At 64.8% G+C, this 55,888-nt stretch carries 56 protein-coding genes (2 of these 56 cut by a window edge); 34 read left to right on the top strand and 22 right to left on the bottom strand.

All coding sequences use genetic code 11. From position 1 onward, the window contains the following. Together RAD10_RS10205 and RAD10_RS10200 are read left to right on the top strand one after the other, a co-directional pair. Positions 1-399, top strand: partial view of a TRAP transporter large permease gene (locus RAD10_RS10205; RefSeq protein WP_244550726.1) — the final stretch only. Its footprint begins 882 nt before the window's first position; the window shows 399 of its 1,281 coding nt (coding positions 883-1,281); its start codon lies beyond the left edge, outside the window; it ends in the stop codon at positions 397-399. Between the two features lie 240 nt (positions 400-639). Beyond that, positions 640-2,568, top strand: coding sequence for an alkyl/aryl-sulfatase (locus RAD10_RS10200; RefSeq protein ID WP_461617342.1), 1,929 nt, complete (start codon positions 640-642; stop codon positions 2,566-2,568). Positions 2,569-2,658: 90 nt separating this feature from the next. On the opposite strand, the gene RAD10_RS10195 is transcribed toward RAD10_RS10200, so the two are convergent. After that, positions 2,659-3,729 carry a glycosyltransferase family 4 protein gene (locus RAD10_RS10195; RefSeq protein WP_461617341.1) on the bottom strand — a complete coding sequence of 357 codons (1,071 nt, stop codon included), beginning with the start codon at positions 3,727-3,729 and terminating at the stop codon, positions 2,659-2,661. 276 nt (positions 3,730-4,005) lie between these two features. Here RAD10_RS10195 and RAD10_RS10190 point away from each other — a divergent pair, with 276 nt between their 5' ends. From RAD10_RS10190 to RAD10_RS10175, 4 genes are read left to right on the top strand one after another with little or no spacing between them, the layout of a single operon-like run. Continuing rightward, positions 4,006-5,769 carry an ABC transporter ATP-binding protein gene (locus tag RAD10_RS10190; protein ID WP_461617340.1) on the top strand — a complete coding sequence of 588 codons (1,764 nt, stop codon included), beginning with the start codon at positions 4,006-4,008 and terminating at the stop codon, positions 5,767-5,769. A gap of 58 nt (positions 5,770-5,827) precedes the next feature. Continuing rightward, positions 5,828-8,032: an amylo-alpha-1,6-glucosidase gene (locus RAD10_RS10185; protein ID WP_461617339.1), complete on the top strand. Its 2,205-nt coding sequence runs from the start codon at positions 5,828-5,830 to the stop codon at positions 8,030-8,032. Between the two features lie 20 nt (positions 8,033-8,052). Beyond that, positions 8,053-8,571, top strand: coding sequence for a PRC-barrel domain-containing protein (locus tag RAD10_RS10180; protein WP_461617338.1), 519 nt, complete (start codon positions 8,053-8,055; stop codon positions 8,569-8,571). A gap of 23 nt (positions 8,572-8,594) precedes the next feature. After that, a complete protein-coding gene (locus RAD10_RS10175; protein WP_461617337.1) occupies positions 8,595-9,881 on the top strand; it encodes an MFS transporter in 1,287 nt (428 codons plus the stop codon). Positions 9,882-9,949: 68 nt separating this feature from the next. On the opposite strand, the gene RAD10_RS10170 is transcribed toward RAD10_RS10175, so the two are convergent. From RAD10_RS10170 to fixL, 4 genes are all read right to left on the bottom strand, one after another. After that, the gene (locus RAD10_RS10170) at positions 9,950-10,648 is read right to left on the bottom strand and encodes a helix-turn-helix domain-containing protein (protein ID WP_461617336.1); all 699 of its coding nucleotides are present in this window, start codon (positions 10,646-10,648) and stop codon (positions 9,950-9,952) included. 103 nt (positions 10,649-10,751) lie between these two features. Beyond that, positions 10,752-11,174, bottom strand: coding sequence for a response regulator (locus RAD10_RS10165; RefSeq protein ID WP_461617335.1), 423 nt, complete (start codon positions 11,172-11,174; stop codon positions 10,752-10,754). A gap of 59 nt (positions 11,175-11,233) precedes the next feature. Further along, entirely contained in the window at positions 11,234-11,851 is a 618-nt protein-coding gene (gene fixJ / locus RAD10_RS10160) for a response regulator FixJ (protein WP_461617334.1), read from the bottom strand. A 17-nt stretch (positions 11,852-11,868) separates the two neighbouring features. Continuing rightward, positions 11,869-13,386 carry a sensor protein FixL gene (fixL, locus tag RAD10_RS10155; RefSeq protein ID WP_461617333.1) on the bottom strand — a complete coding sequence of 506 codons (1,518 nt, stop codon included), beginning with the start codon at positions 13,384-13,386 and terminating at the stop codon, positions 11,869-11,871. Between the two features lie 209 nt (positions 13,387-13,595). Here fixL and RAD10_RS10150 point away from each other — a divergent pair, with 209 nt between their 5' ends. From RAD10_RS10150 to ccoS, 10 genes are all read left to right on the top strand, one after another. Further along, the gene (locus RAD10_RS10150; protein WP_461617332.1) at positions 13,596-14,429 is read left to right on the top strand and encodes a universal stress protein; all 834 of its coding nucleotides are present in this window, start codon (positions 13,596-13,598) and stop codon (positions 14,427-14,429) included. Positions 14,430-14,463: 34 nt separating this feature from the next. Then, a complete protein-coding gene (locus RAD10_RS10145; protein WP_461617331.1) occupies positions 14,464-14,889 on the top strand; it encodes a CBS domain-containing protein in 426 nt (141 codons plus the stop codon). A gap of 222 nt (positions 14,890-15,111) precedes the next feature. Further along, positions 15,112-16,761, top strand: a complete 1,650-nt coding sequence (gene ccoN / locus RAD10_RS10140) for a cytochrome-c oxidase, cbb3-type subunit I (RefSeq protein ID WP_461617330.1) — start codon at positions 15,112-15,114, stop codon at positions 16,759-16,761. Positions 16,762-16,772: 11 nt separating this feature from the next. Next, positions 16,773-17,507, top strand: a complete 735-nt coding sequence (gene ccoO / locus RAD10_RS10135; protein WP_018322741.1) for a cytochrome-c oxidase, cbb3-type subunit II — start codon at positions 16,773-16,775, stop codon at positions 17,505-17,507. A gap of 13 nt (positions 17,508-17,520) precedes the next feature. Further along, positions 17,521-17,685, top strand: a complete 165-nt coding sequence (locus RAD10_RS10130; RefSeq protein ID WP_018322742.1) for a cbb3-type cytochrome oxidase subunit 3 — start codon at positions 17,521-17,523, stop codon at positions 17,683-17,685. A gap of 6 nt (positions 17,686-17,691) precedes the next feature. Continuing rightward, positions 17,692-18,567 carry a cytochrome-c oxidase, cbb3-type subunit III gene (ccoP, locus tag RAD10_RS10125; protein WP_461617329.1) on the top strand — a complete coding sequence of 292 codons (876 nt, stop codon included), beginning with the start codon at positions 17,692-17,694 and terminating at the stop codon, positions 18,565-18,567. 112 nt (positions 18,568-18,679) lie between these two features. After that, positions 18,680-20,146 carry a cytochrome c oxidase accessory protein CcoG gene (gene ccoG / locus RAD10_RS10120; protein WP_461617328.1) on the top strand — a complete coding sequence of 489 codons (1,467 nt, stop codon included), beginning with the start codon at positions 18,680-18,682 and terminating at the stop codon, positions 20,144-20,146. Positions 20,147-20,165: 19 nt separating this feature from the next. Beyond that, positions 20,166-20,657: a FixH family protein gene (locus tag RAD10_RS10115; RefSeq protein WP_461617327.1), complete on the top strand. Its 492-nt coding sequence runs from the start codon at positions 20,166-20,168 to the stop codon at positions 20,655-20,657. Positions 20,658-20,668: 11 nt separating this feature from the next. Next, the gene (locus RAD10_RS10110) at positions 20,669-22,861 is read left to right on the top strand and encodes a cation-translocating P-type ATPase (RefSeq protein WP_461617326.1); all 2,193 of its coding nucleotides are present in this window, start codon (positions 20,669-20,671) and stop codon (positions 22,859-22,861) included. Continuing rightward, complete coding sequence (gene ccoS, locus RAD10_RS10105; protein WP_008550618.1) at positions 22,861-23,028, top strand: cbb3-type cytochrome oxidase assembly protein CcoS; 168 nt, start codon at positions 22,861-22,863, stop codon at positions 23,026-23,028. Before RAD10_RS10110 ends, ccoS begins: the two co-directional genes overlap by 1 nt. Here the strand turns inward: ccoS and RAD10_RS10100 are convergent. Both RAD10_RS10100 and RAD10_RS10095 read right to left on the bottom strand, forming a co-directional pair. Further along, positions 23,025-24,227 (bottom strand): MFS transporter, encoded by a 1,203-nt coding sequence (locus RAD10_RS10100; RefSeq protein WP_461617325.1) that lies wholly within the window; start codon positions 24,225-24,227, stop codon positions 23,025-23,027. The genes ccoS and RAD10_RS10100 overlap by 4 nt on opposite strands. 90 nt (positions 24,228-24,317) lie before the next feature. Further along, positions 24,318-24,800: a cupin domain-containing protein gene (locus tag RAD10_RS10095; RefSeq protein ID WP_461617503.1), complete on the bottom strand. Its 483-nt coding sequence runs from the start codon at positions 24,798-24,800 to the stop codon at positions 24,318-24,320. 236 nt (positions 24,801-25,036) lie between these two features. Here RAD10_RS10095 and RAD10_RS10090 point away from each other — a divergent pair, with 236 nt between their 5' ends. Together RAD10_RS10090 and RAD10_RS10085 are read left to right on the top strand one after the other, a co-directional pair. Beyond that, a complete protein-coding gene (locus RAD10_RS10090) occupies positions 25,037-25,321 on the top strand; it encodes a hypothetical protein (RefSeq protein WP_461617324.1) in 285 nt (94 codons plus the stop codon). Positions 25,322-25,394: 73 nt separating this feature from the next. Beyond that, complete coding sequence (locus RAD10_RS10085; RefSeq protein ID WP_461617323.1) at positions 25,395-26,111, top strand: peroxiredoxin-like family protein; 717 nt, start codon at positions 25,395-25,397, stop codon at positions 26,109-26,111. 17 nt (positions 26,112-26,128) lie between these two features. Here RAD10_RS10085 and RAD10_RS10080 read toward each other — a convergent pair whose 3' ends face one another. Beyond that, the gene (locus RAD10_RS10080; protein ID WP_461617322.1) at positions 26,129-27,010 is read right to left on the bottom strand and encodes a LysR family transcriptional regulator; all 882 of its coding nucleotides are present in this window, start codon (positions 27,008-27,010) and stop codon (positions 26,129-26,131) included. Positions 27,011-27,211: 201 nt separating this feature from the next. On the opposite strand from RAD10_RS10080, the gene RAD10_RS10075 reads away from it, so the two are divergent. Both RAD10_RS10075 and RAD10_RS10070 read left to right on the top strand, forming a co-directional pair. Then, positions 27,212-28,348 (top strand): DUF3734 domain-containing protein, encoded by a 1,137-nt coding sequence (locus RAD10_RS10075; protein ID WP_461617321.1) that lies wholly within the window; start codon positions 27,212-27,214, stop codon positions 28,346-28,348. Positions 28,349-28,439: 91 nt separating this feature from the next. Beyond that, positions 28,440-29,384, top strand: a complete 945-nt coding sequence (locus tag RAD10_RS10070; protein WP_461617320.1) for an oxygenase MpaB family protein — start codon at positions 28,440-28,442, stop codon at positions 29,382-29,384. Positions 29,385-29,668: 284 nt separating this feature from the next. Here the strand turns inward: RAD10_RS10070 and glgA are convergent, their stop codons facing one another. Continuing rightward, positions 29,669-31,084 (bottom strand): glycogen synthase GlgA, encoded by a 1,416-nt coding sequence (gene glgA, locus RAD10_RS10065; RefSeq protein ID WP_461617319.1) that lies wholly within the window; start codon positions 31,082-31,084, stop codon positions 29,669-29,671. Between the two features lie 191 nt (positions 31,085-31,275). On the opposite strand from glgA, the gene RAD10_RS10060 reads away from it, so the two are divergent. The 8 genes from RAD10_RS10060 (at position 31,276) to RAD10_RS10025 (ending at position 40,280) form a co-directional block, all read left to right on the top strand. Then, positions 31,276-32,472: a CaiB/BaiF CoA transferase family protein gene (locus RAD10_RS10060; protein ID WP_461617318.1), complete on the top strand. Its 1,197-nt coding sequence runs from the start codon at positions 31,276-31,278 to the stop codon at positions 32,470-32,472. A 130-nt stretch (positions 32,473-32,602) separates the two neighbouring features. Next, the gene (locus tag RAD10_RS10055; protein WP_461617317.1) at positions 32,603-34,147 is read left to right on the top strand and encodes an ABC transporter substrate-binding protein; all 1,545 of its coding nucleotides are present in this window, start codon (positions 32,603-32,605) and stop codon (positions 34,145-34,147) included. A 7-nt stretch (positions 34,148-34,154) separates the two neighbouring features. Continuing rightward, positions 34,155-35,105 (top strand): ABC transporter permease, encoded by a 951-nt coding sequence (locus tag RAD10_RS10050; protein WP_038946995.1) that lies wholly within the window; start codon positions 34,155-34,157, stop codon positions 35,103-35,105. After that, entirely contained in the window at positions 35,092-35,964 is an 873-nt protein-coding gene (locus tag RAD10_RS10045; protein ID WP_461617316.1) for an ABC transporter permease, read from the top strand. The genes RAD10_RS10050 and RAD10_RS10045 overlap by 14 nt, the downstream gene beginning before the upstream one ends. Then, positions 35,961-36,953: an ABC transporter ATP-binding protein gene (locus tag RAD10_RS10040; RefSeq protein ID WP_461617315.1), complete on the top strand. Its 993-nt coding sequence runs from the start codon at positions 35,961-35,963 to the stop codon at positions 36,951-36,953. Before RAD10_RS10045 ends, RAD10_RS10040 begins: the two co-directional genes overlap by 4 nt. Continuing rightward, positions 36,950-37,921 carry an ABC transporter ATP-binding protein gene (locus RAD10_RS10035; protein ID WP_461617314.1) on the top strand — a complete coding sequence of 324 codons (972 nt, stop codon included), beginning with the start codon at positions 36,950-36,952 and terminating at the stop codon, positions 37,919-37,921. The genes RAD10_RS10040 and RAD10_RS10035 overlap by 4 nt, the downstream gene beginning before the upstream one ends. 76 nt (positions 37,922-37,997) lie before the next feature. Further along, positions 37,998-39,065: an alcohol dehydrogenase gene (locus RAD10_RS10030; protein WP_028143068.1), complete on the top strand. Its 1,068-nt coding sequence runs from the start codon at positions 37,998-38,000 to the stop codon at positions 39,063-39,065. A 135-nt stretch (positions 39,066-39,200) separates the two neighbouring features. Continuing rightward, complete coding sequence (locus RAD10_RS10025; protein WP_461617313.1) at positions 39,201-40,280, top strand: isocitrate/isopropylmalate dehydrogenase family protein; 1,080 nt, start codon at positions 39,201-39,203, stop codon at positions 40,278-40,280. Positions 40,281-40,345: 65 nt separating this feature from the next. Here RAD10_RS10025 and RAD10_RS10020 read toward each other — a convergent pair whose 3' ends face one another. The 4 genes from RAD10_RS10020 to RAD10_RS10005 all read right to left on the bottom strand — a co-directional run bounded on the left by RAD10_RS10020 (position 40,346) and on the right by RAD10_RS10005 (position 43,281). After that, entirely contained in the window at positions 40,346-40,633 is a 288-nt protein-coding gene (locus RAD10_RS10020; RefSeq protein ID WP_028143066.1) for a hypothetical protein, read from the bottom strand. 103 nt (positions 40,634-40,736) lie between these two features. Then, entirely contained in the window at positions 40,737-41,558 is an 822-nt protein-coding gene (locus tag RAD10_RS10015) for an enoyl-CoA hydratase (RefSeq protein WP_461617312.1), read from the bottom strand. 272 nt (positions 41,559-41,830) lie between these two features. Continuing rightward, positions 41,831-42,202: a helix-turn-helix domain-containing protein gene (locus tag RAD10_RS10010; protein ID WP_020608151.1), complete on the bottom strand. Its 372-nt coding sequence runs from the start codon at positions 42,200-42,202 to the stop codon at positions 41,831-41,833. 29 nt (positions 42,203-42,231) lie between these two features. Next, on the bottom strand, positions 42,232-43,281 hold the full coding sequence (locus RAD10_RS10005) for a LysR family transcriptional regulator (RefSeq protein ID WP_194406905.1): 1,050 nt from the start codon (positions 43,279-43,281) through the stop codon (positions 42,232-42,234). 481 nt (positions 43,282-43,762) lie between these two features. Between RAD10_RS10005 and RAD10_RS10000 the strand changes: the two genes are divergently transcribed. Together RAD10_RS10000 and RAD10_RS09995 are read left to right on the top strand one after the other, a co-directional pair. Then, positions 43,763-44,029 carry a hypothetical protein gene (locus RAD10_RS10000; RefSeq protein WP_028143063.1) on the top strand — a complete coding sequence of 89 codons (267 nt, stop codon included), beginning with the start codon at positions 43,763-43,765 and terminating at the stop codon, positions 44,027-44,029. Between the two features lie 206 nt (positions 44,030-44,235). After that, positions 44,236-44,967: a cytochrome c biogenesis CcdA family protein gene (locus RAD10_RS09995; protein ID WP_461617311.1), complete on the top strand. Its 732-nt coding sequence runs from the start codon at positions 44,236-44,238 to the stop codon at positions 44,965-44,967. A 58-nt stretch (positions 44,968-45,025) separates the two neighbouring features. Here the strand turns inward: RAD10_RS09995 and RAD10_RS09990 are convergent, their stop codons facing one another. From RAD10_RS09990 to RAD10_RS09955, 8 genes are all read right to left on the bottom strand, one after another. Next, positions 45,026-46,081 (bottom strand): ABC transporter substrate-binding protein, encoded by a 1,056-nt coding sequence (locus RAD10_RS09990; protein WP_091965682.1) that lies wholly within the window; start codon positions 46,079-46,081, stop codon positions 45,026-45,028. Between the two features lie 4 nt (positions 46,082-46,085). Beyond that, the gene (locus tag RAD10_RS09985; RefSeq protein ID WP_104462951.1) at positions 46,086-46,418 is read right to left on the bottom strand and encodes a hypothetical protein; all 333 of its coding nucleotides are present in this window, start codon (positions 46,416-46,418) and stop codon (positions 46,086-46,088) included. Beyond that, on the bottom strand, positions 46,415-47,173 hold the full coding sequence (locus RAD10_RS09980; RefSeq protein WP_461617310.1) for an ABC transporter ATP-binding protein: 759 nt from the start codon (positions 47,171-47,173) through the stop codon (positions 46,415-46,417). The genes RAD10_RS09985 and RAD10_RS09980 overlap by 4 nt, the downstream gene beginning before the upstream one ends. Then, positions 47,170-47,976, bottom strand: a complete 807-nt coding sequence (locus RAD10_RS09975; RefSeq protein ID WP_461617309.1) for an ABC transporter permease — start codon at positions 47,974-47,976, stop codon at positions 47,170-47,172. Before RAD10_RS09975 ends, RAD10_RS09980 begins: the two co-directional genes overlap by 4 nt. Next, positions 47,973-48,794 (bottom strand): ABC transporter permease, encoded by an 822-nt coding sequence (locus RAD10_RS09970; RefSeq protein ID WP_461617308.1) that lies wholly within the window; start codon positions 48,792-48,794, stop codon positions 47,973-47,975. The genes RAD10_RS09975 and RAD10_RS09970 overlap by 4 nt, the downstream gene beginning before the upstream one ends. 151 nt (positions 48,795-48,945) lie before the next feature. Beyond that, positions 48,946-49,767: a FadR/GntR family transcriptional regulator gene (locus RAD10_RS09965; RefSeq protein WP_461617307.1), complete on the bottom strand. Its 822-nt coding sequence runs from the start codon at positions 49,765-49,767 to the stop codon at positions 48,946-48,948. Between the two features lie 168 nt (positions 49,768-49,935). Next, positions 49,936-51,393: a sensor histidine kinase gene (locus RAD10_RS09960; RefSeq protein ID WP_461617502.1), complete on the bottom strand. Its 1,458-nt coding sequence runs from the start codon at positions 51,391-51,393 to the stop codon at positions 49,936-49,938. A 301-nt stretch (positions 51,394-51,694) separates the two neighbouring features. Beyond that, complete coding sequence (locus tag RAD10_RS09955; protein ID WP_461617306.1) at positions 51,695-52,039, bottom strand: DUF1236 domain-containing protein; 345 nt, start codon at positions 52,037-52,039, stop codon at positions 51,695-51,697. Positions 52,040-52,177: 138 nt separating this feature from the next. Here RAD10_RS09955 and RAD10_RS09950 point away from each other — a divergent pair, with 138 nt between their 5' ends. The 4 genes from RAD10_RS09950 to RAD10_RS09935 all read left to right on the top strand — a co-directional run bounded on the left by RAD10_RS09950 (position 52,178) and on the right by RAD10_RS09935 (position 55,705). Next, positions 52,178-52,411, top strand: coding sequence for a hypothetical protein (locus RAD10_RS09950; RefSeq protein WP_461617305.1), 234 nt, complete (start codon positions 52,178-52,180; stop codon positions 52,409-52,411). 380 nt (positions 52,412-52,791) lie between these two features. Then, on the top strand, positions 52,792-53,790 hold the full coding sequence (locus RAD10_RS09945) for a TRAP transporter substrate-binding protein (RefSeq protein WP_018322778.1): 999 nt from the start codon (positions 52,792-52,794) through the stop codon (positions 53,788-53,790). A gap of 83 nt (positions 53,791-53,873) precedes the next feature. Next, the gene (locus RAD10_RS09940) at positions 53,874-54,389 is read left to right on the top strand and encodes a TRAP transporter small permease (RefSeq protein ID WP_461617304.1); all 516 of its coding nucleotides are present in this window, start codon (positions 53,874-53,876) and stop codon (positions 54,387-54,389) included. After that, positions 54,386-55,705: a TRAP transporter large permease gene (locus RAD10_RS09935; RefSeq protein WP_461617303.1), complete on the top strand. Its 1,320-nt coding sequence runs from the start codon at positions 54,386-54,388 to the stop codon at positions 55,703-55,705. The genes RAD10_RS09940 and RAD10_RS09935 overlap by 4 nt, the downstream gene beginning before the upstream one ends. 54 nt (positions 55,706-55,759) lie before the next feature. Here the strand turns inward: RAD10_RS09935 and RAD10_RS09930 are convergent, their stop codons facing one another. Next, positions 55,760-55,888, bottom strand: partial view of a serine hydrolase domain-containing protein gene (locus RAD10_RS09930; RefSeq protein WP_461617302.1) — the 3' portion only. The gene runs 1,146 nt beyond the window's last position; 129 of the gene's 1,275 nt are visible here — the last part of the coding sequence; its start codon lies beyond the right edge, outside the window; it ends in the stop codon at positions 55,760-55,762.

The raw sequence follows: 55,888 nt of genomic DNA, 5'->3' as shown, positions 1-55,888 counted from the left end.
GAGAATGTGCCGCAAGCGCTGGCGCAATGGATGATCGACCAGGGCCTGGGGTGGATCGGCTTCCTGCTCCTCGTCAACCTGCTGCTGCTGCTGGCGGGCAACGTGATGGAGCCGTCCTCGATCATCCTGATCATGGCTCCGATCTTGTTTCCGGTCGCGATCAAGCTCGGCATCGACCCGATCCATTTCGGCATCCTGATGACGGTCAACATGGAGGTTGGCCTCTGCCATCCGCCTGTCGGCCTCAACCTCTACGTCGCCTCCGGCATCGCCAAGATGGGGATCACCGAGCTCACGGTCGCGGTGTGGCCATGGCTGTTGACGATGCTGGGATTCCTGGTGGTGGTGACGTACTGGCCGGGCCTGTCGTTGTGGCTGCCGCGATTGCTGGGGATGTAGCCACGAGTTCTGAATCCCTCTCCCCTAGCGGGAGAGGGTGGCTCGCCGCGCAGCGGCGAGACGGGTGAGGGGTATCTATCCTCGCGGACGCTCTCGCGAGCGGAGAGATACCCTCATCCGGCGCTTCGCGCCACCTTCTCCCACAAGGGGAGAAGGGGAGAGCATCCGTATTGCCGCCGGCGATGGCAATCACCCGCCAGATGCGGTTAGATGCCGCGCAACTGGCGGGGAGGAGCAAACATGACAGAACCCAGCAGCGAGCCAAAGGACGCGACGCCGTTCGTCGTCGCGCAGCAGACGGCGATGCTGAATGCGCTGCCGTTTTCCGACACGCGGGATTTCGACGACGCCGCGCGTGGCTTCCTCGGCACGATCGAGAATGCGGCGATCACGAACCCGCAAGGGAGGACGGTCTGGAGTCTTGCGCCTTACGGCTTCCTGTCCATCGAACAGGCGCCGCCCACGGTCAATCCGAGCCTGTGGCGGCAGTCGCGGCTCAACATGCAGCACGGCTTGTTCGAGGTCGTGCCCGGTGTGTACCAGGTGCGCGGGCTCGACATCGCCAACATGACGCTGATCGAGGGCGACAGCGGCGTCATCGTGGTCGACACGCTAACCTCGATCGAAGGCGCCCGCGCCGCGCTCGATCTTTACTTTAGGCATCGCGGCCTGAAGCCCGTCGCGGCCGTGATCTTCACCCACACCCACACCGATCATTGGGGCGGCGCCCGCGGCGTGCTGAAGGAAGACGCACTCGCCACCGGCCGCGTGCCGATCATCGCTCCGAACCTGTTCATGGAGCACGCCGTCTCCGAGAACATCATCGCGGGTCCGGCGATGCTGCGCCGGGCGCAGTACCAGTTCGGGCCGCTGCTCGCCAAGGGGGCGCGGGGGCAGGTCGATTGCGGGCTCGGCAAGTCGATGGCGGCAGGCTCCGTCGCGCTGCTGCGCCCGACCGATTTGATCATGGCGACCGGCGACAGGCGCGTCATCGACGGCGTCGAATTCGAATTCCAGATGGCGCCGAACAGCGAAGCGCCGGCGGAGATGCATTTCTTCATCCGGCGCTACAAGCTGTTGAACCTCGCCGAGAACTGCACGCACAATTTCCACAATCTGCTGCCGTTCCGCGGTGCCGACGTGCGCGACGCACTGGCCTGGTCAAAATATCTGGGCGAGGCCTTGCAGCTCTGGGACGGCAAGGCGGAGGCGATGTGCGGCCAGCATCATTGGCCGGTGTGGGGAGCTGAGCGCATCGGCACGATGATCCGGCAGCAGCGCGACCTCTACAAATTCGCGCATGACCAGACCATCCGGCTGATGAATCACGGTCTCACCGCGGCCGAGATCGCCGAGACGATCCAGTTGCCGAAGAGCCTGGAGGGCGCCTGGCACGGCCGCGGCTATTACGGCCACATCCGCCACAATGTGAAGGCGATCTACCAGAAATATCTCGGCTGGTACGACGCCAACCCGGTCAATCTCGATCCGCTGCCGCCGGTGGAGTCAGGCAGGAAGTACGTCGAGTATATGGGCGGGGCGGATGCGATCCTCGCGCGGGCGCGTGCGGATTTCGACAAGGGTGAATTCCGCTTCGTCGCCCAAGTGCTCGGCCATCTCGTGTTCGCCGAGCCCGATCATGCGGCAGCGCGCGCGTTGCTCGCCGACACGCTGGAGCAGCTCGGCTACGCCGCCGAAAGCGCGACCTGGCGCAACGCCTATCTGTTCGGCGCGCAGGAATTGCGCCAGGGCATGCCGAAGGTGCCGGCGCGCCCGCCGATGCCGCGCGAGACGCTGGCTGCGCTGCGCACCTCGCAGCTCTGGGACGTGCTCGGCATCCGCCTCAACGGCCCCAAGGCCGAGGGCAAGCACATCGTGCTGAACTGGAGTTTTTCCGATACCGGCGAGACCTTCGTGCTCAATCTTGAGAACTGCGCGCTGACCTATACCGAGGGCGTGCAGGCAGAGGGCGCCGATGCCAGCTTCACGCTGGCGCGCGCAACGCTCGACGAGGTGATCGCCAAGCTGACGAGCTTTCCGGAAGCGGTCGCCGCCGGCAAGGTCAAGCTATCAGGCAACCCGATGCGCCTCGCCGAGCTGATGGGCCTGATGGACGAGTTTCCGCGCATGTTCGAGATCGTGGAGCCGAAGCGGGCGGTGGTGAGGTAGGGAAGGCCGTGTTGACGCGCAGAGGACTTCACACTCCGCGGTCGTCCCCGCGAACGCGGGGACGACACTGTTACACTGTTGGTTGGCAGCCTACTCCGCGCTGCTCACCAGCTTGATCCGCGGCGACTGTTCCTCGGCGAGGCTGCGATAGGCGGCGAGGTAATCCAGCGCCATTCGCCGCGCCGTGAATCGCGTCTCGAACTGCTTGCGGATCGCGGTGCGGTCGAGTTGCGGAAGGCGATTGACGACGCCGGCTGCGCTGAGGACGTCCTCGACGACGAAGCCGGTCAGCCCCTCGTCGATGATCTCCGGCACCGAGCCGCGGTTGAAGGCGACCACCGGCGTTCCGCAGGCCATGGCTTCGATCATCACGAGGCCGAACGGCTCCGGCCAGTCGATCGGCAGCAGAAGGCCGAGCGCGCCGCTCAAAAATTCCGACTTCTCGTGATCGCTGATCTCGCCGATGAACTCCACCAGCGGATTGTTCTCGATCATCGGCCGGATCAGCTCGTCGTAGTAGTCCTGATCGGCGCGATCGACCTTGGCCGCGATCTTCAGCGGAATGCCGCAATGGGTCGCGATCTTGATGGCGCGGTCGACGCCCTTCTCGGGCGCGATGCGGCCGAGCACGGCGAGATATTCCTGTTTCACCGGCTTCGGCGTCAGCAGATTCTCCGGAAGACCGTGATGAATCGTCGTCACCCAGTTCGCCTGCGGCACCGGCCGTCGCTGCGCATTGGAGATCGAAATGACGGGCATCTTCGAGAAGGTGTTGAACACCGGCTGATGCTCCGGCAGGTCGAGCCGGCCGTGCAGCGTGGTCAGGAATGGCGTCGGCTGGCGGTGGAACAACGACCACGGATAATAGTCGAGATGGAAGTGGAGGAAATCGAACTCCTCGTCGTCACATTTTTGCCGCACACGCTCCAGCAGCACCATGTGCAGTGCATTGGGGTCACGCACGGAACCGTCGAGACGGAGCGCCTTGGGCCACAGCGCATCCAGCTTGGCTGATGTCTGCGAGTCGCCGCTGGCGAATAGCGTCACGTCGTGCCCGAGGGCCACCAGCTCTTCCGTCAACCAATGCACCACCCGCTCGGTGCCGCCATACAGCTTGGGTGGAACAGCCTCCGTCAACGGAGCAACCTGCGCGATGCGCATCTCACCATCTCCTTTGTGCGATCATGATCGTAGAAAGCCCCCGCTTGTTGGCACCGGCAATGCCAGCCAAGGGAACGTTCCCGCACTTGCGAAGTTCCTTCCTCCAAACGTTACTTATTCGACACGTCCGGTGTTCGTCGCGATGCTGCCATCACATCTTCGCAGATCGTCCGCATCCGCATGTCGTGATGAGGTTGACCGGGAACCGAGGCGAACTCGTCGATGTTCAGTCGATCAGTAACAAAATGAAGATCAGCAAAACGGGGCGATAGCCATATGGATCATCTTTCTGGATACGCGCGCAGGCCATTTGCCTTTGTCTTGCGCTATCTTCGGATGCGAATGACATCGCATCTGGTGATCCTGGCCGCGGTTGTCGCGGCGGTTGCCTGCTCCGTAGGCACCCAATACGGGGTCAAATCCCTAGTCGACGCCTTGTCTGCGGGTCCTTCGCAAGGCGGTGGCGTATGGCTGGCATTCATTTTACTCATGTCGCTGATCGCCGCCGACAACTTCCTGTGGCGGATCGCGAGCTGGACGGCGAGCTTCACCTTCGTTCGTGTCACGGGTGATTTGCGACGTGACATATTTCGTCATCTGACCGGACACGCGCCCAGTTACTTCTCGGACCGGATGCCCGGCATGCTGACGAGCCGTATCACCGCGACGTCGAACGCGGTGTTCACGGTTGAGAACATGTTCGTCTGGAACGTGTTGCCGCCCTGCATTGCCACAATTGCGGCAATCGCCCTGATTGGAACCGTCAGTCCTTACATGGCGCTTGGCCTGATCGTGATTGCCGGCGGTATGGTGGTTGCGATGTTCCGTCTTGCCGCCGCGGGCAAGCCGCTGCATGACGATTTCGCCGACAAGGCCGCCGTGGTCGACGGCGAGATGATCGACGTCATCAGCAACATGCCGCTGGTGCGGGCCTTCTGCGGTATCGGCCACGAGCACGAGCGGTTCGACGCGACTGTGAGCCGGGAACTGACCGCGCGAAGCCGCAGCCTGCGTTATCTGGAAAAGCTGCGGCTGTTGCATGCCGCTGTGACCGTGCTTCTGACGATCGCGCTGATGGCCTGGGCAGTCACGCTCTGGCAGCAGGGCGAGGCGACTACCGGCGACGTGGTGCTGGTCTGTACGCTCGGTATCTCCATCCTGAGCGCGACGCGCGACCTTGCGGTGGCGCTGGTCGACGTCACCCAGCACGTTGCGCGGCTGACCGAGGCGATCGCCACGCTGCTGGTGCCGCACGAATTGCGTGATCATCCCGAGGCGGAGCCCCTGGTCAAGAGCGGCGCCGCGATCGCGTACAATAACGTCGCCTTCGGCTATCCTGGCGGCGAGAAGATCTTCGAGCGCTTCAGCCTGCGGCTCCAGCCCGGCCAGCGCGTCGGCCTGGTTGGCCAATCCGGCGGCGGCAAGTCCACACTGTTCACGCTGCTGCAGCGCTTCTACGACACGGACGAGGGCAGCATCACGATCGACGGCCAGGACATTTCGAAGGTCACTCAGCAGAGCCTGCGCGAGGCGATCTCCGTGGTGCCCCAGGACATTTCCCTGTTCCACCGTTCCATTCGCGAGAATATCCGCTATGGTCGGCCGAATGCGACCGATGACGAGGTGCTGCGCGCGGCGATCGCGGCGCGCTGCGATTTCGTCGAGAGCCTGCCCGATGGCCTCGACACCATGGTCGGCGACCGCGGCGTCAAGATGTCTGGCGGCCAGCGCCAGCGCATCGCGATCGCGCGCGCCTTCCTGAAGGATGCGCCGATCCTGCTGCTGGACGAGGCGACCGCCGCGCTCGACAGCGAATCCGAGGAGGCCATCCGCGAGGCGCTGTCGCGCCTGATGCGCGGCCGCACGGTGATCGCGATCGCGCATCGGCTGGCGACGCTGCGCAATTTCGACCGCGTGGTGGTGCTGAGGGCCGGCAAGATCATCGAGGACGGCGCGCCCGACCGACTGATGCAGGGTCACGGCCCCTACCGTGAGCTGGTGACGCAGGAGATGAGCCGGCTCGCGAAGTTCGCCGCGTAAACCCAACAGTCGCGTTCGCGTTGGTTGCGTTTCGAAACAAGCCGCAGGGGAGCAGCTCATGGCAGCCGAAGCCGTAACCAAGATCGTCTCCGTATCGCAGACGGTGGAGGCCGTCGCGGAGCAGACGTTCTACATTCCGATGACGGGGCCCGCCGCGCGGCCGCGGCGGTCCCTGAAACATGACGACACCTTCATCGTGCTCGACAGCCATGGCGACATCGGCGCGTCGGCCGGCGGGCCGGACGGCCTGTTTCACTACGACACCCGCTATCTGGCGCGGCTGGAGCTGGTGCTCGAGGATCTCCAGCCGCTGCTGCTCGGCTCCAACCTGCGCGACGACAATTCGGCGCTCACCGTCGATCTCACCAATCCCGACATCTATCGTCAGGGCCGCCTCGTCTTCCAGAAGGACCTGCTGCACATCGTGCGCACGATCTTTCTGTGGCGCGGCACAGCCTATCAGCGCATCGGCGTGCAGAACCACGGCGACGGGCGGGCCAGTTTCGAGCTGACGCTGCTGTTCGATAACGACTTTGCGGACCTGTTCGAGGTCCGCGGCGAGCGGCGCCCGCGGCGCGGGACCGGCACGAGCAAATTGCTTGGGCCGACCGACGTGCTGTTCGAATATCGCGGTCTCGACGACACCGAGCGCACCACGGGGCTGCATTTCGACCCGCGTCCGACGCGGCTGTCGGTGAATGCCGCGACCTGGCAGATCGAGCTGGACCCGCATGAATCGAAATCGCTGTTCGTAGCCGTATCCTGCAATCGGCCGGTCGCGGAGAAGCCTGCACGCTTTTTCAGGGGCCTGCTAGCTCATCGCCGGGAGATGCGCCAGTCCACGATGGGCGCCGCCAGCATCGAGACCTCGAACAACATCTTCAACGAGGTGCTGTGCCAGGCCATGGCTGACCTCAACATGCTGATGACGGAGACGCCGCAAGGGCGTTATCCCTATGCCGGCATTCCCTGGTACTCGACGACGTTCGGCCGCGACGGCCTGATCACCGCGCTCCAGATGCTGTGGGTCGATCCGCGCGTCGCCAAGGGCGTCCTGCGCCGGCTCGCGCATTTCCAGGCCAAGGCGACAGATCCGCTCGCCGATGCCGCCCCCGGCAAGATCCTGCATGAGATGCGCGGCGGCGAGATGGCGGCGCTGCGCGAGGTGCCGTTCGCGCAATATTACGGCAGCGTCGATTCGACCGCGCTGTTCGTCCTGCTCGCCGGGAGCTATTTCGAACGGACCGGCGACGAGAACACCTTGATCGAGCTATGGCCGGCGGTCGAGGCAGGGCTGGCCTGGATCGACGGTCCCGGCGATCCTGATAAGGACGGCTTCGTCGAATACCAGCGCGCCACTGAAAAGGGGCTCGCCAACCAGGGCTGGAAGGACTCTTACGACGCGATCTTCCATGCCGACGGCCAGCTTGCGGAAGGCAATATCGCGCTCGCCGAAGTCCAGGGCTATGTCTACGCCGCCAAGCTGCTCGCCGCGCGTTGCGCGCAGCGGCTCGGCAAGCCGGACCGCGTGCGCAAGCTCGAGGCCGAAGCCACGGCGCTGGCCGAGCGGTTCGAGAAGGCATTCTGGTGCGAGGAGCTCGGCACCTATGCGCTCGCCCTCGACGGCAGGAAGCGGCCCTGCAAGGTACGGACCTCGAACGCCGGTCAGGTGCTGTTCAGCGGCATGATCCGCGAGGACCGTGCCCGCCTTGTCGCCGCCGATCTGATGCGGCCGCATTTCTTCTCGGGCTGGGGCATCCGCACCGTCGCGCAAGGCGAGGTGCGCTACAACCCGATGTCCTATCATGACGGGTCGATCTGGCCGCACGACAACGCGCTGATCGCGCTCGGGCTCGCGCGTTACGGCCTCAAGCATTCGGTCGCGCATGTCTTCAAGGGGCTGTTCGACGCCGCCACCTATATGGACCTGCGCCGGTTGCCCGAATTATTCTGCGGCTTCCGGCGCGAGAAGCGGCGCGGCCCGACGCTCTATCCGGTCGCCTGCGCGCCGCAGGCCTGGGCCAGCGCGACGCCGTTCACGCTGCTGGAGGCGGCGCTCGGCATCGAGTTCGACGTGGCGCGCAGCGAGATTCGCCTGCGCAACCCGCATCTGCCGGCGTTCCTCAACGAGGTGATCCTGCGCGATCTGCGCCTAGGCGAATCCAGCGTCGATCTTCGTGTCAGCCGCCACGGTGACGACGTGGCGCTGGAAGTCTTGCGCACGCGCGGCCAGATCCAGGTCTCGATCGTGCTGGCGCGCTAGCGGCGCGCAGGGAGAGTGTCATGCGTGCGATCGGAGCGTTGATCCTTGGCATAGCCATCGCCGCGGGCCTGGCGGTGGCCACCTCGCGCGCCGCAGAGGAGCCGCCTGCAGGGCAAAGCGAGGCGAAAGCGCCGACGGCACCGTCGCCGACCTCGGCCGTCCCGGTCACGCCGAAGGACGCCGCGCCGCCGCCGTCGGTGACCATCATCGGCGCGAGCGAGGCCCATGGCGTGCTCGGCCGCGACGTGCGTAGCGCCGCGGATGAGGACATGGGCCGCATCGTCGACGTCATCGTCGACCGCGGCGGCCATGTCCGCGCCGCGGCTATCGATTTCGGCGGATTTCTCGGCGTCGGCAGCCGCAAGATCGTGGTGGATTGGAACGCATTGCGCTTCGGCAAGATTGCCAACAAAAAGGACAGCATCACGCTGGAATTGACCAAGGCGCAGGTCGCGGCCGCGCCGGAATACAAGGAAGACACGCCGATCGTCGTGCTCGGCGCGTCCGGCAGCCTTCAACCGCTGCAAGCGATCCAGTGAGGTGCCGGGAGGGCTGACCGCCTGTGCTGTTGTCGAGGAAGCCGAACCATGCAGATCGTGACGGCCGCGCCGAGCAGGACAAGGTCGCCGCGCCATCGGCCGCGGGCATTCCTGCGCCGTCGCGCCAGAGCCTGCGCGGCCTGGACTGGTTCATCTTCTTCCTCGCCGACGTGCAGACCGGATTCGGTCCCTTCATCGCGGTCTATCTGACGACCCAGAAATGGACCCAGGTCGAGATCGGCCTCGTGCTGTCGATCGGCGGTATCGTCGCCTTGATCGGGCAGATGCCGGGCGGGGCGATCATCGATGCCGCGAAATCGGAGCGGCTGGTCGCCGCCCTCGCGATCGCAACCATCGGCGCTTGCGCGCTGGCCTATGCCGCGATGCCGATCTTTCCCGTGGTGGTGGCCGCAGCCACCTTGCACGCGGCGGCGAGCTGCGTGCTGGGGCCTGCGATTGCGGCGATCAGTCTTGGTCTGGTCGGCCCATTCGCGATCGGCGAGCGGCTCGGCCGCAACGCGCGCTTTGCCTCGCTCGGCAACGGCGTTGCCGCGGCGGTGATGGGCACCGCGGGCTATCTGCTGTCGAGCCGCTCGGTCTTCCTGGTCACCTTCCTGCTCGCGATCCCCACCCTGATCGCGCTCTCGCGCATCCGCGAGAACGAGGTCGACATCGCCCGCTGTCATGGCGAGATGCCGCGCGAATCGGCGGATCGCGGCGACACCAACATCTGGCACCTGATCCGGCAGCGCCCGCTCATCGTCTTCGCGCTCAGCGTGCTGCTGCTGCAACTCGCGAACGCCTCGATGATGCCGCTGATGGCGAGCGCTGTGACGGCGCGGTCCGCCCAATGGGCGACGGTGCTGGTCGCCTTTTGCATCGTCGTTCCGCAAGCGATCGTGGCGCTGCTGTCGCCGACGGTCGGTCGCAAGGCGCAAGCGTGGGGCCGGCGGCCGTTGCTGCTGATCGGTTTCGGTGCGCTGGCTATTCGCGGCCTGTTGTTTGCGACCGTGCGTGATCCGTATCTGCTGGTCGCAGTGCAGGTGTTCGACGGCCTCACTGCAGCGGTGTTCGCGGTGATGATTCCGCTGATCGTGGCCGACGTCGCCTTCGGCAGCGGACATTTCAATCTGGCCCAAGGGATCGTCGGCACCGCAACCGGCATCGGCGCGTCGCTGAGCACGGTGCTCGGCGGCTATGTCAGCGACAAGTTCGGCAATGCGACCGCCTTCATCGGGCTGTCCGGCGTTGCCGCGACCGGGCTCTTGCTGATTCTTTTCGTGATGCCGGAGACGCGGCGCACGGCATGACTCGAGGCCCAAAGAAAATGGCCGGCCGAAACGCGTTCGGCCGGCCAAGTGGGTAGGGAGGAGGAAGATCAGGCGTCGAGATGTTGCAGGCGCTGGCGGTTGCGCAGCACGATCTGGCGGGCGCCGGAGAAGCCCAGAATGCCCTGGGCGTGAAGCTGCGACAGCGCGCGCGACACGGTTTCGAGGGTGAGGCCGAGATAGTCGCCGATGTCGCGGCGGCACATCGGCAGCGCCATCATGCCGGCAACGGCGAGGCGGCGGTCCATTTCGAGCAGGAAGGTCGCAACGCGCTCCATCGCGGTCTTGCGGCCTAGCAGTAGCATGTGGTCCTCGGCATGGCGCAGCTCGGAGGCGGTCATCGCCCAGAGCTTGCGGGCAACCTGGACGTCGGTGCCTGCGGCCTTATCGAGGCTGGCGCGCTTCACGAGGCGCACGGTGGTGTCGATGATGGCTTCGGCAGCAAGGCGGTGAGCGGGACCGGATTCGAGGCCGAACACGTCGCCGGGAAGATGGAAGGCGCCTATCTGGCGGCGGCCGTCGGACAGGAGCTTGTAGCTGCTCACTGCGCCGGACACGACCTGGTAGACATATTCGGCCGGCTCGTCCTCGCCATAGATCTCTTCGTCCTTGCGGTAGGAGAACTCGGTGGCGACGAGGCCGACATGGCCGGTGATGGCGCCGAACTGGTCGGTAACGGGATGGCCTGGGGCGATCTTGCCAACAATCTGGGTGTTGATCGCCTGGGTGTTGAGGGTCTGGGTGAGCATCTGCGCCATCTCCGTTGTGATGACGCTTTGGTACGCGGTATCGGGGGCTTCGAAAATTTCGAGCGATATCTTAAGGGGGTCTACCTACGTAGAATCCCGTAGGTCACGCGCGATGGCGCTCCTGGATGGCCCGGCGGATGCGCTTGATCAGGTTTTCGTCGAGAAGCGGCTTCAAAACCACGTCTTTGACGCCCGCCGCAGCCGCCCGGGTCGAGATGTTCTCGTCCGGATAGCCGGTGATCAGGATCACGGGGGCGCCGCGGTCGGCCTCGCGCAGGCGGCCCGCAAGCTCGATGCCGTTGATGTCGGGCATCTTGTAGTCGATCACGTAGCAGTCCGCCCCGCGCGCGCCGCCGGCGTTGAGCAGCGCGGTGCCGCTCCTGAAGGTCCGCACGGCAAAGCCGTCGGTTTCCAGCAGGAATTGCAGGGAGCCCAGCACGGCGGCATCGTCGTCGACCACGTAGACGGTGGGCCTTGCCGGTGACGCCATAGGGAGCCGTTGAGGGTGCGAGCCGATCTCGATCATGCAGCCTTGGCTAGCACAGCCATGCAGAGCGATCTTGACTTGCCTCAATCCGGTTTGCCTCAATCGTTGAGCATGCCGGCGCGCATTGCGAGGCGGACCAGCTCCGACAGGCTGTTGGCCTGCATCTTGGTCATGACGTTGGCGCGGTAGACCTCGATGGTGCGCGGGCTGATGTCGTATTCGCGGGCGATCAGCTTGTTGGACAGGCCTGCGATCAGCCCTTCCATGACCTGGCGCTCCCGGGGGCTCAAGGAGGCGACGCGGGCGGCGATGTCCTGCGTGACGGCCTCGCTCTTAGCGGCGGGCTCGGCCTGGCGGATCGCCGTCTCGATCATGGTGGTGAGGCGATCGTCCTCGAACGGCTTTTCCAGGAAGTCGACCGCGCCCAGCTTCATCGCCTCGACCGCGAGCGGCACGTCGCCGTGACCGGTCATGATCAGGATCGGAAACGGGCTTTGCTGCGCCTTCATCCGCTTGAGCAGCTCGATCCCGTCGAGTCCCGGCATGCGCACGTCGGAGACGACGCAGCCGAAGGCGAGGCCGGGCAGGGCGTCGAGGAAGCTCTGCGCATTGTCGAACAGCGTGACGCCGAAGCCGGCGGAATCCAGCAGGAAGTTCAGCGAATCCCGCATCGCCGCATCGTCGTCGATGACGTAGATATGTCCCTTGGTGGTCATGAATCGGTTCTCGTCAGTCAGTTCTCGGCGGTCGCCGGCAAGGTGAAGCGGAATGTCGCGCCGCCCGATGCATTGCCCTCGGCCCACATGCGGCCGCCGTGAGCCTCGATGATCGAGCGGCTGATGGACAGTCCCACGCCCATGCCGGTTTCCTTGGTGGTGAAGAAGGTCTGAAACAGGTTTGGAATGACGTCGCCCTGGAAGCCGGAGCCGGTGTCGGAGACCTCCACCTCGATCATGTCGTCGGCGACGCGGGTGTTGGCGACGACGAGCTCGCGGCGCGGCGACTGCGCCATCGCCTCCAGCGCGTTGCGGAACAGATTGACCAGCACCTGCTGGATCTGCACCCGGTCGGCGAGGACGAGATCGGCGTCGGGATCGAGGCTGAAGCGGAGCTGCACGTTCTGCTCGCGCGCGCCGGCGAGCCCGAGCGCGCCGGCCTCCTCGATCAGCTTGGACAGGCTCCCGACCCGCTTCTCCGACTCGCCGCGGGAGACGAAGTCGCGCAGGCGCCGGATGATCTGGCCGGCGCGCAAGGCCTGCTCCGCCGCGCGATCCAGCGCGCTTTCGATCTTCGGCGTGTTCGCGTCGGTGCTGCCGGCGAGCAGCCGCCGCGATCCCTTCATGTAGTTGCTGATCGCGGCCAGCGGCTGATTGAGCTCGTGGGCGAGCGCGGAGGCCATTTCGCCCATCGCGGTCAGTCGCGAGACGTGGACGAGCTCGGATTGCAATTCCTGGAGCCGGGCCTGGGTCTGCTGGTGCTCGGTGAGGTCGCGGACAAATCCGGTGAAATAGGGCTCGCCGGCGGATTCCATCTCGCCGATCGACAGGTGCATCGGAAAGGTCGTGCCGTCGCGGCGCTTGCCGGTCACGATGCGGCCGATGCCGATGATGTGCGGATCGTTCGTGGAGCGGTAGCGGGCGATGTAGCCGTCGTGGCGGGTGCGATCAGGCTCCGGCATCAGAATGCTGACGTTCTGACCGATCGCCTCGTGCTCGGACCAGCCGAACAGGCGCTCCGCAGCCGTGCTGAACAGCTGCATGATGCCGTGGCCGTCGATGACGATCATGGCGTCGGGAATAGTATGGAGAATCGAGCGGAGGTGGGTCTCGCGCGTGCGCAGCGCCTCCTCGACCTGCTTTTCCTCGTCGATGTCGAGAAAGATGCCGCTGAGATGACGGGCGACACCGACCTCGTCCCTGATCAGTCCGGCGCGGGCCCTGATCCATTTGCCCCGGTCGGCCTTGCCGGAGATCCTGAAAGAGACGTCAAAGCCGCCGCCATGTTCGGCAACCTGTTTGATCGCGGTCTCGACGCGCGCGCGGTCCTCGGGCTCGAGCCGCGACAGGAAGAGGTCGTAGCTCGCCGGCTGGCCACGCTCGATACCGAGCAGCGTCCTCGCGGTTTCCGACCACTCCAGTTCTTGCGTCGAGAGGTCGAGATCCCAGGTGCCGACGCCGAATCCCTCGATCCGGACCCGGAAATGCTCGCCGCGACCATCGTCTGGCGGATGCGTTACTCGGGTCGGCGACAATCGGTTGCTCCTCTTTTCTCCTGCGACGAGCGTGGCGCCGCGAACATGGCGGTAATTTCGCCTAAGGCCGGGCCGGAGGCAAGTTCGGATGTCTGATTCCATTGGCGGATTTGCCGCAACTCGCCAGGCGGCGATTTGATCTACCTCATCCTGCCCGGTCACGGCGAGGCTAGATTTCGCACCAGTTCATTGCCGTTCGGAGATTCCCGATGACATATGCGACCGTGATGGTCAGCCTCGCGCTGGATCAGCCCAACCAAGCGCGTCTTCAGGTTGCGGGCGAGCTCGCCGAACGATACGAGGCCACGCTCGTCGGGGTTGCCGCAGCCCGGTTCGCGCCGCCGCTTTATTTCACCGACGGTGCGGAGGCCCAGCGCCTGATCGATCAGGAGGAGGCCTCAGTCAAGCGGTGTCTGGGCGATCTGGAGGCGGAATTCCGCGCCGCGACCCAGACTCGCGGCGGGCGCGTGGAATGGCGCTGCGCCACGGATTTTCCCACGCGGTTCGTCCCGGCTCAGGCGCGCTGCGCCGACATCATCGTCAGCGGCGGGCAGAGTCCGGCCTTCTCCGATGCCTTTTCGCTCGCAAGCCCCAGGGACTTGGTGATGCAGGTAGGCCGACCGCTGCTGGTGGTGCCTGATCGAATCAACTGGCTCGATCTGCGGAATGTGCTGGTGGCGTGGAAGGACACGCCGGAGGCGCGGCGGGCGGTGGCCGATGCGCTTCCGATGCTGCGCAAGGCAAGAGACGTCACCATCGCCACAATTCCGGAGGACGACGACGACCGTTCCGTCGTGATGGCCGGCGTCACCGACGTCGCCGCCTGGCTCGCCCGCCACGGCGTCACCGCGGCCGCGCGCGTCTGCGAAGGCGCCCGGAACGAAACCGCCGCCGCGCAATTGGAGAAAGTCGCCGGCGACGTCGATGCCGGCCTGATCGTTGCGGGCGCCTATGGTCATTCGAGGTTTCGTGAACTGATCCTTGGAGGCGTCACCCAATATCTGGTCACGCAGACCGCCCGCAGCGTGCTGCTGTCGCACTGACGGCCGGCCAGAATCGAATCGAGGAGGACGCGCCGTGTACAGATTTCTTGAACAGACCGTCGACGGCTACATGACGCGCAACGTCAAGGCGGTGCAGCGCGACCGTGACCTGCTCGAGCTCAGCGAGATGTTCGAGGCCGACGATTTCAACTCCTATCCGGTCGAGGACGACGGGCAGGTGGTCGGTATCGTCACCAAATTCGACATCCTGAAGTGCTTCGCCTTCACGCCGAGCCAGATGCTGCCCCGCTATCACGACCTGATGAGCCGCAAGATCGGCGACGTCATGACGCCCGAGTTCATCTATGTCAGCCCCGACACGCGGCTGACGCGCGTGCTCCAGATCATGGTGGAGCACCGCATCAGGAGCATCATCGTGCTCGACGGTGCGCAGAAGCTGGTCGGAATCATCGCCCGCGAGGACGTCATCGCGGCGCTGAAGGCGACGGCGCGCGACTGACGGACTATCCCTGATCGATTTCATTGTCGCCTCCGTGATTGTACGGAGGCTGTTCCCGTTTGCGCGTCACGCCGGGCCGGCCTGCTCGCGTGTCGAGATTTCAGGGGAACCAAAAGGATCATCGCCGGCTACGGAGAACTTAAATGCCTGTCTTGATTTCAATCAATTCCGAGTGAGGGTGGATGTGGTTTCTGGCGCTGTGTTCTTTCAGAGAGAATCCGCATGAGCCAGCCCTCCATTTCCAAATCCATGACCATCGGTGAAAGCGGCCTGGCTGTCGTGTTCGCAGTCACCGCCTTCCTCTGCGTGATCGCCTCGGCCAAGGCGCTCGATGCGCCGTTCGCCTTCCACGCCGCGCTCAGCGCGGCGGCGAGCCTTGCCGCAGTGTTCGTCATCGTCAACCGCTACCTCGACCGTCCGATGGCGCTGCCGCCACAGGAGATCAACGGGCGCCCGAACTACAACATGGGCCCGATCAAATTCTCCTCCTTCATGGCGATGTTCTGGGGCATTGCCGGCTTCCTCGTCGGCCTCCTCATCGCCTCGCAACTGGCCTGGCCCGCGCTGAACTTCGATCTGCCCTGGACCAGCTTCGGCCGCCTGCGGCCGCTGCACACCTCCGCCGTGATCTTCGCCTTCGGCGGCAACGTGCTGATCGCGACCTCCTTCTACGTGGTGCAGAAGTCCTGCCGCGCGCGCCTCGCCGGCGACCTCGCGCCGTGGTTCGTCGTGGTGGGCTACAATTTCTTCATTCTGATCGCCGGCACCGGCTATCTGCTCGGCGTCACCCAGTCGAAGGAATATGCCGAGCCGGAATGGTATGCCGATTTGTGGCTGACCATCGTCTGGGTCGTCTATCTGCTCGTCTTCCTTGCCACCGTCATCAAGCGCAAGGAGCCGCATATCTTCGTCGCGAACTGGTTCTATCTCGCCTTCATCGTGACGATCGCGGTGCTGCATCTCGGCAACAACCCCGCGCTTCCCGTCTCGGTGTTCGGCTCAAAGTCCTACGTCGCCTGGGGCGGCATCCAGGACGCCATGTTCCAGTGGTGGTACGGCCACAACGCGGTCGGCTTCTTCCTGACCGCCGGCTTCCTCGCCATCATGTACTACTTCATTCCGAAGCGCGCCGAGCGGCCGATCTATTCCTACCGGCTGTCGATCATCCACTTCTGGGCGCTGATCTTCCTCTACATCTGGGCAGGTCCCCACCATCTGCACTACACGGCGTTGCCGGACTGGACGCAGACGCTGGGCATGACCTTCTCGATCATGCTGTGGATGCCCTCCTGGGGCGGCATGATCAACGGCCTGATGACGCTGTCGGGTGCCTGGGACAAGCTGCGCACCGACCCCGTGCTGCGCATGCTCGTGGTCTCCGTCGCCTTTTACGGCATGTCGACCTTCGAAGGCCCGATGATGTCGATCAAGGTGGTCAACTCGCTCAGCCACTACACCGACTGGACCATCGGCCACGTGCACTCCGGCGCGCTCGGCTGGGTCGGCTTCGTGTCCTTCGGCGCGCTCTACTGCCTGGTGCCGTGGGCCTGGAATCGCAAGGGGCTGTACAGCCTGAAGCTCGTCAACTGGCACTTCTGGGTCGCGACCCTCGGCATCGTCCTCTACATCTCGGCGATGTGGGTGTCCGGCATCCTCCAGGGCCTGATGTGGCGCGCCTACACCTCGCTCGGCTTCCTCGAATATTCTTTCATCGAGACCGTCGAGGCGATGCATCCCTTCTACATCATCCGCGCCGCCGGCGGCGGGCTGTTCCTGATCGGCTCGTTGATCATGGCCTATAACCTCTGGATGACCGTTCGCGTCGGCGAGGCGGAAGTCCAGATGCCCGTCGCTCTTCAGCCGGCGGAATGAGGAGCTCCACCATGTCGTTCTGGACACGCCACCAAATCTTCGAAAAGAACTCGATCATCCTGATCGTCGGCATTCTGCTGGTGATCGCGATCGGCGGGCTCGTCGAGATCACCCCGCTGTTCTACCTCAAGAGCACGATCGAGAAGGTCGACGGGGTCAGGCCCTACACGCCGCTGGAGCTGGCGGGCCGCAACGTCTACGTTCGCGAGGGCTGCTATCTCTGCCACTCGCAGATGGTCCGCCCGCTGCGCGACGAGGTCGAGCGCTACGGCCACTTCTCGCTCGCCGCCGAGAGCATGTACGACCATCCGTTCCAGTGGGGCTCGAAGCGCACCGGTCCCGACCTTGCCCGCGTCGGCGCAAAGTATTCCGACGACTGGCACGTCACCCATCTGACCAATCCGCGCGCGATCGTGCCGCAGTCGGTGATGCCGGGCTATCCGTTCCTCAGCCAGACCGAGGTCGACCCGGACACGATCGCCGACCACATGCGCACGCTGAAGGCCGTCGGCACGCCTTACACGGACGACCAGATCGCCAACGCGGGCGCCGACATGAAGGCCCAGGCCGACCCGGACAATTCCGGCGGCGATGCCTTCAACAAGCGCTACGCCAAGGCCGTCGTGCGCAATTTCGACGGCAAGGCCGGCACGCCGACCGAGATGGACGCGCTGGTCGCGTACCTGCAGATGCTCGGCACGCTGGTCGACTTCAAGATCTACAACGAGAAAGCCAATCTTCGCTAAGAAGGCATGAACGATGAAAGCTATCCTGTCAGTCCATAATCTAGCGTCCGAACTCGTGACGACGATCTGGACCCCGGTGTTCGTCGCGATCTTTCTCGCGATCATCGCCTACGCATTTTGGCCCCGTAACAAGGCTGTCTTCGACGAAGCAGCGCACCTGCCGTTGCGGGAGGAGTGAGAGACCATGACCGATCATCATAGCGACATCGATTCCGTCTCCGGCAAGTCCACGACCGGGCACGAGTGGGACGGTATCAAGGAGCTCAACACACCGCTGCCGCGCTGGTGGGTGATCTCGTTCTACCTCACCATCATCTGGTCGATCGGCTACTGGATCGTCTATCCGGCCTGGCCGCTGATCCAAGGCAATACTACGGGCATGTTCGGCTACTCCTCGCGCGCCGACGTCGCGGTCGAGCTCGCCAACCTCGAGAAGATCCGCGGTGACAAGATGGCGGCGCTGGGCGCAGCCTCGCTCGCCGACATCGAGAAGGACCCGGCCTTGCTGGCGCTCGCCCGCGCCAAGGGAAAGACCGTGTTCGGCGACAATTGCGCGCCTTGCCACGGCTCCGGCGCGGCCGGCGCCAAGGGCTATCCGAACCTGAACGACGACGACTGGCTGTGGGGCGGCACGCTCGACCAGATCATGCAGACCATCCAATTCGGCGCGCGCTCCGGTCATGCCAAGACCCATGAGGGCCAGATGCTCGCCTTCGGCAAGGACGGCGTGCTGAAGAGCGACGAGATCGTCACGGTTGCCAATTACGTGCGGTCGCTGTCGGGCCTTTCGACCCGCAACGGCTTTGATGCCGCCAAGGGTGAGAAGATCTTCGCGGAAAATTGCGTCGCCTGCCACGGCGACGGCGGCAAGGGCAACCAGGAGATGGGCGCCCCGAACCTGACCGACAAGATCTGGCTCTATGGCTCGGATGAGGCGGCTCTGATCGAGACCATCGGCCAGGGCCGTGCCGGTGTCATGCCAGCCTGGGAAGGGCGGCTCGATCCCGCCACCATCAAGGCAATGGCGGTCTACGTCCATTCGCTGGGCGGTGGAAAATAGCAGATCTCGCTGCAGACGGGGGTGAACAAAAATGCCCCCGTTTGCGCTGGATCAACTGACGCGGCGGTGTCGGGTCTAGGTTCAATCGCACCGTTTCGAGAAGCTCCAGGCGATGAACAAGACCGTGAACCCCAAAGACCTCACATCGGAAGATGACGTCGGGCCGCTCTACGCAGCCCACAAGAAGGTATATCCCCAGAGCGTCAACGGCACCTTCCGCCGGATCAAATGGGGCCTGATGGCGTTCTGCCTCGGCGTCTATTATTTCCTGCCCTTCGTGCGCTGGAATCGCGGCCTCGGCGCCCCCAGCCAGGCGGTGCTGATCGATCTTCCCAACAGCCGCTTCTATTTCTTCTTCATCGAGCTGTGGCCGCAGGAGGTCTACTACTTCACCGGCCTCTTGATCGTCGCCGCGGTGGCGCTGTTCCTGATGAATTCCATCGGCGGCCGCATCTGGTGCGGCTATCTCTGCCCGCAGACCGTCTGGACCGACCTGTTCTATGCCGTCGAACGCCTGATCGAGGGCGACCGGCGGGAGCGCATGAAGAAGGATGCGTCGTCCGATCCGATGAAGCTCGAGCGCATCTCCGAGATCGTGCTCAAGCATTCGATCTGGCTGCTGATCGCCTGGTGGACCGGCGGCGCCTGGGTGCTCTATTTCAACGACGCGCCGACCCTGGTGAAGGAGCTCGTCACCTTCCAGGGGCCGATGATCGCCTATATCTGGATCGGCATCCTCACCGCGACGACCTATGTGCTCGCCGGCTACATGCGCGAGCAGGTCTGCACCTATATGTGCCCGTGGCCGCGCATCCAGGCCGCGCTGACCGACGAATGGGCGCTCAACGTCACCTACCGCTATGACCGCGGCGAGAAGCGTACGTCGGTCAAGAAGGCCGCCGAACTGCGCGCGCTCGGCCAGCAGGTCGGCGATTGCGTCGATTGCTACCAGTGCGTCGCGGTCTGCCCGACCGGCATCGACATTCGCAACGGACCGCAGATGGAATGCATCCAGTGCGGCCTCTGCATCGACGCCTGCGACAACGTGATGACCAAGATCGGCCGGCCGAAGCGGCTGATCGGCTACGACAACGACATCAACATCCATCGCCGCCAGGAAGGCAAGGCGCCGATCTACCGCATCGTCCGCTCCCGCACCATCGTCTACAGCGCGATCATCGCGGCGATCGGCGGCTTCATGGTCTACACGCTGGCGACGCGCAGCCTGCTCGACGTCAACGTGCTGCACGATCGCAATCCGGTCGCGGTCAAGCTCAGCGATGGCTCGATCCGCAACGCCTACACGGTGCGGCTGCTGAACAAGAGCGGCTATGACCGCGTCATCGCGATCGACGCGAACGGCCCGGCCAACGCGACTATCCACGTCATCGGCGTCGATTCCGTGACGCCTGATAGGCCGATGATCGTGATCCCGCGCGACTCCACCAGCGAGCTGCGGCTGCTCGTCACCGCGCCGGCCGAGGTCAATCCGGAGAAGTCCGTTCCCGTCCGTTTCCACGTCACCGATATCGGGCTCGGCGAGGTCGCTTCCGCCACCGACAATTTCGTCTCGCCTTGAGAAAATTCTGGAGTTAGCCATGGCATCCGCCCCGAAGACGCTGACTGGAACGAAAGTCTTCCTGATGCTGGTCGCTTTCTTCGGCCTCGTGATCGGCGTCAACGTCACCATGATGAAGCTCGCGATCGCGACGCTGCCCGGCACCGAGGTCGACAGCCCCTATGCCGCGGGCCTGACCTACGATCGCGAGATCTCGGCAGCGCACGACCAGACCGCGCGTAAATGGAAAGTCAACGCCCATATCGAGCGCCGCAACGACGGCGGTGCCGTGCTTCAGGTCGAAGCACGCGATGCCGGCGGCCAGCCGATCGCCGGACTGAAATTCGGCGGCCGGCTGGAGCGGCCGACCGACAAGCGCGCCGATCTCGCCGTCGAGCTCACCGAAGCCGGCATCGGCCTCTATCGCGGCAATGCCGCCTCCGTCGCGCCCGGGCAATGGGATCTGGTGATCGAGGGCGAGGCGCGGGGGACGCGCGTGTTCCTGTCGCGTAATCGCGTGATCCTGAACTGAAGGACTTCGACATGCACGTCACGCGGGATTTCTCGCACTACGTCCGGGCCGCGGGCGAGGGCGTCCAGCACATCGATCTCGCGGTCGAAGGCGTTCACTGCGCCGGCTGCATGGCCAAGATCGAACGGGGGCTGTCCGCCATTCCCGATGTCACCCTGGCGCGCGTCAACCTCACCGACCGCCGCGTCGCCCTGGAATGGAAGGCGGGCACGCTCGACCCCGGCCGATTCATCGATCGCCTCGAGGAACTCGGCTACAAGGCCTATCCATTCGAGACCGAGAGCGCGGAAGCGTCCGAGGTCGCCGAATCGCGCTTCCTGCTGCGCTGCCTCGGTGTCGCAGCGTTCGCCACCATGAACGTGATGATGCTGTCGATCCCGGTGTGGTCGGGCAACGTCTCGGACATGCTGCCCGAGCAGCGCGACTTCTTCCACTGGCTGTCGGCGCTGATCGCATTGCCGGCGGCGGCCTATGCCGGCCAGCCGTTCTTCCGCTCGGCCTGGCGTGCGCTGTCGGCGAAGACGACGAATATGGATGTGCCGATCTCGATCGGCGTGATCTTGGCGCTCGGCATGTCCGTGGTGGAGACCATCCACCACGCCGAGCACGCCTATTTCGACGCGGCGATCATGCTGCTGACCTTCCTTTTGGTAGGCCGCTTCCTCGACCAGAACATGCGGCGACGGACCCGCGCGGTCGCCGGCAATCTTGCCGCGCTGAAGGCGGAGACTGCCGCGAAGTTCGTCGGGCCCGATGAGATCTCGCACGTGCCGGTCGCCGCGATCCATCCCGGCGACATCGTGCTGCTCAGGCCCGGCGAGCGCTGTGCGGTCGACGGCACCGTGATCGAGGGTCGCTCCGAGATCGACCAGAGCCTGATCACCGGCGAGACGCTCTACGTCACGGCCGAGCAGGGCACGCCGGTCTATGCGGGCTCCATGAACATCTCCGGCACGCTGCGGGTGCGGGTTTCGGCTGCGTCCGAGGCGACGCTGCTCGCCGAGATCACGCGGCTGCTCGACAACGCGCTGCAGGCGCGCTCGCGCTACATGCGGCTCGCCGACCGCGCCTCGCGGCTCTATGCGCCGGTGGTGCATGCGACCGCGTTCATCACCATTCTGGGCTGGGTCATCGCAGGAGCGTCCTGGCACGATGCGATCGTGACCGGTGTCGCCGTGCTGATTATTACCTGCCCGTGCGCGCTCGGGCTCGCCATTCCCACTGTGCAGACGGTGGCCTCGGGCGCGATGTTCAAGGCCGGCGTCCTGCTCAATTCCGGCGATGCCATCGAACGGCTGGCGGAAGCCGACCACATCATTTTTGACAAGACCGGGACGCTGACGCTGCCCGATCTCGAAGTGACGAACGCGGCCGACATTCCCGCTGATATCTTCGCGCTTGCCGGCCGGCTGGCGCTGTCGAGCCATCATCCGGTCGCCGCCGCGGTCGCGCAGGCTGCCGGAGCGAGATCACCCGTTGTCGGTGCGGTCGAGGAGGCCGGGCAGGGCGTTCGTGCTGTGGTCGACGGCATCGAGCTTCGTCTTGGCCGTCCGTCCTTCTGCGGTGCCGAGGCGCTGGTTGCGGACGCCACCCGTCTCGACCCCGAGGCCTCGATCGTGGCGTTCAGCAAGGGCAGCGAGAAGTTCATCCTCTCGGTCCGCCAGGGCCTGCGTCCGGATGCGCAGGCTGTGATCGCGGCGTTGAAGCCCCGCAACATCGGCATCGAGATTCTCTCCGGCGATCGGGAGCCGGCAGTGATCGCGGCGGCCCATGCGCTGGGCATCGCGGAATGGCGTGCCGGCGTCACGCCGGCCGACAAGATCGCGCGGATCGAGGAATTGAAGCAGCGCGGCGCCAAGGTGCTGATGGTCGGCGACGGCATGAACGACGCGCCTTCGCTCGCGGCAGCCCATGTTTCGATGTCCCCGATCTCGGCCGCGCATCTGAGCCAGGCCACCGCCGATCTCGTCTTCCTCGGCCGGCCGCTGGCTCCGGTCGTCGCGGCTATCGACGCGTCGCGCAAGGCGCTGCATTTGATGCGGCAGAACCTCTGGCTTGCGATCGGCTACAATGTGCTCGCCGTGCCGGTTGCGATCAGCGGTGTAGTGACGCCCCTGATCGCTGCTGCGGCCATGAGCGGATCCTCGATCCTGGTCATGCTGAATTCGCTGCGGGCGCGCAGCACCTCGCGGGAGATCGCGTGATGGAAATCCTGGTCATCCTGGTCCCGCTGGCGCTGATGCTCGGAGGTGCCGGTCTCGTCGCCTTTCTCTGGTCGCTCCGGAGCGGCCAGTACGACGATCTCGACGGTGCCGCCTGGCGCGCCATCGCCGACGACGAGCCGCCGCAGGAGGCGCCGGCCAAGCGCTAGCGCTTCAAGTTCAGCGCGAGCAGGCCAGCGGCCGCAAGGGCTATGCCCACGCCGGTCACGCAAGCGTGCCAGCCGAAGGCATCGAACAGGCGGCCGAGCACGGCTGTGCCGACGAGTCCCCCGCAGAAATAGCACGCAAGGTAGGTGCCGCTGGCGACGCCACGGTTCTCAGTCGCGGTCTGCCCGACGAAGCCCGTGGCTACCGCCTGTGCAAAGAAGGTCCCGACCGCGACCAGCACCATTCCGGTGAGCACTTCAGGCAGCCGCGCAGTCAGCATCAGCGGCAGCCCGATGCCGGCAACGGCGAGCGAGCCCCAGATCGTCGGGCGTGCTCCGATGCGTGAGGCAACCCGCCCCGCCAGCAAGGTCGTGACGACCGAGGGCAGGAACACCAGATAGACAAGGCCAAGATCCATCATGCCGAGCGACAGCGGCGGTCGGACCAGAACGAAATTGACGAAAGTGAAGGTGCCGATGAAGGCGAACAGGATGCAGAAGCCGATGCCGAAGGCCGCGCGCAATCGCGGATTGCGCCAATGCGCGATGGTGGCTTTGAGCGGCGAAGCAGTCGGCATCATCGCATGCATCGGCTGCACGCGTCGAATCGTGAAATAGACCAGCACCGCGCCGGCCAGATTGAGCGCTGCGAACAGATAGAAATTCCAGGCGAGGCCCAGGCCGTCGGCAATTGCGGCCGAGATCAGCCGGCCGACGAGATTGCTCGCGACATTACCGGTGATGTAGGCGGCAAACGCGCCGCCTGCATCCATCGCGCTGCATTGCTCGCCGAGATGAGCCAGTGTCAGCGCGAAGGCCGAGGCCATGCACAGGCCCTGCGCGACGCGCAGGGCGGTGAAGACGGCGAGATTTGGCGCGATCGCCAGCAGGCCGGTCGGGAGCGCGAGCAGCATCAGGCTGAGCAGGATGCCGGTCCGGCGGTCGATATGCGGGCTAAGAAAGCCAATCACGAGGCTAGCTGTGGCCATGCCGAATGTGCTGGCGTTGACGGCAAAGCTCATCGACGCCGGCGTGACGCCGTAATGGCGCGTCAGCGAGGGCAGGATCGCTTGCGTTGCAAAGAGATCGACAACGGTCAGGAACGCGGTCAGGCCGATGACGAGCGAGCGCAGCCCGAGACCCGGCGAGTGCGCCTCCATCGTCATCGCGGCCGGTTTGATCGGCGCGGAAAGATCGGTCATGGCGATTGTCCTGTGGGGATGCGGCGCCCGAAGTGGGGAGTTCCGGGCGCCACATCTCGTAACGAGTGCGCTGGGGCTGGAATGTGCTCGTTACATGTGGTGGTCGTTGGGATCCTTGCGGACGTCGCCGACATAGAGAATGACGGTGTCCTTGCCGAGGTTCTTCCACCAATGCGAGGTGCCGTGAACCTCGGGGCGGATGTCGCCGGCCTTGTGCACGATCGGATCGACGCAGTTGGAGGCGTATTCGACGATCTCGCCCTGCTGCACGAAAATGAGAGCGGGGCGGTCGTCATGACTGTGCCAGGGCACGATGCCGCCGGGCTCGATGGTCAGCTTGCGGAAGCGCAGCTCGCGGCCCTCGATATGCGCCGGCTGCTTGCCGAGGTCGATCGCGCCCAGCGTGACGTCGGTAACGCCGACGGGTTTGTAGTCGACCATCTGCTGGGCGTTCGGCTTGATCTTGCCCGCCGGACATTCCCCGGCAACGACCGGCTGCGCCGAGAGCGTCAGTGTGCCGACGATGGCAAGGCCCGGCCAGATCAGACGCGACAAAGCGTGGCTCTTGAACATGACGAGATCTCCTGTGTTGGCCGCGACCCCGCTGGTCGCCGGCGATGACGGAAGCTTCATCGAGATCGCGTCGATCCTGAAATGCCGGCTTGCTCTCGATGCGATAGCGGTGCGCTATGTTGATGCGCGGCGGCTATCGATCCGATTGGCCAACGGCATTTCCGCTTTCGCGGCATTCGGCGTCCGATGGCAAGGCGCCCGATGGTGGGCGTCCACATCAATCCGCAGGAGCCCCAATGCCGAAATTGTCCAGGACCCTGATCGCCGCCGCCGCGTTTGCGGTCATCGCCACCTCGGCCTTCTCGGAGGTCGCCTGGGACTTCAAGGCCGGCATGGCCTATGTCTATGGCGGACCCGGCAAGATGTCGGCGATGGCGATGGCCCCGGCCGAAAAGAACCACGAGGCGATGATGAAGAACGCCAAGAAGGTGCCCGACAACACCGTCTTCTTCATGAGCAACGGATCGCTGTACTCCACCTCGGGACGGCTCGATCCGACCGGAAATTTCTACGTGAATTGAACGGGCCCTGGCGGCCGCCCCTTGCGGGCGGCCGAACCGGGAAACTAATATTGGCCGAATGCCGGAGCAGAAGATGACAGCTCTCTCGCCAGCCGACGCCGAACAGCTCAGGCTTGCTTTCCAGCGCTGCCGCGACATGGATGGCACACTGAACGAACAGCTCCGCGCCTATGCTGATGCCAGCCGTGCGGTGTTTCCGGCCTATGGCGAGGCCGTCGATCGCCTGGTGGCGAGATTGGGCGGGAATGGCGGTGGCGAGGCCGCGCCACGCCCGGGCGATGCGATGCCGCCCTTCATGCTGCCGGACGAGTCCGGGCGTCTCGTTACGCTGCCTTCGCTGCTGGAGCGTGGCCCGCTCGCCGTGATGTTCTTTCGCGGCCACTGGTGTCCCTATTGCCGGCTCAATGTCCGCGCCGTGGTCCAGGCGCTCGACCGCATCACAGCCATGGGTGCGCAGATCATTGCGGTCATGCCGGAGACGCAGGAATTTACCCGCCAGCTCAAGGCTGAATCCGGCGCGCCGTTTCCGGTCCTGACCGATCTCGACAACGGCTATGCGCTGTCGCTCAATCTCGCGATCTGGCTCGGCGCCGAGATACAGGACCTGTTGTCCTATCAGGACATGGCGAAATTCCACGGCAATGACGGCTGGATGCTGCCGATCCCGGCCGTGTTCGTGGTCGGCCGCGACGGGATCGTGAAGGCCCGCTTCGTCGATCCCGATTTCCGCAAGCGCATGGAGATCGACGATCTGCTCGCGGCACTGGAGAGCGCGGGCAGGGAGAACTGAGCGCTCGCGACGCGGGCTTATCCTGCAATTTCCCGCCAGTCGGCACCGCGCAGCATGCGCATCACGGCGTTGGCCACCGCCGTGCGTTGCCGGCCGGCGACCCCGTAAAGGCTGACGGTGCGGCGGGCGTCCAGGCCGGCGACGGCGGCACGCGTCAGTGTCTGCGGCAGGGGCGAGCTGTGCGGCATCATGGCGACGCCGATGTCGGCCTCGACCAGCTCGATCAGGTCGCGCTCGCTCGAAATCTCGTGGCCATGCTCGATGCCGTGCTCGCGCAGGCTCGCGGAGATGCGGCGCGCGTGCTCGCAGAACGTCCGGTCCAACAGTTGCTCCGAGCGCAGATCGTCCAGTTCGATGCTGCCGCGGCCGGCCAGCCGATGTCCGTCGCCAACGACGAGCTCGAAGCTCTCGGTGAACAGCGGCCAGGCGTCGAGCCGTTCCCAGGCCTCATCGATCTCGGCGGCGACGCCGAGTTCGGCCTCACCTTTCTTCAGGAACTCGCCGACCTCGCGGCTCGTCCCGCGCAGGAAGCGGAATTCGAGCCGGTTGAACTGCCGCCTGATCTCGTTGAGATGCGGAATGAGCAATGCCAGATCGATCGAATGCGTCAGAGCGATACGGAGCGCGCCGACCTCTCCGCTCCGGAACGAGGAGGCGAGCGAGCGCGCGCCGGCGGCAGCGTCAAAACACTGCTTCAGGAGCGGATGCATGCGCTGGCCGAGCTCGGTCAGTTGCGCGGCCGGCCGCTCTCGGCGGAACAGATCCCCGCCAAGCTCGGCCTCGAGCTGCTTGATCGCGCGCGTCAGCGAGGGCTGCGTCACGTTGCACTCCTCGGCCGCGCGCGTGAAATTGAGCAGCTGCGCCACCGCGAGGAAATAGCGGACCTGGTGCATTTCCATGGATCGGCTCCCAGCGAAATCGACCTCAAATCTAGCCGATCGGAGCCGGAAATGACATCCCACGCGCGATAGCGCGGACGTATGGATTCGGAAGCCAACTGGCATTTCAAATGGTCCTGCGATCTCCTAAAACGATCGCGGGTAACAATGCCGCCGCGTCCGACGAAAATCCGGCCGGTGCAGGCTCACCAGGAGCGAACGATGAACGGCATGAAGGGTAAAGGTGCAGATATCCCAGGTCAGGTCGTGCTGGTGCTTCAGGGCGGTGGTGCGCTCGGCTCCTATCAGGCGGGCGTCTACCAGGCGCTGCACGAGGCCGGAATAGAGCCGGACTGGGTCATCGGCACCTCGATCGGCGCCATCAATGCGAGCCTGATTGCCGGCAACGTGCCGGAGCAACGGCTTGCGCGCCTGAAGGAATTCTGGAAGCGGATGGAACAGACCCCGGTCTGGACCCTGGGCGGTGCCTTTCCCGACTTCAACGACAGGCTCGCTTACTGGTCGACCGTCACCGGCGGCATTCGCGGCTTCTTCCAGCCCAATCCCCTGGCGCATGCGGGCGATGCCTATCCGCTCGGTGCCGACAACGCGGGCTATTATTCGACCGCGCCGCTGGAGAAGACTCTGAGCGAGCTGGTCGATTTCGATCTCGCCAATCGCCGCGCCCCGCGCCTGACGGTCGGTGCGGCTCATGTCGGCACCAGTGAAATGCGCTATTTCGACAGTCGCAACAGTGAACTGACGGTGAAGCATGTGATGGCGTCGGGCGCGCTGCCGCCGGCTTTCCCGGCGGTGCGCATCGACGGCGAGCTCTATTGGGACGGCGGCATCCTGTCGAACACGCCGACGGAAGCGGTGTTCGACGACAATCCACGCAGGGATTCGCTGATCTTCTCCGTGCATTTGTGGAATCCCGTCGGGGCCGAGCCGAACACGATTGGGGAGGTCCTGAACCGGCACAAGGATGTGCAATATTCCAGCCGCATTTCGAGCCAGATTGCGCGCCAGCAGCAGGCCCATCGCCTGCGCCATGTCATCAACCAGCTCGCGGCACGGCTTCCGGAGAGCGTGCGCAGCGATCCTGCGGTGAGAGAGTTGATGAGCTATGGCTGTCCGACCCGCATGCATGTGGTACGGCTGCTGGCGCCGCAGCTCGAGCGCGAGACCCATACCAAGGATATCGACTTCAGCCCGTCGGGAATCACGCGGCGCTGGCACGCTGGTTATGCGCACACGAAGTCGGTCCTGGCACGCAAGCCTTGGATCGGCGAATTCGATCCGCTTGCCGGCGTGGTGCTGCACGAGCATACGGACGAGATGCCGATTGCGGCGGAGTGAGGGCTTTGCGCGTTATTGTCTTGCGCAGTGACGATTTCCCGGGGGCGCGGTCTGGGCTATTGTTGTCGCGTCTTCGTCGCGAGGCTTGCAATTGGTCGCTGAAAAGGATCTCGAGGCAACGCTCGATCTGGTCCGCGCCAACGCGGCGGGACCGGTGGCGGGCGTGTTCGGTCCTGATACGCTGACCTGGCGGATCGACCGGGAGGCCGTCATCTTTCTCGGCGCCGGCCGCGCGTTGTTGCTGCAATTGGCGCATCCCTGGGTTGCCGCCGCCATCGCCGAGCATTCGAAAACCCTGGCCGATCCGATCGGCCGCTTCCATCGCACCTTCGACATCGTCTTTGCCATGGTGTTCGGCTCGCTCGACCGTGCCTTGCGCTCGTCCCGGCAGCTGCATCGGCGGCACAGCATGATCGTCGGAGAGATGCCCGAGACGGTCGGTCCCTTTGCGGCAGGCTCGCGCTACAGCGCCAACGATATCCCCTCGCTGCGTTGGGTCCATGCGACGCTGGTCGAGACGGCGCTGATGGCGCACGAGCTGGTTCTGCCGCCATTCTCGGTGGAGGAGCGCGAGCGCTACTGGACCGAGAGTCGAACGTTCGGTGCATTGTTCGGATTGACGGCGGATGATCTGCCCGCGGACTGGTCGGGCTTTACGGCCTACACGGCGGCTATGGCGCAGTCGGACACGCTGACCGTGAGCCCGGCGGCGCGCGAGATCGCGGCGCAGATTTTTAGCGGCGCGCGACCGTGGTTGCGGCCGCCACGATGGTATCGCGCGCTCACGGCGAGCCTGCTGTCGGAGCGCTTGCGCGCCGGCTTCGGGTTTGAGCTCGGCGAGCGGGAGGTCAGATCGGCCGACAACGCGCTGCGTTGGATCCGGCGCATCTATCCGACATTGCCGGACCGGCTGCGCTACGTCGGCCCCTACCAGGAAGCGCAGGCGCGCCTGCGGGGCGAGCCGCAGCCGGACTGGATGACGCGCTGCCTCAACAGGGCGTGGATCGGGCGGCCGCAGATGGATGTGCGTCGCTAAGCGCTTCCGGCGTGTCCCGGACAAGCCGCAACGCATAAGCGTTGCGGCGCAGAGCCGGGACCCAGAGGCCACGAGCTCCGCCGAGACATGGGCCCCGCCTCAGCAGCGCACCACGTCGCAAGCGCGACGCGCTGCGCTGCTTCCGGGGCACGAGAGGAGGCGCACACTTTTTCCGCACCGTCATTGCGAGGAGTGCTTGCGACCGAAGCAATCCAGACAGTCGCTGCGGAAGGATTCTGGATTGCTTCGCTGCGCTTGCAATGACGGAGAATGAGCGGCGCGCCTCACACCGATGCCAGCTTCCGGTAGAGCGCGCTGTAGGTCCCCGCCGAAATGCTCCAGGAGAACGATCGCCCCATGGCGCTGCGGCGCATGGTGTCGAGTTGGTCTTGCGCCATGAAGGCCGAGAAGGCGCGGCGGACACCGCCAAGGAAGGACTCGCGCGAGGGCCTCGAGAACAGGAAGCCGGTCTCGCCGTCGGTGATGGTTTCGGCAAGGCCGCCGGTCTGGTGACCGATCGGCAGCGAGCCGAAGCGCTGGGCGTACATCTGGCTGAGCCCGCACGGCTCGAAGCGGGAGGGCATCAGGGTGAAATCGCTGCCGGCGAAGATGCGGCGCGCCTGGGCTTCGTTGAAGCCGATCACCACCCCGATCGCGTCGGGGCGGCGGCGATGCGCGTCGATCAGGGCCTGCTCCAGCGCCGGCTCGCCGGAGCCGGTGACGACGATCTGCCCGCCGGCATCGACGATCTCATCGGCCGCCGACAGCACGAGGTCGATGCCCTTCTGATGGACGAGGCGCGCGACGATGCCGAACATCGGGCCGCGCGACACCGCTAAGCCAAACTGCTTGCGGACGTAATCCGCATTGGCCCTCTTGCCGATCCAGTCGCCGGCGCCGAACTGCTGGGCGAGCTGGGCGCAGGAGCGCGGGTCCCAGCTCTCGTCGATGCCGTTGAGAATGCCGGTGAGCTCGGACGCGTCCGAACGCAGGCGGAGCAGGCCCTCCAGGCCGCAGCCGAATTCGGTCGTGGTGATCTCGCGCGCATAGGTGCCGCTGACGGTGGTGAGGTGCGAGGCGTAGACGAGGCCGGCCTTGAGGAAGGACAGCTGGTCGTAGAACTCGACGCCGTCGATGTGGAAAGAGCTTTCCGGTGCGCCGATCCGCCGCAGCGAGTCCTTCGGGAAGAGGCCCTGATAGGCGAGGTTGTGAATGGTCAGGATCGACGGCAGCTTGGAGCCGCGCCAGGCGAGATACGCCGGCACGAGCGAGGCCTGCCAGTCATTGGCATGGATCAGGTCTGCTGCCCAATTCTTGTCCAGCTTGCCCATGGCCAGCTCAGCGGCTGCCGAGGCAAAGCGCGCGAAGCGGATGTCGTTGTCGGGCCAGTCGCGCCCGGACTCGTCGCCATAGGGGTTGCCGGGCCGGTCGTAGAGTTGCGAGCAGAGCAACACGTAGACCGGCAGGCCGTCCTTGGTCGCTGCCCGTCCGAGCGAGCAGGCCGGCATCTCCGCGAAGGCCGGGCAGCGGCCAACGATCTGAATATGCGTGAGTTGCTCGATGATGTCGCGATAGCCGGGCAGCATGATCCGGATATCGGTAAAGGAGCGAAGGGCGCGGGGCAGCGCAGCGGACACGGCTCCAAGGCCGCCGACGCGGACGAAGTCGTCCATCTCCGTGGTGACGAACAAGACCCTCAAGAACAGCTGCCCTCTGTCGATCCCGTTCGATGCTATGCAAGAACGGGTCCAGTTGTCCGGGAATTCTTAAAGCCCACCCACGCGGCGCGTCGGTTCGGTAAACACTTTCCTACTCGGCCGCCGCCCTCTAGGGTCGCGCATCAACAACAGAGAACTTCGAGAGTTCCTAAGACCCAAGGACGTGAGCAGGCATGCAGCTAGCAGATAAGCATGAGGGGACGACGACAAAAGCCTTCGCAGGGCTCAGGGTCCTGGATTTTTCGACCACCATTGCCGGTCCTCACTGCGCGCGGATGCTTGCCGACATGGGCGCTGAGGTCATCAAGATCGAGACCGACGGCGGGGAGACGATGCGGACCCGGCCGCCGCTGCGCAAGGGATGCAGCACCGCGTTCGGCCAGCTCAATGTCGGCAAGAAGAGCGTCGTGCTCGACCTCAAGTCCGAGGATGGCAAGGAGGCGGTGCGCCGGCTGGCCGCGACATCAGACATCCTGGTCGAGAACTTTCGCCCCGGCGTGATGCACCGACTGCGGCTCGACTACGATAGGCTGCGCACCGTCAACCCGAGGCTGATCTACTGCTCGATCTCAGGCTACGGCCAGACCGGCCCCTCGGCCGAGCTGCCGGCTTATGCTCCGGTGATCCATGCGGCCTCCGGCTACGACATGGCGCATCTGGCCTACCAGCCGGGCCGCAATCGCCCTGATTATTGCGGCATCTATCACGCCGACGTGGTCACCGGCACCTATGGCTTCGGCGCGATTGCTTCGGCGCTCTATCAGCGGACCGTGACCGGCCTTGGCCAGCATATCGACGTCTCCATGCTGGAATCGATGCTGTCACTGACGCTGACCGAATTGCAGAGCGCACAATTCGCCGTGAAGCCGCCGCCGCGCCCGATGTTCGGCCCGACCGAGACGGCAAGCGGCTATGTCATGATCACGGTCGCCAGCGAGAAGACGTTCCAGGGATTGATGGGCGTGATCGGTCACCCCGAATGGATCTCCGATCCGCGCTTTGCGACCTATGCCGCGCGCCGCGAGAATTGGGCGGAGGTGATGGACGGCGTCGAGGCCTGGTCGCGGGAACTCACGACCGACGCGTGTCTCGCAGCGCTAGGGGCTGCCGGCGTGCCGGCGTCGGCCTATCGCACCGTGTCCGAGGCGCTGGCCGATCCGCAACTCGCTCACCGGCAGGCGCTCTCCGAGGTGCGGGACGAGGGCGGCTCCTTTCAGGTGCTCAACCTGCCATTCCGGATGTCGGGTGCCGATACCACGCCGGCCAAGACGATGGCCGTGCTCGGCGAGCATACGGATGCGCTGCGCGAGGAGATCAGCCTCGCCGATGATGCATCAATTCCGACAGGCAAAACTGCCGCGACAGGCTGAGCACCATTACGCCGCACGTGCGGCGTGTGATCTGTCGCGCGTTCCTCTTGCCGTGGCGAGCTTTTGTCGCCAATCTCGTCCCAGTCATTCAACGATCCGAAACATCGGACGAGGGATCCCGGGAGGAACCATGACGAACATTGCTGCCGCGGCGCGCAAGCACGCGCCGATTTTCCTTGTTGCGGCATTTGCCCTCCTTCCGCTGGCCGGGCCGGTGCAGGCACAGAAGCCGGGCGGCAGCATCACCGTCGGCCAGGAGCTGGAGATTGCGGGCTTCGATCCGCTCAAGGTCGGCGTCTACGACACCTCCACCTTCACCGCGGCCGCAGCGATCTTCGATACGCTGACGACGCTCGACGACAAGGGCGAAGCCGCGCCGAAGCTCGCGGTGTCATGGACCCATTCCGACGACTACATGAGCTGGACCTTCAAGCTGCGAGAGGGCGTGAAATTCCACGACGGAACGCCGTTCAATGCGCAGGCCTTCAAGGAGAATTTCGACCGGCAGAAGGACCCGGCCAACAAATGCCGCTGCGCCTTCTACATCACCAACGTCAAGGAAGTCCTGGCGCCGGACGACTACACCCTCGTCTACAAGCTCACCGACCCCTCGGTGAACCTGCCGGCGGTGATCACCATCCAGAGCCAGAACAACGCGATACACTCGCCGACGGCCTGGAAGACCAAGGGCGACGATTACAACCGCAATCCCGTCGGTACCGGTCCCTACATCCTTAAATCATGGACCGCTGGCGACCGCATGGTGCTGGAGAAGAATCCCAACTACTGGGACAAGGGCCGCCCCTATCTCGATCGCATCATCTTAAAGCCACTGCCCGACGCGCAGTCGCGCTTTGCCTCGCTGCAATCGGGCGAGGCCGACATCATCTGGGACGACGAGAACGACGCCGACAACATCATGAAGGCGCAGAAGGACCCCAAGCTCACCGTGCACACCTACAAGGGCTCGGGCGCGCAGGTCTATGCCGTCAACACCAAGGTCGCGCCGTTCGACGATGTCCGCGTGCGACAGGCGTTGGTGATGGCGCTCGACCGCCCGAAAATGTCGCAGGCGATCAGCAACGGCCTGAGCCGGCCCGCGACCAATCCCTATGGCGATGGCTCCTGGGTCAAATGCAAGGACGACGGCGCGCTGCCGTTCGACGTCGAGAAGGCCAAGGCGCTGATCAAGGATTACGGCAAGCCGGTCGAGTTCAAGATGCTGGTGACCGCGACGCCGCGCGGCCGGATGATCGGCCAGGTGCTCCAGCAGTTCTGGAAACGCGCCGGTGCCAATATGGAGATCGAGCAGGTCGATCAGGCAACCATTCCCTCGCGCGCCTTCACCCGCCAGTTCCAGATGACGCCGTGGCGCATCGTCGATCTCGCCGATCCCGATCCGCAGATGTACGCGAATTTCCGCAGCGGTAGCCCGCTGGCATTGGCCGGATACTCAAATCCTGAGCTCGACAAGCTGCTGGACCACGCCCGCGTCACTGCCGACCTCGGCCAACGCACCGAGGATTACTGCGCCATCAGCCGCCTGATCAACAAGGAGGCGATCTGGTTCTGGACCTTCCAGAACACCTATTACGCGCTGTCGAGCGCCAAGCTGAAGGGCTTCCCCAAGATCTACAACGGCGTGATCGACGTTTCGCGGACCTGGCTGGAATGAACGCGCGATGCTGAACTTCGTCGTTCGGCGGCTGCTTGGCATGCTGCCGGTGTTGCTCGCCGTCTCTCTGCTGACATTCCTGATCGCCTCGCTGCTGCCGGGCGATCTCGCTCTCGTCATCCTCGGCGATCAGGCGACGCCGGAGAATGTCGCGGCGCTGCGCCGCGACATGGGGCTCGACCAGCCGCTGTGGTGGCGTTACCTGAGCTGGCTCGGTCACGTCCTGCAGGGCGATCTCGGCCGCTCGTTCCGCACCGGGCAGACGGTATTGCAGGCGGTCGCCGAGCGCATTCCGGTTTCACTTCAATTGATGCTGATGGCCGAGTTCATCGGCCTCTTGATCGGCGTCCCCGTCGCGATCGCCTGCGCCGCGCGCGCCGGCGGCGCCTTCGACCGCTTCATGACCGGTAGTGCGTTCGCGATGCTGTCGATGCCGTCCTTCCTGGTGGCGATCCTGCTGATTTATCTGTTCGCGGTCGAGCTGCACTGGCTGCCGGCGACCGGCTATGTGCCGTTCACCGAGGCGCCGCTGGCCAATCTGCGCTTTTTCGTGCTGCCGGCACTGACGCTGGCACTGGCGGAATGGCCGGGAATCATGCGGGTGCTGCGCTCCGACATGATCGCGACCTTGCAGGAGGATTATATCGCGCTCGCCAAGGCCAAGGGTCTCAAGCCCGCGCGTATCCTGTTCGTGCATGCGCTCAAGCCCTCGTCGCTGACGCTGGTGACGGTCACAGGCATCAATATCGGCCGCCTGCTCGGCGGCACGCTGATCGTGGAATCGATCTTCGCGCTGCCTGGCATCGGCCGGCTTCTGGTCGGGGCGATCTACACCCGCGATCTCGTCATCCTCCAGGGCGTCGTGCTGCTGGTCGCCTGCGGCTTCGTTATCGTGAATTTCATCGTCGACATGCTCTACGCCGTGCTCGACCCCAGGATCCGCCATGGCCACGCTTGAGCTCTCGATGCAGGACGAGGCGGCGCCCGTGCCCGTCGGCCGCAAGCGCAGGCTCGGCCTGCTGTTCTGGATCGCGAGCGCCTGGCTCGCGATCATCCTTGCGCTCGCGATCCTTGCGCCGGTGCTGCCGCTGCAGAACCCTGTGGACATGGACATGCTGGAGCGCCGCGCCGCCTTCTCCGGGGAGCACTGGCTCGGCACCGACGGACTCGGCCGCGACGAGCTCGCCCGCCTGATTTTTGGCGCGCGCGTGTCGCTGACCGTCGGGCTGATCGCGCCGATGATCGGCCTTACGTTCGGCGGCGCGCTCGGCCTGCTCGCCGGCTATTTCCGCGGCCGGTTTGAGACGCTGGTGGTCGGCAGCATGGACGTGCTGCTCGCCTTTCCGCCGCTGATCTTCGCGCTCGCGGTGACGGCTTATCTCGGTCAGTCCGTCCCCAACCTCACCCTGATCCTCGGCGTGCTCGGCATTCCCGCCTTCATGCGTGTGGCGCGGGCCGCGACGCTGACGCTGGCGCGGCGGGAATTCGTGATCGCGGCCGAGGCGTTAGGTGCCAGCCATGCGCGCATCCTGCTGCGCGAGCTGTTGCCGAACGTGATCCTGCCGCTGCTGGCCTTCTTCCTGCTCGGCGTCGCCGTCACCATCGTGGTCGAGGGGGCGCTGTCGTTCCTCGGTCTCGGCGTGCCGCCGCCGATGGCGAGCTGGGGCAGCATGATCGGCGAGGGGCGCGACAGCCTCGACGTCGCGCCGCGGCTGGCGTTCCTGCCGGCCGCCGGACTGTTCCTCACCGTGCTGGCCTTCAATCTGGTCGGCGACACCTTGCGGGCGCTGACCGACCCGCGTCAGGGGGCGCTGTGAGCGCTCCGCTCTTGACCATCGAGGACGTTGCAGTCGAGCTACCGACGCCGCGCGGTAATCTGCGCGCCGTGGATCATGTCGACCTTTCGCTGGAGGCGGGCCGCACGCTCGGCATCGTCGGCGAGTCCGGCTGCGGCAAGACCATGCTCTCGCGCGCGGTGCTTCAGCTGCTGCCGAAAAAAGCAAAGCTCACGGGCCGCGTGATGTTCGACGGCCAGGATCTGGTGCGGCTCGATGCGGAACGCTTGCGTCGCTTGCGCGGGCGCGATCTCGCAGTCGTGTTCCAGGACCCCATGACCTCGCTCAACCCGGTGTTGACCATCGGCACGCAGTTGATGGAGACGATCCAGGAGCATCTCGAGCTCGATGCTCCCGCGGCGCGGAAGCGCAGCATCGAGCTGCTGGCGGCTGTCGGAATCCCGGCGCCTGAGCAGCGGCTCGCGCAATATCCGCATCAATGTTCCGGCGGCATGCGCCAGCGCATCGCAATTGCGATCGCGTTGTCCTGCGAACCGAAGCTGCTGATTGCGGACGAGCCGACCACCGCGCTCGACGTCACCATCCAGGCACAGATCCTCGATCTGCTCGCGCGCGAGCAGCGCCGCCGCCACATGGCGATGATCATCATCACCCACGATCTCGGCGTGGTCGCCGGCCGTGCCGACGAGGTCGCCGTGATGTATGCGGGCAGGGTGGTGGAGCGCGCCCCGACCCAGGCGCTGTTCAAGCGCATGCACATGCCCTACACCGAGGCGCTGCTGGCGGCGATCCCGAAGCTGGAGACCGCGCCGCATACGCCGCTGCCCGCGATCTCCGGCCGTCCGCCCGATCCGACACGACCGCTAAAGGGCTGCTCCTTCGCGCCGCGCTGCCGCTATGCCGCTAGCCGCTGTCATGAGGCCAAGCCCGACCTGAAGAGCGCCGAGATGCCCGATCATCTCTATGCCTGCTTCCATCCGATCCAGATGACGGAGGGAGTTGGCGTATGATGCAGCTTGCCACGCGCGCCGAGCCGCTGCTGAACGTCGACAATCTCGTCGTCGAATATGGTCTCGGCAACAAGACGGTGCATGCGGTTTCCGGTGTCAGCCTTGCGGTCGCGCGCGGCGAGACGCTGGGGCTGGTCGGAGAATCCGGCTGTGGCAAGTCGACGCTGGGCCGCGCCGTGCTGCAATTGCGCCGCGCCAAATCCGGCCGGGTGCTGTTCGACGGCGAGGACCTCACCGCGATGGAGGGCGAGGCGTTGCGCAAGATGCGCCGCCGCGTGCAGTTGATCTTCCAGGATCCGATCGCCTCGCTCAATCCGCGCCGTCGCATCGGCGACATCGTGGCCGAGCCGCTGATCATCGCCGGCGTCAAGGATGCCGCCGAGCGCAAGCGCAGGGTCCACGAGGTGCTCAGCGCGGTCGGGCTCGATCCTGATCTCGTGGCGGGCCGCCTGCCGCATGAATTCTCCGGTGGGCAGTGCCAGCGCATCTGTATAGCGCGGTCGCTGGTGCTCAACCCCGAGTTCATCGTCTGCGACGAGCCGGTCTCGGCGCTGGACGTCTCGATCCGCGCACAGATCCTCAATTTGCTGGAGGAGATGAAAGCACGCTTCGGCCTGACGCTGCTGTTTATTGCGCACGATCTCGCAGTGGTCAAAGCGGTCAGCGACCGCGTCGCGGTGATGTATCTCGGCCGGCTCTGCGAGGTCGGTCCGTCGGAGCAATTGTTCGCAAATCCAGCGCATCCCTATACCGGGCTCTTGTTGCAGGCGATCCCGGTGCCCGATCCGGATGTGCGTCCCGCCGAGAGTGTGGCGGCGGGTGAGCCACCATCGCCGATTGCGCCGCCGTCCGGCTGCCGCTTCCGCACCCGCTGCCCGCGAGCCGATCAGCGATGCAGCGCGGAGATACCGGAGTTGCGCGAAATCGGGCCCGGCCAGTTCGCAGCTTGCCATCGTCCGCTGACCTGAACTAAGACCGGTTTGTCTCGCCTCGCCGGCCATGGCATGGTGGCGCGACAACGAGAAACATGCCGGGAGAACGCCGATGAAGAGTTTCAAGGTCGCCGATTTCAAGGCGCCGCTGCAGGAGTTCGACGAGGCGACGCCGCAGCCCTCGGGCACGCAGGTGCTAATCAAGGTGAAGGCCGCCGGCGTCTGCCACAGCGACCTCCACATCTGGGAGGGCGGCTACGATCTCGGCCATGGCCGCAAGCCGCTGTCGCTGAAGGACCGCGGCATCAATCTGCCGCTGACCATGGGTCACGAGACGGTCGGCGAAATCCTGGCCTTCGGCCCTGACGTGAAACCGACCGACCAGGGCGACCTGAAGCTCGGCGATGTCGGGCTGGTCTATCCCTGGATCGGCTGCGGCAAGTGCGCGACGTGCCTCGCCGGTGACGAGAACATGTGCCTGACGCCGCGCTCGCTCGGCGTCTATTGCGACGGCGGCTATTCCGATCACATGCTGGTGCCGCATCCGCGCTATCTACTCAATCTCAGGGGACTCGATCCCGCAACGACCGCGCCCTATGCCTGCTCGGGCGTTACCACCTACAGCGCGCTGAAGAAGGTCGAGCAGCATTTCGACACGCCGATCGTGATGTTCGGCGCCGGCGGCCTCGGCCTGATGGCGCTGTCGCTCTTGAAAGCCATGGGCGGCAAGGGCGCGATCATGGTCGATATCGATGCAAGGAAGCGCGAGGCGGCGGAAAAGGCCGGCGCGCTCGCCACCGTCGACCCGAAGGCGCCGGATGCGCTGGAGCAACTCGCCAAGAAAGCGGGCGGGCCGATCCGTGCCGTGATCGACCTCGTCGGCAATGCCGCGACGACGCAGCTTGGATTCGACTGCCTGACCAAGGGTGGCAAGCTCGTGATCGTCGGCCTGTTCGGCGGCGGCGCGACCTGGGCGCTGCCGCTGATTCCGATCAAGGCGGTGACGATCCAGGGCAGCTATGTCGGAAACCTGCGCGAGACGCAGGAATTGCTCGACCTCGTCCGCACCAAGAAGGTGCCGCCGATCCCGGTAACGACGGCACCGCTCGCCAAAGCCAACGACGCGCTGGTGCAATTGCAGCAGGGCGCGGTGGTCGGGCGCACGGTGCTGACGCCGTAGCGAACACTCTCTCCGCCGTCATTGCGAGCGCAGCGAAGCAATCCAGAAATCCCTCCGCGGACACAGTCTGGATTGCTTCGTCGCAAGAGCTCCTCGCAATGACGACTTGGCTAGCTCCATTCCTTGAGGCCTTAAATGTCCGCAAACAACGCCTTCCACATTGCCGTGCTCGCCGGTGACGGCATCGGTCCCGAAGTCATGGCGCCGGCCGTCGAGGTGCTGCGCAAGATCGAGCAGAAATCGGATTTGCGCTTCCGTTTCACCGAGGCACCCGCCGGCGCCAACAATTATCTTGCCACCGGCAAGTCGATGCCTGACTCGACCATCAAGCTGTGCGAGGAGGCAGACGCAATCCTGCTCGGCGCCTGCGGCCTGCCGTCGGTGCGCTACCCCGACAATACCGAGATCGCGCCGCAGATCGAGCTGCGCTTCATCTTCGATCTCTATGCCGGCGTGCGACCGGCGCGCCTCATTCCGGGCGTGCCGAGCCCGATCGTCGGCGCTGATGCGCGCGGCATCGATCTCGTTGTGATCCGGGAATCGACCGAAGGCCTGTTCGCCTCGATGGGCAAGGGCGTCGTCACCCATGAGGACGCGCGCGAGACCATGGTGATCACACGCAGGACATCCGAGCGCCTGTTCGACTTCTCGTTTCGCCTCGCCGAGCGGCGCAAGGCGCGCGGCAAGCCCGGCGCGCTTGCCTGCGTCGACAAGGCGAACGTGTTCAAGGCGTTCGCGTTCTTTCGCGGCATTTTCGACGAGATCGCCAAGAAGCATCCCGACGTGAAGACCGATCGGCTCTATGTCGATGCCTGCTCGGCCATGCTGGTGAAGCGTCCCTGGGATTTCGACGTGATGGTGATGGAGAACATGTTCGGCGACATCGTCTCCGACATCACTGCGAGCCTGATCGGCGGCCTCGGCATGGCGCCGTCGGCGGACATCGGCGACAAATATGCCGTGTTCCAGCCCTGCCACGGCACCGCGCCCGACATCATGGGGCAGGGCAAGGCCAATCCCACCGGCATGATCCTGTCGGCGGCGATGATGCTGGACTGGCTCGCCGACAAGCACGGCGTCGAGAGCGCGGCGGAAGCCGGCGAGACGATCGAGCGTACGGTGGATCAGGTCTATGCGGGCGGCATCAAGCCGATGGAGTTCGGCGGCAGCAACGGCACCGCGGATATCACGAAAGCGGTGCTCGCGGCGCTCTGAGAAGCAGTCGAGCCGCGGCGCCAGTTCATCTCAAAGAAAAAGGGGCCTTGCGGCCCCTTTGTCGTTCACCAGCGGCGCCAATGGTGGTGGCGATGGCCCCAGCCCCACGGGCGCGGGCCGTAGAAGCGCCGCGGGCCGCCGTAATAGCCGTAGGCGCCGTAATAGTTCGGACGCCAGAAGCAGCGGCCCCAGGGGTTGCACACCCAGCGCACCTGATCGACGTCAGCGGCCGGACCGCTTGCAATCTTGTCCGCCTGCGGGATGCCATTCGGCATGGCTGCGAGCGCCTCGCCCGACGCGAGCGCCACACCGCCGATGGCAGCCAGAGCAAGAACAGCAGATTTCAGTGTCATCGCGATCTCCCTCGTTGTGGCGGGAGAACTTTCGTCAGATCAACTAGTTGCTACCGCGCGGAGCTGGACGAGGAATTTAATCTTCCTGAACGTCGGTTCAGCTTCAACGCCCCTGGAACTGCGGTTTGCGCTTTTCCATGAAGGCCTGCCGGCCCTCGCGAAAGTCTGCGCTGTCCATGCAGGCATTGCCGATCGCCTTGATCGCGTCCATGTCGCGCTGACTCTCATCCTTCAGCACCTGCGCGATGGTGATCTTGGCGGCCTTGATCGCGAGCGGGGCGTTCTGCGAGATCGTCTCGGCAATCGTCATGGTCTCGCCCCAGAGCTCGTCGACCGGGAACACGCGCTCGATAAGGCCAATGCGCAGCGCTTCGGCGGAATCGATGCGCATGCCCGTGTACATCAGAAGCCGCGCCCAGGACGGGCCGACCAGCGATACCAGGTGCCGCAGGCCGTCGAAGCCATAGGCGATGCCGAGCTTGGCCGCTGGAATCCCGAACTGGCTGGCGTGCGCGGCGATGCGGATGTCGGCGAGCATCGCGACCTGCATGCCGCCGCCGAGGCAAAACCCCTCGATGCAGGCAATCGTCGGCTTGGGATAGTCTGCGAGCAGTGCGCGCTGGGCGGCGCTGCGCCTAGCATATTCCTCGGACGCTGCCGCGTTATGGCGGGTCTTCTCGAACTGGCTGATGTCGGCGCCGGAGACAAAGGCCTTGCCGCCGGCCCCGCGCAGGATCACGACGCGCACCGTCTCGTCGTCGCGCAGGCTCGTCAAGGCCTCGCCAAATCCCTCCCACATCTCCAGCGACATCGCGTTGCGCTTGTCGGGATTGTTGAAGGTGATCACGCCGACGCCGTCGGCGGTGTGCTGGAGAATCTTGCCGTCCGCGTAGGGTGTACCGGTCGTGCTGAATATGTCGGACATCGCTTGCTCGCTCGTCATGTGCGAGGGGCAATGTGCTGCGCTGGCGCTTCCGGGGTCAACCGCGGCAGGGTGGGCGAGTCTGCATCCGCCTGTACCGGGATTGCATGGCGCGTCGTCCCGAGTGTCGCGCGCGCAAAAAAAAGGGGCGGTCGTGCCGCCCCGCAAAGGCCGCGCGCAAGCGCGCGAGCCGGAATATGATCGTTCAATCCGGCCGCGTCCCCGCGACGCGGCGGATTGAAGATCGGCCGCAAAGGCCAGACCGTCGACCGGTCTCAGCTCTCGTTCGCCGCGATCGATTCCATCAGCGAGACCAGCTGACGCTGCACGGTCTGGTCCTTGATCTTGCTGTAGGCGCGCAGCAGGCGGAGGCTGAAGGCCGAATCGAGGAACAGCAGGCTCTCGACTTCGCGCGCCTTGTTGTCGCCGTCGTAGAAGAAGGTCACGGGAACGTCGAGGGCGGAAGCGATCTGCTGCAGACGAGCCGCGCCGACGCGATTGACGCCCTTCTCGTATTTCTGGACCTGCTGGAAGCTGACGCCAAGCTTCTCGCCGAGCTCGGCCTGCGAGATCTTCATCTCGACGCGCCGCAGACGAATCCGCTTGCCAAGCTCGATGTCCGGCTTGCCAGCACTGCGCTGCTTCATTCTTTTCGCCGCTGCTTTCATCTTCGTTTTCACCTTTGTTCTTCGGTTGAAAATCCCCCGAAGAGCTGGGTCAGGGGTTCGCCCATATACGAGTCCTTGAATTCATGCGGATGCACGAACTCTTCCTTAAACCACGGGAAGCGAGCCGGACTGAAAGCTTCGATCAGCCAATCAATCATGTGCCGCACGCGCGGAATACGGCCGCTACCGGGATGGTAGGACAACCAGATATCCAGCGGTCGGTTCAACTCGACCTCCAGTGGAATCAACTTCCCGCCAAGAGCAATGGCGTAGCTCGGGAAGACGCCGATGCCGGCGCCATTCGCGACCGCCCAGTAGTTGGCGCTTGAGACGTTGGTCTTCATGACCAGAAGGTCACGTTCCGATACGCCCGGGAAGAAGCTCTCGAAGGATTCCTTGGCGGCAAGCTGGTCGGCGAATTGCAGCACCAGGCGATGCTTGATCAATTCCGCCGCCGAGCGCGGCGCGCCATGCTTCTCGATGTATTTCTCGGAGGCCCAGAACATCAGGTGCATGCGACCGAGCCGCACCAGTTTGATGTCGAGCGCCGAGGGACGCGACAGATGGATGGCGACGTCGGCCTCGTGGCGTGAGACGTCGGCCGAGCGCATCGCGCAATGCAGGTCGACCAGGATCTTCGGATAGGCCTGCTGGAATTCGACCAGGCGCGGGGCGAGCCAGAACGTGCCGAGCCCCTCGGTCACGGCGACTCGCACCTCGCCGGACAGGGCGTTGGCCATCGAATCGCTTGCGCGCAGCACGTCGAAGGTGGCGGCCTCCATGCGCTCGACGGCGGAGACCACCAGCGCGCCCTCATCGGTGAGATGGGTGCCATGGACATCACGGGTGAAGAGTGTGGTGCCGGTCTGGCGTTCGAAATCGTCGATTCGCCGGCGCACGGCGTTGATCGACAGCGACAGGCGCTCGGCCGCCGATCGGAAACTTCCGCATCGGACGACTTCAAGGAATATGCGGGCCGCATCCCAATCAGAGAGGCCGCTGAGATTTGTCTTTGGGCGTTCCGCCACAGGAACGCCCCTTTCCGCCAAGGAGTGCATACAAGTCCCTTCGGTTAGCTAAACTGGCAGAATCTGGCGCAAACCACAACCACTGCGGGTTGGGGGATGATAAGTTTTGAACGTCATCCTTACTACCGGTGGGTGGTATCTGAGTGCTGCCAAGAGTTGGGAATCGGGCAGGCCATTGCCCGGATGAGGGGTGTGGCGTGAGTTCCGTTGCGAGCCGTGAAATGGCTGCGGGATTGCAGGCGCTGTCGGCAATGAGTGTGCTTGCGCGAAAGCCGGCGCCATCTCTCTCAATGGATCAATCACAGCGCGCGGGGCGTTTGCTCTCGGACCGTTTCGACCATGGCCAACGGCGCAGCGCGGCGATGTTAGCCGAAACCGCAGTTCCGCGGCAGAAACCCACTGAAATCAGGTTCAGAGGCGCTGTGGCCTCGTGCTATCCTCCGTATTCCATGGGGGCCGAAGGGGTCGTCACCAACACGTCTCGCAGGCCGAATTAACGGAAAGAACGCCGGTGTCGCATTCAGACGAACAGTTGCAGTCGGTGCTGGAAACGCTCGAGGGGTGCCGCAGGGTTCTCAACGCGTGCGACAGCCGTGAGTCGGCCGAGCTGCTGTCCATTGTCATCCTCGACGTCAGGATGAAACTCAAAGGAATTGACAGTGCCGATCTCAAGGCACTGTGCGACGAAATGCTGCGGAGCGCTGCGAGCGAGCCGCCGTCCCCTTCCAAGCAGACGCAGGACCAGCCCCGGCGTCCGCTGCTCCGCGTGGTGAAGTAGCCGCGCCGCCGAATCTCGCTTTTTGGCGAGGTTTGTGCGCGTCCCGATGCCGCACCTGTGATCGCAGGCGGCATCGGGAGGAGCCCTGGTTTGGTGCGCCTCTGTTGCGCATTCTCCGGCATCGGTTACACCAGAGCCGGTTCGGCTCCGGGCCGCGCGCATTCCCGGCGCGCCGCACCGGGGCCTGAGATGGCTCAGACGGCATCATGCAAAATGTTTCGATCCCGGCGGCGCTGATTGCCGGCCTCGTCAGCTTCCTCTCGCCTTGCGTCCTGCCCCTGGTCCCGCCCTATCTGATCTATCTCACGGGCGCCACGATCGAGCATGTCGAGAGCGACGAGCCGGGCTCGGCCTCCAAGCGCGCGATCATGATGTCGGCGCTCCTGTTCGTGCTCGGCTTCTCCACGGTGTTCGTCGCGCTCGGCGCCAGCGCCTCGCTGGTCGGCGGGCTGATCCGCGCCTGGTCGGCAGAGCTGTCGATCCTCGCCGGCATCATCATCATCATCATGGGCCTGCACTTTCTCGGATTGACGCGCATCGGCCTGTTGATGCGCGAGGGACGGCTGCCGATCCCCAAACCGGTCGGCCTCTGGGGCGCCTACATCATGGGGCTCGCCTTCGCCTTCGGCTGGACGCCCTGCATCGGCCCGATCCTCGCCGCGATCCTTTCGATCGCCGCCGCTGAGGCCACGGTGACGAAGGGCGCAGGGCTGCTCGCGGTCTATTCAGCCGGTCTCGGCATTCCCTTCCTGATCGCCGCGCTGATGATCGAGCAGTTCTCCGCGCTGTTCGCGCGCATGAAGGGACATCTCGTCAATGTCGAGCGCGCCATGGGCGTCCTGATGGTGATCACCGGCATCGGCTTTCTCACCGGCGCGGTCTCGAATGTGAGCATCTGGCTGCTGGAGACGTTCCCGGCGCTGCAGACCATCGGGTAGGGCGTGATCCGGAAAATACCGGCGCGCTGATCGCGCCGGCGTCCCCGTGTGCAGCTGCTCAGGGTTTGAACACGTAGCCCGGCGAGATCGCCGCCGTCTCCGGGATCGGCGGCAGGTCGGCGAACAGTTCGGGACGATCCTTCATGACCTTGAGAATGTGCTTCGGCTCGATATGCGCATTGACGTCGAAGGTCGATTTGAGGATGCCGAGGCGGGAGAGACGATCCTCGGCGCTCCACAGCGCGCGGTAATTATTCGCCGACAGCCGGCGGTCCGCCTGCTGGATGTTGAACTGCATCGCAGCCTCGGCGACGTCCTGCTTGAGCCCAGGAATCCAGCGCGTGGCGACTTGCGCCGCCTGCTTCGGGTTCTTGCGCATCCACTGGTCCGCCTCGGAGACGGCAGCGAGGAATTTCTCGATGGTCTCGCCGTTGGCCTGCACCCAGGGACGAAGCGCGACGTTGAAGCCGATATAGGAGATCACGTCGCCGCCCCTGATGATCTCGACCGCGCCGGGCACATCCTTGCCTGCAACGATCGGCCAGGGATCCCAGCCCGAGAACGCGTCGATACCCTTGGCGAGCAGGGCGACGGTCATGTCCGGCGGCGGCGTGTTGACCAGCGTCACGTCATCGGGCTTCAGCCCGGCCTTCTCCAGCGTCGCCAGGATGTAGAGGTGATTGATCGTGCCGAAGGAGGCCGCGATCTTCTTGCCCTTGAGCGTCGACAGGTCACCCTTGACGATGCCTGAACCTTCACGCGCGATGATCGCCATGGTGGCATCGGAGCCGGCCTTGGTGGCGTTGCCGCTGTAATTGCCGAGTGCGACAAGGTCCATGCCGCGCAGCACGGCGCCGATCATGGGCACGCCGACCTGCACGATCTCGCTCTCGCCGGCCTGCAACGCGTTCAGCGCGTCGACGCCGGTCGCATAGGGGCGTGCGATCGTGACATCGAGCCCGTACTTCTCGAAGAAGCCGCGCTCGAGTGCGATCGGCAGGCCGATCTGGTCGATGCCGGTGACCATGCCGGCCTTCAGTTTCGTCGGGGTCTGGGCGCTCGCCGGCACCATGCCGGCCAAGAGCGCGATTCCGAGCAGCAAGAGTCGTTTCATATTCTCAGCCTCCCTCTTTTATCGGCCCCACCGCCGTCACCCAATAGGGGCGGGCGACGGCGTTGAGGTCCGTTCGTTTGACGCCGCGTAGTTCGATCGAATGCTCGTCCGTTCCCGAGACGCGTCCATATTGCTGGAATGCGAGCACGTGGAAGCGCTCCGGCGTGAACGGCAGCTCGATCTGCACGTTCACCTTTTCCGATGTGCCCGTGAGCTCCGGCGAGATCTTTCCCGGCGCGGCGACCGTCAACCAGAGTTGAAACAGCGCCCACGCGGCAATCGCGCCGAGCACGATGCGGCCCTTGGGCGAGCGCAGGGCGTCGGAAGCGATGCTCATGCCGCGCGCACCATCTGGAGCACGCGCGCCGAGAGCTGCTTGAAGTGGTCGTCCTTGACGAGGTCGTCCCAGACGCGGGGACGCGGCAGGTCGACCGCGATCTCGTCCAGCACGCGTCCCTTCGACAGCACGACCACGCGGTTGGCGAGAAACACCGCTTCGGGCACGTCATGGGTGATGAAGATCACCGTCGGCTTGCGCTCCTGCCAGATCCGGGTCAGCTCCTCCTGGAGCGTCATGCGCGTCTGCGCGTCGACGCTGGCGAACGGCTCGTCCATCAGCAGGACGTCGGGATTGTTGGCGAGTGCGCGCACCACGCCGACGCGCTGCTGCATGCCGCCGGAGAGCTCGTTTGGATAGCGGTGCGCCGCGTGCGACAGCCCGGCAAGCGCGAGATATTCGCGCGCGATGCGGTCGCGCTCGGCCTTCGGCACGCCGCGCATCTTCGGGCCGAAGCCGACATTGTCGAGCACCGTCTTCCAGGGAAACAGCGCGAACGACTGGAACACGACGCCACGCTCGGGGCCGGGCCCGTGCACCGGCTTGCCGTCGAGCAGGATGTCCCCCTTCGAATAGGGGATGAAGCCGGCGACCATGTTGAGGATCGTCGTCTTGCCGCAGCCGGACGGGCCGACCACCGAGATGAACTCGCCGGGCTCGACGTCCAGCGAGACGTCGTGAACGGCGGTGACATGCGCGCCTGCGTAAGGATCGAAATAGGTCTTGCCGAGATTGCGCAGCGAAAGCGTCTTCATGATGTCACCAATCCCCAGCGTTGGCCGGTCACGCGCTCGAGCGGCGCGAGGACCCAGGCGTCCACGATGTACCAGAGCAATCCGAGAATGATCATGCCGAGCAGAATCTCGACGGTGGAGCCGGCGCGGCGGGCATCGAACATCATGAAGCCGATGCCCGACGTGCCGACGATCATCTCGACCGCGATCAGTGCGCGCCAGCCATAACCGAGGCCGTTGCGCAGGCCCGTGATGATGTTGGGCAGCGCCCCCGGCAGCGTCACCTCCCAGAGCACCCGCGCGCGCGAGGCACCGAGGCTCAGGGCGGCGCGCGCGAGGTCGCGCGGCACGGATTCAACCCCGAGCACGGTGTTGAGCACGACCGGGAACAGCACGGTGTAGACGATGACGAATGTCATCGTCGTCAGTCCGAAGCCGAACCAGATCAAGAGGATCGGCAGCCAGGCGATGTCGCCGATCGCCTGGAAGAACAGCAGCACGGGCCAGCAGATCCGGTGTGCCCAGCGGCTCGTGCCGATCAGGATGCCCAAGGGAATGCCGAGCGCCATGCCGACGGCGGCGCCGGTTGCGAGCCGGATCAGGCTGTCCTGGAGATAGTCGGGCAGGATCCCCTTGTAGGTGAGCGTGAAGAACGCTCGCACCACGTCGGCGGGGCCCGGGAAGAACGCGCGTGGAAACAGCCCGGCCTCGCTGACGGCGGTCCACAGCGCGAGCACCGGGATGAAGGGAATGATGGCGGCGATCCCCGGCCAGCGCCGGGTCAGGCGGGTATAGCCGCCCCAGATTTGCAGCAGCAGGTTCATGCGCGCCTCACCAAGCCCCAACGTTCGATGGTCGCGCGTTCCAGCGGGACCAGCAGTAGACGGTCGATCAATAGCCAGAGCACGCCGATCACGATCATGCCGAACACGATCACTTCGGTGCGGTAGAAATCGCGTGCGACGAACAGCATGTATCCGAGCCCGACATTGGTCGCGATCATCTCGGCGGCGATCAGCCCGCGCCAGGCAAAGCCCAGGCCGGTGCGGATGCCGGTGACGATGTTGGGCAGCGCGCCCGGCAGCATTACTTCGGTCAGCAGCGCCCAGCGGCCGGCGCCGAGCGAGGCGGCAGCATTGCGCAGCGTGTGTGGAATGGTCCTGACGCCGAGCAGGGTGTTGTAGGCGACGACGAAGAACACGGCGTTGAAGATCACGAAGACGATCGCGCCGAAGCCGTAGCCGAACCATAAGGTCGCGATCGGGATCCAGGCGATGCCGGCGAGCACCGAGAAGAAGCGGAACAGCGGCGTGAGAAAGGCCGCCACCGTCGGGCTCACGCCCATGGCGATACCGAGCGGTACGGCGGTGGCGATGCCGATCAGCGTGCCGAGGCCGACGCGCAAAAGGCTGGCGCCGACATGGGCGAACAGCGTGCCGTCGCGGATCGACTCCATGGCGGCCGCGCCGACCGCACCGACCGATGGAAACACGCGCGGATTGACGTTGAACAGCGGGACGACGATCGCCCAGATCACCACCAGCGCAAGCAGCGGCGCAACGAACATCGCAGCGCCCGCCAGCGAATTGACGCTGCGGATCAATCGCGACGATCGACCTTTCAGACTGCCCGTCACCTGCATTTGTCCTCCTTGGCGTTCAGCTATGCCTGTGCCGGCATTTCACGCTGATCATTCCTGACGTCGTAACCATGTCTCGCGCGATCGCGGCTGCCCGTCGGTTGCCACGACCGCGATCCCGGGCGGAGCGAGGATGTGGGGCGAGCCCTTCCTGTCACGGTCCACGACGTTTCCTCCTGCTCTTGACGCTCGACGTCCTGGCCGCGCGCACGGCCGACCCATCGGTTTTGCGAGTTGCCGCAGCGATGACCGTCTTCCGGTTCGAGAGCTTCAGTCGGGTATAGCCGAGCAGGCGTTCCATCGCGGCGCGCGCCTTCTCCGGGTTGGCGCTCTCGATGGCCCGCGCCGCCGCCACGTGGTTCGGCAAATTATCCTTGAACCAACCGCCGGGGCTTCCGACGGCGACGGTGAAGACGGTGCTCAGGATGGTGTCGATCGCGCTGCGAAAGCCCTGCAACACCGGGTTATGGGTCGCATCCAGGATGGCAAGATGAAAAGCCTTGTCCGCGGCGAGGGCGCTGGCCTGGTCCTTTGCAGTCTGCATCGCGGCCAAGGCCGTATCGATCCGCCAGCGATCGTTCCTGGTCGCGCGTTCGGCCGCAAGCGCTGCGGCTGCAGGCTCGATGATCGAGCGCACCTCCTGGATTGCCAGCAGGAGGTCGCGATCCGGTTCGTCCTGGCCGACGAGCCAGCTCAGCACGTCGCGATCGAGCAGGCTCCATTCGTGGCGCGGCAGCACTTGCGTGCCGTGGCGCGGCCGCACGCTGACGAGGCCCTTTGCGGCGAGCGTCTTGATCGCCTCGCGCACCACGCCGCGTCCGACGCCGAAACGGGCTTCGAGTTCCGGCTCCGGCGGCAGGGTGGTACCGACGGGAATGAGATCCTGGGCGATCTCGCGGCCGAGCGTCGTCAGCACGGCGCGGATGCGGCCGGGCTTGATCAGTTTGTCGGCTGGGCTCGGCCGCGCTCTTGCCACCGGTTTGTTTCTCCCCGCCGGCCTGTCGCGGCCGGTTCATTTTGTATTGGCCGCCCGCCGGCAGCTTCACAATCATCCGATGTTTAACATCGGATGATTGCGTGGGGCGAGCGCAATTGTCGCAGGAAGGCTGTATTGCGCTGCGATATGGCGCGGGGCCCGGAGCGGCTACCGCGCCTCGTCCAGCGTACAGACCACCGTGCAGACCACGCCGCGCGGCAGGAAGTCGACGGTGGCCTCGCCGCCGAGCTGGTCGCGTGCGCTGCGCTCGATCAGGCGCGAGCCGAAGCCGCGCTGTACCGGCGCGGTCACCGGCGGTCCGCCGATCTCGGTCCAGATCAGGCGCAGCCGCGGTTTCGGGGCATCGGCGATGATCTCCCAGTCCAGCGTCACCCGGCCGGTCTCGTTGGACAGCGCACCATATTTCGCGGCATTGGTGGCGATCTCGTGCACGATCATCGACAGCACCACGGCGAGCCGCGGCGACAGCGGCACGGCGGGTCCGGCCATGCGGATGCGGTCGGGACTGTTCATCAGGAACGGCTGAAGCGCGCGGGCGATCACCTCGCGCAGCTCGGAGCCCGCCCATTTCTCCTGGCTCAGCAGATTATGCGCTTCGGCCAGTGCGCCGAGCCGTCCCTCGAATTTCGTCCGCTCGTCCCGGCTGGCGCTGCGGAAGGTCTGCACCGCGATCGCCTGCATCAAGGCAAGAGTGTTCTTGACGCGATGGTTGAGCTCATCGATCAGGAGATTGTGCAGCATCTCGCCGCGCGCGATCGTGGTCGCCATCCTGACCGCGAAGGTCAGGCCGGTCAGCAGCAGGATGCCGCCGATCAGGCTGGTGATCGCGATGTTGCGCCAGAGCGGCGCGATCAGTGAGCTTTCGTCGACGCCGGCGGCGATCGTCCAGCCCGTCAGCCGCGATCGTGTGTAGGCCGCGGCCAGAGCGACGCCGTCGAGCGACACCGTCGGGAGCGATGCCTCGCTGCGGCGAAACATCTCGGCATAAAGCGAGGGCGAGGCGCGCTTGCCAAAGGTCTCGCTGGGGTTCGGCGCACGCGCAAACACGATGCCCTTGGTGTCGAGCAGAGTCACGGTCCAGAGCCGGTCGGGCCGTTGCTTCTCCACCAGCTCCTGAAAGATGCTGATCGGTGGGCTGAAGCAGAGGTCGTAGATCACCTCGCCGTCGCGGAACACCGGAACCTCGACGGTGAGCACCTGCCGCCCGTTGATCGCGCCGGTGAACAGGTCGGAATATTGCGGCGACCTGGTCGCAAATACCTTTTCGATGATCTCGAGATGGCCGCGTGGCGGCAGGCTTGCGGTGTCTTCCGTTGCGGAGGAGAACAGCAACCGGCCCTTGCGATCGGAGATCAGCACCAGCCCGCCCTTGCCATATTGGTCAACGAAGCCGAGCGCGATGCGGCGGAAGTTCTGGAAGTCGTCGTTGCGCAGCGAATTCGTCAGTGCAAGGACCTGCAGGCCGCCGGTCATCCGCTGCACTTCGGAGTCGAGCACGAGGCGCATGCTGCGCACGTTCTCCAGCACCCGGCGGGTCGCGTCGCTTCGATCCTGCTTGTAATTGTAGAACACAATGCCGACCGCAAAGACGATCAGCGGCAACATCGTTCCCGTCACCAGAAGAGCGAGCCGGACCGGCAGGGTGAGCTTTGACAAACGCGGGCGTCCCGGTTCCGGCGCAGCGGCGCCGGATTATGATTTTGGGCAGACCATACGTGCGGGACTTGCGCAGCGCCATGTATTTCACAGATGGCGAGCAGCGAGATGTTGCAGCGCAGTCCGGGATGTCCGCGCGTCAGCTCATGCGGAGTGCGGTCAGGAGTGGCGATCCGGGCCTCTCGATGCGATGTCACGCGGTCAAGTCCGGGCAGGCGACCGCCTTCAAGACGGCCGCCTCACAACTTGTTCAATCGATTTCCTGAACCACTGTGCGCGAGCCTGGGTCCACGAGCATCACGCGATCGCCGGAATACACGTAGCGATACTTGGTGAGCGAAGGACCCCAATCGGATGGCACGGCCTCCAGCTCGACGTCGCCCGGCACGGTCGCGCCGACGATGATCTTTTCCTTTGTCGTGACCGGGCGAAGATGATGTTCGGTGACGTAGGATTTGATCCTGGTCCGGTATTGCGGCTCGATCTGAACCGCTGCCGCGTGACCGGTTCCGGTGGTGGTCACCACGGTGGATTGCGCGAAGGCGCCGGTCGAGATCAGAACAGCCGCGGCGGATAGCAAGAGCAGCTTCTTCATCTTTGTCCTCCTCACGAGAATAAGCGCCGCAACAACATCTCATCGTGCACAGCGTTCCAACAGCTAGGAACAAATTGCCAGTTTTTCCCGCTTTGAATGAGCCGGGCGGGAAGGCCCGGCAATTGGAGGAGGAAGAAAATGAAGCTAAGAATAGCGACTGCAGCGTTGATGCTTGCTGCATTGTCCCTGCCCGCGTTCGCGGCCGACGAGTTCTATGTCGTGCAGGACGTCAAGTCCAAGAAGTGCACCGTCGTCGACAAGAAGCCGACGGACACGACGATGACCGTCGTCAGCCCGTCGGGCACGATCTACAAATCGCGGACCGAAGCTGAAAGCGGCATGAAGACTGTGAAGGTCTGCACGTCAAATTGAGGAGGGATGACAAATGCCAGTATTGATCTTGTGGGCCGTACCGGCCGTGCTGGTGATCGGCGGCGGCATCTATCTGATCGGGCATATGCACTAGGCCTGCAGCAGCGGGCGAGCGGGTCCGTGCGTGCAGCGCACAGGTCCGCTCGTGGCCGGCCTCCTCCGGGAGTGCGAGTGTGCCCATGGCCTGTCCGCGCCGTCAGGGGCGCAGTTGCAGTGCAACAGGTGTGCCGGGCGTAGCCCTGCGACGAAGAGTACCTCCGGCGCACGCGAAATGACTTCCGTCCGGCCGGCGTTTTTCATACGCTTCCCCTTCGCCAGCCGCATACCGGCTGCGCTCACGGCCCGGCTACAGGGCCGGAGCATCAAAGGGAGGGGAGACGATGAAGCGAAGGTCATTTCTCGCTGGTATCGGTGCGACCACTGCGGCGGCTACGATTGGGATGCCGTCGATCCTCAGGGCGCAAGCGCCGATCTCGCTGAACGGCGCGGTCCAGTTCAACGACGACCACGCCTTCAACCGGGCACTGCTCCGGTTCGAGGAGCTGGTGAAGAAGTATTACGGCAAGCCCGTCAACTTCACCCTGCACAGGAACTCCTCGCTCGGCCTCGAGAAGCAGTATTTCGAGTACATGTCGCAGGGCAAGGCGGTCGATTACGGCATCGTCTCGCCGGCTCACATGTCGACCTTCGCCAAGGCGGCCCCGTTCATCGATGCGCCCTTCGTATTCAAGGGCATCGAGCACATGAACAAGGTCGTCGAAGCCAATATCCTGGCGCCGATCGCCGATGAAGTCGCGGCGAAGGCCGAGGTCGTCCTGATCGGCTATTCCGGCGGCGGCATCCGCAACATCTTCGCCAACAAGCCACTCAAGAATCTCGCCGATCTCAAGGGACTCAAGGTTCGCGTGCAGGGCGCGCCGATCTGGTCGAAGACCTTTGCGGCCGTCGGCATGAGCCCGACGGTGATCGCCTATAACGAGATCTACAACGCGATACAGAACGGCGTGATATCGGCCGGCGAAAATGAGGCGGCCGGCGTCGAGGCGATGAAGTTCTACGAAGTCGCTCCGCATCTCAACCTGACCCAGCACGCCGTGTCGATCCGGCCGATCTGCTTCTCGGTGAAGACGCTGAAGACCCTGCCGAAGGAGCTGCAGGACGCGATCATGAAGGCCGGCAAGGAGGCCGGCGACTACGGCCGTCAGCTCGAATCGAGCGAAGAGGTCGTCAAGCTCGACACGCTCGAGAAGGCCGGCAAGCTCAAGCGCGTTCCCTTCGAGGAGCGGGACGCCATGAAGAAGCTTGCCGACCCCGTAATGGCCACCTACGCCAAGGAAATCGGTGCGGAGGGCATTTTCGAGAAGATCAACGTCGTCTGAGTCTTTGCGTCCGCCGACAGCATCTCCGGGCAAGCCCCGCTTCTTGCCCGGCGCTGGCGGATGAGCCGCTGCACGGAGCCCCAATGTCTGAAATGCCCGTCCCGTCCACACCGTCGCTGTGGCGCCGCGTATCGGCGGCCTATGCGAAGCTGCTGGAATTCCTGCTGGCCGCCTGCGTCGGCGTCCTGGTCGTTCCGGTCACGCTGCAAATCATCTCACGCTACACGCCCTTCATTCCGTCCTACATCTGGACGGAGGAGATGGCGCGCTTCCTGTTCGTCTGGACGATCATGATCGGCGCCATGGTCGGCGTGCGCGAAGCGCAGCATTTCGAGGTCGATGTGTGGCCTGACCTGTCGCGGCGGTCGGAGGCCGCGGTGCGAATCCTCGCGCGGCTCGGCATACTGGCGCTGGCGCTGGTGTTCGTATCGGCCGGCCTCGAGTTCACCCGCTTTGCCTGGAACAGGACTTCAGAACTGGCCGATCTGCCGCTTTGGCTGATTCACGTCGCCTGGCCTGTGACCGGCGTGACGTGGATCGTCTTTGGGGGTGAACAGATCATCGATGAAATGCGCATTCTGGTTGGGGCAGGGCGATGAGCGGCAATGTACTCTCTGCCGGACAGGCCGCGATGGTGCTGTTCGGGGTTTTCATCGGCCTGCTCATCGTGCGCGTGCCGGTCGCCTTCGCGCTCGGCCTTGCCTGCGTGCCGATTCTGCTGATCGAGCCTCATCTCTCGATGATGATGCTCGCGCAGGAAACCTTCAACGCCTACAATTCATTCATCCTGCTCGCGGTGCCGTTCTTCCTGCTGACGGCCAATCTGATGAGCATCGGCGGCATCACCGACCGGTTGGTGGCGCTGTCGCGCTCGATGGTCGGGCACTGGCCGGGGTCGCTGGCGCAAATCAACGTCGTGCTATCGGTGTTCTTTGCCGGCATCTCGGGCTCGTCGACCGCCGACGCGGCGAGCCAGTCCAAGATCTTCATCGATGCGCAGACCAAGGAGGGCTACGACCTCTCGTTTTCGATCGCGATCACCGCGGTCTCAGCGGTGCTTGCAGTGATCATCCCGCCGTCGATCCTCATGATCGTGTGGGGCGGGCTGATCTCGACCTCGATTGCGGCGATGTATCTGGCCGGCATCGTGCCGGGTTTGCTGATCGCGGGCGCGCAGATGGCGACGGTGCACGTCTATGCAGTGCGCCGCGGCTACCCGACTTATCCGAGGGCAAGCTGGGTCGAGATGCGATGCGCCATTTGGAAGTCAATTCCGGCGCTGATGACGCCCTTCATCATCGTTGGGGGCATTCTGCTCGGCTGGTTCACCGCAACCGAGTCCGCCTGCGTCGCGGTGCTATATTCCGTCGCGCTGTCGGCGTTCTTCTATCGGGAGACAGGCATACGGGAATTGTACAAGGCCCTGCTCGACACCGGGCGCCTTGCCGGCGTGGCACTGTTCTGCGTCGGCACCGCAAGTGCGTTCGGCTGGCTGCTCGCCTACTACAAGATCCCTCAGGAGCTGCTGGCCAATGTCTCGACATGGGGCATGGGCACCGTCGCAGCCGGCTTCTTCATCGCCTTCTGCTTTCTGGTGGTGGGCTGCTTCCTCGACGCCATCCCGGCGATCGTCATCGTCGGCACAGTGCTGGAGCCACTGGCCAGGTCCGTCGATCTCCATCCGGTCCAGTTCGCGATCATTTCCATCGTATCGCTGGCCTTCGGACTGGTGACGCCGCCCTATGGATTGTGTCTGATGATCGCCTGTTCGATCGCCGGCGTGCGATTGCGCTATGCTCTGAAGGATACGGTGATCATGCTGATTCCGATGCTGCTCGTGCTGGCGGCAGTCATCGTCTGGCCAAGCGTGTCGCTGTTCTTGCCGCGCCTGATCGTGCCGGAGATGCTCAAATAAACGTCTGATGGCGCGATCCCGCGGCCGTGTGGGCTGCGGGATCGGTTGGATTGGTTACAGATTGCTCTCGGTGATCGCGGCGTAGACCATGCTGCGCAGCTCGCGCCGGATCGGGTAGGCGCTCGACGGCAGCACCTGCGTCATGAAGATCGCGATCAGCTCTTCGGCCGGATCGATCCAGAA

The sequence above is a fragment of the Bradyrhizobium sp. 23AC genome, from assembly GCF_054863025.1.
Note: the sequence above shows the minus strand (reverse complement) of the source record. Positions and strands in the feature narration are given on the sequence as shown.

What these genes read in the sequence shown, in the direction of transcription:
- RAD10_RS10190 (WP_461617340.1), top strand. Translation starts at nt 4,006, where the DNA reads ATGGATCATCTTTCTGGATACGCGCGCAGGCCATTTGCCTTTGTCTTG.
- RAD10_RS10130 (WP_018322742.1), top strand. Translation starts at nt 17,521, where the DNA reads ATGAAAGCTATCCTGTCAGTCCATAATCTAGCGTCCGAACTCGTGACG.
- RAD10_RS10195 (WP_461617341.1), bottom strand. Translation starts at nt 3,729, where the DNA reads ATGCGCATCGCGCAGGTTGCTCCGTTGACGGAGGCTGTTCCACCCAAG.
- RAD10_RS10055 (WP_461617317.1), top strand. Translation starts at nt 32,603, where the DNA reads ATGACGAACATTGCTGCCGCGGCGCGCAAGCACGCGCCGATTTTCCTT.
- RAD10_RS09940 (WP_461617304.1), top strand. Translation starts at nt 53,874, where the DNA reads ATGTCTGAAATGCCCGTCCCGTCCACACCGTCGCTGTGGCGCCGCGTA.
- RAD10_RS10150 (WP_461617332.1), top strand. Translation starts at nt 13,596, where the DNA reads ATGACATATGCGACCGTGATGGTCAGCCTCGCGCTGGATCAGCCCAAC.
- fixJ (WP_461617334.1), bottom strand. Translation starts at nt 11,851, where the DNA reads ATGACCACCAAGGGACATATCTACGTCATCGACGACGATGCGGCGATG.
- RAD10_RS10020 (WP_028143066.1), bottom strand. Translation starts at nt 40,633, where the DNA reads ATGACACTGAAATCTGCTGTTCTTGCTCTGGCTGCCATCGGCGGTGTG.
- RAD10_RS09975 (WP_461617309.1), bottom strand. Translation starts at nt 47,976, where the DNA reads ATGAACCTGCTGCTGCAAATCTGGGGCGGCTATACCCGCCTGACCCGG.
- ccoO (WP_018322741.1), top strand. Translation starts at nt 16,773, where the DNA reads ATGTCGTTCTGGACACGCCACCAAATCTTCGAAAAGAACTCGATCATC.
- RAD10_RS09990 (WP_091965682.1), bottom strand. Translation starts at nt 46,081, where the DNA reads ATGAAACGACTCTTGCTGCTCGGAATCGCGCTCTTGGCCGGCATGGTG.
- RAD10_RS10080 (WP_461617322.1), bottom strand. Translation starts at nt 27,010, where the DNA reads ATGGAAATGCACCAGGTCCGCTATTTCCTCGCGGTGGCGCAGCTGCTC.
- ccoS (WP_008550618.1), top strand. Translation starts at nt 22,861, where the DNA reads ATGGAAATCCTGGTCATCCTGGTCCCGCTGGCGCTGATGCTCGGAGGT.
- RAD10_RS10090 (WP_461617324.1), top strand. Translation starts at nt 25,037, where the DNA reads ATGCCGAAATTGTCCAGGACCCTGATCGCCGCCGCCGCGTTTGCGGTC.
- RAD10_RS09980 (WP_461617310.1), bottom strand. Translation starts at nt 47,173, where the DNA reads ATGAAGACGCTTTCGCTGCGCAATCTCGGCAAGACCTATTTCGATCCT.
- RAD10_RS09950 (WP_461617305.1), top strand. Translation starts at nt 52,178, where the DNA reads ATGAAGCTAAGAATAGCGACTGCAGCGTTGATGCTTGCTGCATTGTCC.
- RAD10_RS10165 (WP_461617335.1), bottom strand. Translation starts at nt 11,174, where the DNA reads ATGATCGAGATCGGCTCGCACCCTCAACGGCTCCCTATGGCGTCACCG.
- RAD10_RS10050 (WP_038946995.1), top strand. Translation starts at nt 34,155, where the DNA reads ATGCTGAACTTCGTCGTTCGGCGGCTGCTTGGCATGCTGCCGGTGTTG.
- RAD10_RS10100 (WP_461617325.1), bottom strand. Translation starts at nt 24,227, where the DNA reads ATGACCGATCTTTCCGCGCCGATCAAACCGGCCGCGATGACGATGGAG.
- RAD10_RS09960 (WP_461617502.1), bottom strand. Translation starts at nt 51,393, where the DNA reads ATGTTGCCGCTGATCGTCTTTGCGGTCGGCATTGTGTTCTACAATTAC.
- RAD10_RS10005 (WP_194406905.1), bottom strand. Translation starts at nt 43,281, where the DNA reads ATGCACTCCTTGGCGGAAAGGGGCGTTCCTGTGGCGGAACGCCCAAAG.
- RAD10_RS10030 (WP_028143068.1), top strand. Translation starts at nt 37,998, where the DNA reads ATGAAGAGTTTCAAGGTCGCCGATTTCAAGGCGCCGCTGCAGGAGTTC.
- RAD10_RS10075 (WP_461617321.1), top strand. Translation starts at nt 27,212, where the DNA reads ATGAACGGCATGAAGGGTAAAGGTGCAGATATCCCAGGTCAGGTCGTG.
- RAD10_RS09995 (WP_461617311.1), top strand. Translation starts at nt 44,236, where the DNA reads ATGCAAAATGTTTCGATCCCGGCGGCGCTGATTGCCGGCCTCGTCAGC.
- RAD10_RS10085 (WP_461617323.1), top strand. Translation starts at nt 25,395, where the DNA reads ATGACAGCTCTCTCGCCAGCCGACGCCGAACAGCTCAGGCTTGCTTTC.
- RAD10_RS09935 (WP_461617303.1), top strand. Translation starts at nt 54,386, where the DNA reads ATGAGCGGCAATGTACTCTCTGCCGGACAGGCCGCGATGGTGCTGTTC.
- RAD10_RS10170 (WP_461617336.1), bottom strand. Translation starts at nt 10,648, where the DNA reads ATGCTCACCCAGACCCTCAACACCCAGGCGATCAACACCCAGATTGTT.
- RAD10_RS09945 (WP_018322778.1), top strand. Translation starts at nt 52,792, where the DNA reads ATGAAGCGAAGGTCATTTCTCGCTGGTATCGGTGCGACCACTGCGGCG.
- RAD10_RS10115 (WP_461617327.1), top strand. Translation starts at nt 20,166, where the DNA reads ATGGCATCCGCCCCGAAGACGCTGACTGGAACGAAAGTCTTCCTGATG.
- RAD10_RS09955 (WP_461617306.1), bottom strand. Translation starts at nt 52,039, where the DNA reads ATGAAGAAGCTGCTCTTGCTATCCGCCGCGGCTGTTCTGATCTCGACC.
- ccoG (WP_461617328.1), top strand. Translation starts at nt 18,680, where the DNA reads ATGAACAAGACCGTGAACCCCAAAGACCTCACATCGGAAGATGACGTC.
- RAD10_RS10010 (WP_020608151.1), bottom strand. Translation starts at nt 42,202, where the DNA reads ATGAAGCAGCGCAGTGCTGGCAAGCCGGACATCGAGCTTGGCAAGCGG.
- RAD10_RS10015 (WP_461617312.1), bottom strand. Translation starts at nt 41,558, where the DNA reads ATGTCCGACATATTCAGCACGACCGGTACACCCTACGCGGACGGCAAG.
- RAD10_RS09985 (WP_104462951.1), bottom strand. Translation starts at nt 46,418, where the DNA reads ATGAGCATCGCTTCCGACGCCCTGCGCTCGCCCAAGGGCCGCATCGTG.
- RAD10_RS10110 (WP_461617326.1), top strand. Translation starts at nt 20,669, where the DNA reads ATGCACGTCACGCGGGATTTCTCGCACTACGTCCGGGCCGCGGGCGAG.
- RAD10_RS10035 (WP_461617314.1), top strand. Translation starts at nt 36,950, where the DNA reads ATGATGCAGCTTGCCACGCGCGCCGAGCCGCTGCTGAACGTCGACAAT.
- RAD10_RS10200 (WP_461617342.1), top strand. Translation starts at nt 640, where the DNA reads ATGACAGAACCCAGCAGCGAGCCAAAGGACGCGACGCCGTTCGTCGTC.
- RAD10_RS10025 (WP_461617313.1), top strand. Translation starts at nt 39,201, where the DNA reads ATGTCCGCAAACAACGCCTTCCACATTGCCGTGCTCGCCGGTGACGGC.
- ccoP (WP_461617329.1), top strand. Translation starts at nt 17,692, where the DNA reads ATGACCGATCATCATAGCGACATCGATTCCGTCTCCGGCAAGTCCACG.
- RAD10_RS10185 (WP_461617339.1), top strand. Translation starts at nt 5,828, where the DNA reads ATGGCAGCCGAAGCCGTAACCAAGATCGTCTCCGTATCGCAGACGGTG.
- RAD10_RS09970 (WP_461617308.1), bottom strand. Translation starts at nt 48,794, where the DNA reads ATGCAGGTGACGGGCAGTCTGAAAGGTCGATCGTCGCGATTGATCCGC.
- RAD10_RS10095 (WP_461617503.1), bottom strand. Translation starts at nt 24,800, where the DNA reads ATGTTCAAGAGCCACGCTTTGTCGCGTCTGATCTGGCCGGGCCTTGCC.
- RAD10_RS10060 (WP_461617318.1), top strand. Translation starts at nt 31,276, where the DNA reads ATGCAGCTAGCAGATAAGCATGAGGGGACGACGACAAAAGCCTTCGCA.
- ccoN (WP_461617330.1), top strand. Translation starts at nt 15,112, where the DNA reads ATGAGCCAGCCCTCCATTTCCAAATCCATGACCATCGGTGAAAGCGGC.
- RAD10_RS10045 (WP_461617316.1), top strand. Translation starts at nt 35,092, where the DNA reads ATGGCCACGCTTGAGCTCTCGATGCAGGACGAGGCGGCGCCCGTGCCC.
- RAD10_RS10180 (WP_461617338.1), top strand. Translation starts at nt 8,053, where the DNA reads ATGCGTGCGATCGGAGCGTTGATCCTTGGCATAGCCATCGCCGCGGGC.